Here is a 56,148-nt window from a genome sequence, read left to right as displayed (position 1 = left end):
GCGCATGCTGTAACCGAAGTAGATGAGCAGGCCGAGCGCCATCCAGCCGGCGAAGACGATCCAGGTGGCGCCGTCGAGGCTGAGCATCATGTAGCCGCAGCACGCCACCCCGAGGATCGGCGTGACGGGGGAGAACGGCACCCGGAACGAGCGCGGCGCCTCCGGTTGCCGCCGTCGCAGCAGCAGGACGGCGACGTTCACGAGCCCGAAGGCGAAGAGCGTGCCGATACTGGTGGCGTCGGCCAGCTTCCCGAGCGGGATGAACGCGGCCAGCGCCGCGACGAAACCGGACACCACGAAGGTGTTGATCCGGGGCGTGCCCGTCTTGGGATCCACTTTGGACAGTGAGGCGGGCACCAGGCCGTCGCGGGACATCGAGTACAGGATGCGTGTCTGTCCGTAGAGGACGGTCAGCACGACACTGGAGATCGCCACGATCGCGCCGACGGCGAGCAGCGCCGCCCACAACGGGTTGCCCGCCACGACGCCGAGCACATGCGAGAGCGCGGCTTCCTGGCCGTCGAACTCCTGCCACGGCAGCGCGCCGACCGCGGCCACCGCGACCAGGCAGTACAGCACGGTGACGATGGCGAGCGAGAGCAGGATCGCCCTCGGCAGGTCACGCTGCGGGTTCTTCGCCTCCTCGCCCGCCGTGGACGCCGCGTCGAAACCGATGTAGGAGAAGAACAGTTTCGCGGCGCCGGCGCTCAGCCCGGCCAGGCCGAGCGGCAGGAACGGGGTGAAGTTCGCCGCCCGTACCGCCGAGAACGCGATCGCGCAGAACAGCACCAGCGTGCCGACCTTGATCACGACCATGACCGCGTTGGCCCGCGCGCTCTCCTTCGCGCCGGACAGCAACAGGAACATGGCGAGCAGCACGACGACGATGGCCGGGACGTTGACGATCCCGCCCGAGCCCGGCGGCTGGCTCAGCGCGTCGGGAATGGCGAAACCGAAGGTCAGCCGCAGCAGTTCGTTGAGATACTGCCCCCAGCCGACGGCGACCGACGCCACCGAGACGCCGTACTCGAGCACCAGGCACCAGCCGCAGACCCAGGCGACCAGTTCGCCGAGCGTGGCGTACGCGTAGGAGTAGGACGAGCCGGACACCGGGATCATTCCGGCCAGTTCGGCGTAGGAGAGCGCCGAGAACAGCGCGGTGACGCCGGCGAGCACGAACGACAGCACGACCGCGGGGCCCGCCACGGGGACCGCTTCGCCGAGCACGACGAAGATCCCGCTGCCCAGCGTCGCGCCGATGCTGAGCATGGTCAGCTGCCCGAGGCCGAGGGAACGCTTCAGCGTGCCGTGATCACTGTCGGTGATCAGATCGGCGACCGGTTTACGCCGCACCGCCGCGGCTCGCAAATTCATGACGACGACCGTATCCGCCGCCTCGGGAACCGGCGGGCCCGGCTATCGCCCGGCGAGCTGCCGGTCGTGTATTCGGCGCCAGACCAGCAAAGAAAGCACCGCGCCGCACAGACAGAGGAACATGTCCCACTGGGTGTCCCAGACATCCCCTTGCGTGCCCAGGAAGTCGTCCGCGCCCGAACCGGCGATGAGTGAGCTGGCCCACTCCACGAATTCGAAGCCGGCGGAGATCGACAGGCAGACACAGACGGTCAGGAACGAGACCCAGCCGCCGGTCCGGAGCGGGGTCCGGCGCAGCAGCACTTCGCGTACGGCGACCGCCGGGACGAAACCCTGGACGACGTGGGCGAACCGGTCGTAGTTGTTCCGCTGAGTGCCCAGCCAGTCCTGCACCCATTCCCCGGCCGGGGTCTCCGCGTAGGTGTACTGCCCGCCGTAACACAGCACGAGCGCGTGCAACACGAGCAGCCAGCAGAGCAAGCGGGTCAAGGGGAAACGTTTGCGCAGCACCACCACCAGCGGCAGCCCGATCAGCACCCAGACGACTTCCATCAGCCAGGTACCGGGGGATTTGGCCTGGACTCCGGTCGTCACGAGTGCGGCGACCACCACGCCGGCCAGCAGGGTCCCTTCCGTCCGGCCGACACCGCGCACCATGGGAGGGACCCTACTTCGACGGGCTCCGACTTGCTCAGTTCAGCTTGCGCATGTCGGCGGGCAGGCCGCCGCCGGCGTAGACGTCCTCGGCGAGCTTCGCCAGCGCGGTGAGCGCGACGTTCTGGCTGAACGGCCCGTAGGACACCCGGGAGACGCCGAGCTTCTGCGCGGTGGCCAGCGGGATCGAGCCCGGGACGCCGATCAGGTTCACCTTGCGCTCGCCCAGCGCCTCGACCAGCTTGGCGACCTGGGTCTCGTCGAGCTTGCCGGGCACGAAGACGTTCGACGCGCCCGCGTCCAGGTACGCGCGGCCGCGCGTGATGGCGTCGGCCAGCACCTCTTCGGGGTCACGGTCGCCCGCCCGGAGGAAGGCGTCGGTGCGGGCGTTGAGCACGAAGTCGATACCGGCCGACTGGGCGGCGGCGACCGCGGCCTCGACGGCCTTGACCGACTCGGCCAGCGGTTTCATCTGGTCTTCGAGGTTGCAGCCGACCGCGCCGACCTCGATCGCGCGGGCGACCGTGCCGCCCGGGTCTCCGTAGCCCGCTTCGAGGTCAGCGGTGACCGGAAGATCTCCCGCCGTCCGGACGATCAGGGCGACCTCGGCGATCATTTCGTCGCGCGGGATCACCTCGCCGTCGGGATAGCCGCGGGAGGCGGCGATACCGTGGCTCGGCGTGGCGAGCGCCTGGGTGCCGGGGGTCTCGGCGACGACCTTCGCGGTGATCGCGTCCCAGACGTTGACGACGAGCAGCAGTTCGGGGGCGGCGTGCAATTCCTGCAGCCGTGTGGCCTTCTCGGCGGTGGAAACCATGTCTCCAATCTAGAGGTTTCGCAGGATTCCTGTTACGCGTCGGGCCGAGGTCGCGACTGGTAGTCGTAGCACGTTCGAGGGAGGTCCCGTGGAACTGACGATCAACGCCGCCGGCGACGAACAAGCGCTGACCGAGTTCTACAGCTGGCTCCGCGACGACGTCGACGTGGCGCGGTCCGCGACGATCAACCTCGCGGGGGCGCGGGCCACGGGGGAGATGGGGGTCTTCGAGGTCATCTGCATGTCCATCGGGTCCCTGACCGGCTTGGCGAACTTGGGCATCGCTTGGGGTAACTTTCTTCGCTCCCGCAAGGAAACACCGCCGTTCACCATCACGATCGAAGGAGAGGTGACCGCGGAGCAGCGCGCCATGCTCCGAAACCTGGATCTGCCATTCAGTCGGCCAGGAGATGACGAGTGACGGTGTACCGGCCGCAGCTTCCCGATCCGCGAAAGTCGAGGGCCGTACTGGTCGGTGTCTCGGAGTACACGACACTCGAAGGTCTGCCTGGCGTCGAGAACAACATCGCGACGTTGCACGAGGCGATGACCGACCCGGAATTGTGGGGACTGCCTGCGGAGCATTGTGTCGCCCTGCTCAATCCAGCGTCCCCCGACGAGGTGCTTGATGCCGTCCACCAGGCCGCTTCGGAAGCCACTGACGCGTTGCTGTTCTACTACGCGGGACACGGCTTACTGGACAACAGGTTCGAGTTGTACCTGGCGCTGCCGGGAGCCGACAACGATCGGCTGTACCGGGCGGTGCGTTACGACGACATCCGCCGCGAAGTTGTCGGGACCGCGTTGTCCTGCTACGGCAAAGTCGTGCTGCTCGACTGCTGTTACAGCGGCCGAGCCCTTCAAGGGGGCATGGGCGGTTCGGTAGACGATCTGGCGGATCAGGCGAGGGTGGACGGCACGTACTTGATGACCGCGACGGCCGAAACACGCAAGGCATTGGCACCGCCAGGCGAGCGCTACACCGCGTTCACCGGTGCGCTCGTCGACAAGCTGACTCGCGGACTGCCCGACGGCCCAGCCCTTCTCGACATGGAGACGCTGTTCCATCACATGAAGGCGGATCTGCAAGCCCGGCACTTCCCCGTGCCGCAGCAACGCAGCCGCAACGACGGCAGGGCGATCGCGCTCGTGCGTAATCGGTGGGGCATCGGACAGCGCGCGCCGGTGGAACGGCCGCGGGTCGAGCAGCGGGTGCTTCCGCAGATGCCGAAGGGTTTCGAAGCCTCGTTGAGGCACCGCCCTGTTGACATGTACGCCGTGGTACAGGAATTACGGGCGCGCCGGCAGGATGAACTCGCCCAGCAGATCCTTGCCGCTTGCGCCGCGACGCGGCCGGATCAAGAGGTCGCGGCGATCGTCGGGTTGCTTCGTCGTTCGGGAGCGACCACTGATGTGGTGAACGTGCTCGCGACGGCCGGGCGGCGCGAGCCCGATGACGTTCTGCGGATCGTGAACGCCTTGCACGACACAGATCTACCGAGCGAGGCGAGCCTTCTGATCCGTGCGGCCGGACACGGTGCGGTCGGTGACGCGGCCGCTTTGGCGCATCTGCTGCAGGAACACGGTCGCGGGGGCGACCTCGTGGAGCTGCTTGACGCGGCACTCGACTCCGCACAGGCCTCATCGTCTTTGATCGATCTGGTCAACGCACTTTGGGTCGCCGGACTTCGCGACGAGGTCGACAGCTTGATCGAACGCACCGTGACCAAGCTGCCCGCGTCGGCGGTACTCGCGCTGGCCGACGAGCTGCGGTCCGTGGGCAGAGAAGAGACGGCCTTCGGTTTGTACGCGGCTTCCGCAGACACGGTGGCGTCGCGGCCGCCCGAGGTCGTGGCCCAACTCTGCCACGCGATGATCGAGGCGGGGCGGACGGCTGATGGTGACCGGCTGGCGCAAGCGGTTATCGACAGGACAACTGCGAGCCGGGAGGTTCTCGAGGTCGCACTCGCTTTCTGGAGTGTCGGTCAGGAAGGCCCCGCTGAACGGGTCTTGACTCGAGCGGCTGAAGTCTTGTCGAACGCCGACGTGATCACTCTCGTGGCCGAGTTGAGGGCGCGCGAACTCGACGACGCGGCACACCGATTCTGCTTGCGAGGGATGGTGAGCAGGTCCGCTCGATCCATTCAGGAGATCATCGCGGCGCTTCGTGACGAGGGCTGGCCGGTCCTCGCGAAGGAATTGCTGGAAGGGACGGCGGCTCAGGCGCCGCCGGGAACGGTCGTCGACCTTCTCCGGCTGTGTTCAGTGGGTGACCGGCAGCGAGTCCTGCGTGTGTCGAGCGAACGTGAGCAGCATGATGTGGCTCAGTTGATGAAGATGCTGGCGGCTGCGCATCCGGCCATCGCGCGGGAGTTCGCAGACCGGGTCATGACGAAGTTCACGACGGGGAACGAGATGGTCCCGGTCATCTTCCGAGGTCTTGATGCACAGGCCAAGGAGCAGATGCTTGCGAGTATCGTCGAAACGGGCGACGGCCCGGGACTCGTGACCTTGCTGAACGGGTTGTCCGCGGCGGACGCGAAGCATCTGATGTTCTTGACCGTCCGATCCGGCCCCGTCAAATTCTTGTCAGTCGAGTGCGAAATGGCGGAAAGCCCCTCCAGATCGCGAGAATTGACGCTCCGTCTTCTTTCGGGGCAGCCGGTGACCAGACTGGCGGCACTCATCAAGGGGCTCTTGCCCACCTCTAACGGAAAGTACTATGTCGACGCCCTTCTGACGGAGGTCGCGGAACCTGGTCGTGGATTTCCGGCCATCGCGCAAGAGGTGACCTTCCTCTTCGACGAGGAAGAAGAGATGGTGGGAAGGCTTTTGCTGCACAAGGCATTGGCCGGGCGATCCGCGAACGATCTCGCGAGCTTCGTCCACGCGCTCCGCATCGAGGGGCGTCCCGTGGTGCTTGCGGCTGTAGCGGCATGGGTGAAGGAGACCTACGACAGGGTCGGCGCGACTGATGGCATCCTGCGGCAGATCGGGCTCGCCGAGTATGCCAGCCGTCGTTCCCTCTTCGGAAAACGCGGCAGGGACTGACGGCTTCACGCGCCGCTTCCCAGCCACCGCAACGTTTCCAGCGCCACAGCCACATCCACCGCGTTCTCCGCCAACGGCCGGGGCAGCAGTTCGTCGGCCCGCGCCAGCCGCCGGACGACGGTGTTCCGATGGGTGTAGAGCCGTTCCGCGGTCCGCGTCGTATTGCCGAGCTCGTGTACGTAGGCCCGCACGGTCTCCCGGGTCTCGGCGTCGGCGTGCCGGAGTTCGCCGAGGGTGTCGGCGATGAACTCGCCCGCTTGCGCCGGATCGCCGGTGAGCAGGGCGAGCAGCTGGATGTCCTGGTACCGCGCGATCTGCTGCGGTGAGGTGAGCCGGGCGAGCATCCGCTGGGTGGCGGCGGCGTCCAGATGGCTGCGGCGGAAACCGTCGATCCCGCCGCCGGGCCGCCCCAGCGCGACCCGGACGTCGGGGTGCGGCGCGAGGTCTTCGGCGAGCCGGTCCGTGCGCGGCGGCGTCCGGGCGGGCAGCCAGACCCACAGCGCGGCGGCGCTGGCGACGACCGTCAGCCGGTGTGAAGCGCCGCTGGCCCGCATGAGCGTTTCCGCGGCGGTTTCGAGCTGCTGGGACGACGGCGTCGCCGAGCCGCTCCAGACGATCGCGGCCGTATGCGGGCCGGCGAGCGGGTAGCCGAGCTGGGCTTCGGCGCGCGAGCGGCTGATGGGCGCGCCTTCCAGCAGGAGCGTGACCGTCGCCCGCCGTTCGGCGTGGGCGCCGCGGGTCAGCTCCGTGCGCTCGGCGGCCATCCGTTCCGACACCGCGGCGACGGTGTCCTCGATGAACGTGGTGATCGACAGCGACGAGACGTCGAGCAGTTCGCGGAGCAGGACCGGGTCGGACGTGAGGTCGAAACAGATCTCGATCCACCGCCGCCAGGCCACTCCTTGCGCCCGCCGGTAGGCGTCGAGGCCGCCGGAGTCGAAGCCGCGGCGCACCATGTCGCGGGCGCCGTCGAGCACCTCCTGGTTCAGATTGGCGGCGACCCGTTCACCGGGCCGCTGCACGTTGGCGGCCGCCCAGTGCAGCAGATTCGCCAGGTTCGCGCGTTTGGTGCCTTCGGTGAGCACGGGGTCCTCGGCGACCGCGCGCATGCTGTCCCCGCCGAGCGACGCTTCGTGCAGCTCCTCGATCCATTCGGCGCGAGGATGCAGCACGATCTCCGCCCCTCGCCGGAAGAGGTCACGCGCCTCGGGCGACAGCGTCGGCCACGGCGATGCGGCACTTTGCACCATGAGTGCATCATGATGGTGCAGATAGTGCTAGCGCAACTCCCCGGTGGACCCGCATCGTGGAGGGAACCGAGACGAGGCTGGAGTACCGCATGACGACGAGCACACCCGTCGAGCACCTCGACGTGGTCATCATCGGTGCCGGGATTTCCGGGATCGGGGCCGCGCGCTACCTGAAGACCGAGAACCCGGGCAAGACGTTCGCCATCCTGGAGGCCCGCGGCACGTCCGGCGGCACCTGGGACCTGTTCCGCTACCCGGGCATCCGCTCCGACTCCGACCTCCACACCTTCGGCTACGAGTTCAAGCCGTGGCGGGACAAGCAGTCCATCGCCGACGCGCCCCGGATCCTGTCCTATCTGCGCGAAACGGTCGCCGAGAACGGCCTGGAACCCAGCATCCGCTACCACCACAAGCTGCTCTCGGCCGCCTGGTCGAGTGACGAGGCGCGCTGGCTGCTCGAGATCGAGCGGACCGACACCGGTGAGCGCACCAGCCTCAGCGCGGGCTGGCTGTTCAACGCGGGCGGCTATTACCGCTACGACGAGGGCTTCACGCCGCGCTTCGAGGGCCGGGACCGCTTCGCCGGCACGATCGTGCACCCGCAGCATTGGCCGGAGGACCTCGACTACGCGGGCAAGCGCGTCGTCGTGATCGGCAGCGGGGCCACCGCGGTCACCCTGGTCCCGGCGATGGCGGGGACCGCGGCGCACGTGACGATGCTGCAGCGCACCCCGACCTACGTCATGCCGGTGCCGCGCGAGGACAAGATCGCGAACGGCCTGCGCAAGATCCTCGGCGACGAGCGGGCCTACGCGCTCACCCGCCGCAAGAACATCCGGAAAGGGCTCGCGGTCTGGCAGTTCTGCCAGAAGTTCCCGAAGACCGCCCGCGGGCTCATCCGCTACGTCAACAAGAAGCAGCTTCCCGAGGGCTATCCGGTCGACGAGCATTTCAACCCGCCGTACGACCCGTGGGACCAGCGGCTGTGCGCCGTGCCCGGCGGCGACCTGTTCGCCGCCATCCGGCAGGGGCAGGCCGACGTCGTCACCGACAAGATCGCGACCTTCACCGAGAAGGGGATCCTGCTCGAATCCGGGCGGGAACTGGAAGCGGACATCATCGTCACCGCCACCGGACTGAACCTCCAGGTGTTCGGCGGGGCGGCGTTCACCGTCGACGGCAAACCGGTGATCATGTCCGAAACCGTCGCCTACAAGGGAATGATGCTTTCGGACGTGCCGAACGCCGCGTTCGCGATCGGCTACACGAACTCGTCGTGGACGCTCAAGATCGGCTTGCTGTGCGAGCATTTCTGCCGCCTGCTGACGCATATGGACACCCGCGGCTACGACGTCTGCCGTCCCGTCCTCGCCGATCCGGACATGCCGACGCGGCCGTTCCTGGACTTCGCCGCCGGGTACGTCCAGAGGGCTCTCGACCAGCTCCCGCGTCAGGGTGACCGCATGCCGTGGCTGACGTCGATGAGCTACCACTCGGACATCAAGTTGCTGCGCGCGGACGACATCACCGATCCGGAGCTGCACTTCTCGCGTGCCAAGGTTCGGGAAGCGGTGAGCTCGTGACCGACAATTTCGCCGAACTCCCCGGCGGCCCGCGGCTCTGTTATCGCGAGGACGGCCCGGCCGACGGTGTACCGCTGGTGCTGATCGCCGGCCTCGGCCTGGATCTCACGTCGTGGCCGCGGCCGATGATCGAGGGGTTCACCGGCCGCGGCTTCCGCGTGATCCGGTTCGACAACCGGGACGCGGGCCGTTCGGATCGCATCAAGGCGCCGAATCCGGGCAAGCTTCGGCAACTGCTGGCCAAACCGCTGCCCGGCGCGTACGACCTGGGGGACATGGCGGCGGACACCGTCGGCCTGCTGGATCACCTGGGCGTCCGGAAGACGCATCTGGTCGGCATGTCGATGGGCGGCATGATCGCCCAGACCGTCGCCGCCAGGAACCCCGATCGCGTCCTGTCGCTCACGTCGATCTTCTCCACCACCGGACATCGCCGCGTCGGGCAGCCGGCGAAGTCGACGTTGGTGCGCATGGCGAGGCGGCCCGCCCGGACGGTCGAAGAATCCGTGGCCGGGCACCTGTCGCTGATGGGCCACCTCGGTTCGGCCACGTTCCCGCTGGACAAGGACGTCGAAACGGCCTGGGCCGAAGGCCTGTGGGAACGCGCCGGGGGACGGCGTGCCCGCAGCGGTATCGCCCGCCAGATCGGCGCGATCCAGGCCAGTGGCGACCGCACCGCCGAACTCCGCCGCATCACCTGCCCGACGGTCGTGGTCCACGGCGACACCGACCGCATGGTCCACCACACCGGCGGTCGCGCGACCGCGAAGGCCATCAGCGGCGCCCGCTACGTCGAAATCCCCGGCATGGGGCATCACATCGCCCCGGACCTCGTCGACAGGCTCGTGGAGCTCACCGCCGAAGTGGCCCTCGACCCGGCAGGAGAAACCCGATGAGCAGCGTTCGCGGCAAGGTCGCCGTCGTCACCGGCGCCGGTTCCGGCATCGGCCGTCAGCTGGCCCTCGAACTCGCGCGGCGCGGAGCGCGGGTCGCGGTGTCCGATGTGGACGAAAGCGGGCTGGCCGAGACCGTCGCAGAGGTCAAGGCCCTGGGCGCGGAAGTGCAGGGCGCCGCGCTCGACGTCAGCGACCGGGCGGCCGTCCAGGAGTACGCGGTCACCGTCGCCGGGCAGTTCGGTGTGGTGCACCAGATCTACAACAACGCGGGGATCGCCGGCGGCGGGCAGACCGTGCTCGACGCCGAATGGGAACTGTACGACCGCACGCTCGCGGTCAACCTCTTCGGCGTCATCAACGGCACCAAGGCCTTCCTGCCGCATCTGATCGACTCCGGCGACGGCCAGGTCGTGAACGTCTCCAGCCTCAACGGTTTCCTGGCCCAGCCGACGCTCAGTGCCTACTGCGCCAGCAAGTTCGGCGTCCGCGGGTTCACCGAGGCGCTGCGCACGGAGATGATCGCGGGCGGACATCCGGTGCGGGTCACGGTCGTCCACCCGGGCGGCGTCAAGACCGGCATCGCCTCGGCGGCGTTGAAGGAAGCCGAGGCCCGCGGCATCGAGCCCACCGCCGAACAGCGGGAACGCGTCCGCGTGTACAACGAAAAGCTGCTGAAGATGCCGGCGGATCAGGCCGCGCGCATCATCCTCGACGGGGTCGAGGCCGGGAAACCGCGGGTGCTCGTCGGAAACGACGCGAAACTGGTCGACCGGCTCGTCCGGCTGCTCCCGCGCTGGTACCCGAAGCTGATCGTCGACTTCGAACGGCGGCGTCTCGCTCGCTAGGCATCGACGCTCCGGTGCCCGAACAGGCCGAGCAGCCAGGTGTAGCGGACGGCTTCACGTGCTTGGCCGTAGGCGTCTTCGGTGCCGATCCAGATGGCCTGCGTGATCAGCTCGATGGTGGCGGCGACGACCGTGCGCGCGGTGAACGGCGGCGGTGGCGGCAGCGCGGGATCGGTGGCACGCAGCCATTCCGCCGTCCGATCGAAGACGGCTTCCCCGGCGCGCAAGGTTTTCTCCCGTGCTTCGAGCCCCGCGTCGCCGAGCGCGTAGATCTCCAGCAGCGCGGCGCGGACGGCCGTGGGGCGCCGGTGCACGTAGTCGACGAGGAAATCGCAGCAGACGGCGACGGCGTCCATCGGAGTGGCGGCCTCGGCGCCCGCGGCGACGCCCTGGGTGATGAACTCGGTGGTGATCGCGCGGTAGGCGGCGAGGAACGCGTCCTGTTTGCCGGTGAACTGCTCGTAGAACGAGGTCCGTGACACGCCCGCCGTCGCGGTGATGTGCCCGACGGTGGTGGCGACGTAGCCGCGTTTGCCGGTGTTCTCCAGTACCGCGTCGATCAGCCGGGCCCGCTGGGTTCCGGCGACCTCGTCGCGGCTGAGGTTGTGCGGCCCCTTCGGCAGCTTGCGGTGCTCGGTCACGTGCCGCACCGTACCGGTCTCCGAAATCCGTGAAGGCCTCCTTCCCTACTGTCAGGGTAGGGAAGGAGGCCTTCACGGACCGAGCGGTCAGCTGACCGGCACCTCCGGGGCAAGGGAGTTCCCGGGCGCGATCTTCCCGCAGCTGGATGGCGCGGTCTTGCCCGCGAACCGGTCGTTGAGCCAGCCGATGGCCTGCGGCGCCCAGGCGACGGCCGCCCCGACGTGGCTCAACAGGTCGTACTGGTCGTATTTGATCGACTTGTTGCCGGTGTCGCAGTACTGCCGGGCGAGCGAGCGCACGTCACCGGCGACCATCACGCCGTCACCGGTCCCGATCCCCGGCGGATTGCCGAAAGTACCTTCCAGGGCACCGTTGTTGCCCTGCGCGATGTAGCCGGGCACGGTGGGCGTCGGTGCGGAGCCGAGGTTGATCTTGTTCACGGCCTCGACGTACGGCAGCACCTTGTTCGGGTTGACGTACTCGGGTTTGACGAATTTCTCCCACGTCAGCCCGGGATACCGGCCGAGCGCGTCGACGATCGACGCCTTCTCCATGTCCTTGAGCACCTGGAGTCCGTAAGAATTCGCGTACGGCTTGAGATCGATGCCGAAGGAGCGCGAGACCCCAATGAGCGCCATCGGAATGACACCGGTCCACGCGACACTGCCGTTGACGTATTTGAGATTGTGCGACGGCTTGACGAGCACGCCGCCTTCGGTGAAACCGACGAGATTCTTGTCGACCTCAGGCGCGTAATCCCGCGCGAGCCCGGCCGCCCAGCCCGTCGCGATGGCACCGCCCGAATAGCCGATGAGCCCGAACCGGGTCTTGTCGTTCATTCCCGCCCCCGGCGACCTCGTCGCGGCGCGGATGGAATCCAGGGTGTTCGTCCCGTATTCCGGCCCGGCGGCGAAATTCGCCTGCTGGCCTTCGGTGTCGGGGATGACGACGTTGTAGCCCAGCAACAGCGCGGGCGCGATGAACAGCGATTCCGCGTTGGCGATCAGGCCGCCGAGCGAGACGTCACCGGCGATCGCCCTCGACGGGCCGTGCTCGGGATTGAGCGAATCGTAGAACGATTGGTACGAAACGGCTTTGGTGCTGTCGCCGGTGAGGCTGCGCAGCACCGAAGTGACGTTGGCGGACGGCTTTCCCTGCGCGTCGGTGGTCCGGTAGAGCAGCTGGGTCACCTTGAGCGGCGTGGAAATGCTGATCACGTGGTAATTGAGCGTCCGGGTCTTCAGAACGGTTCCGGGGCTGTATGAAGACAACGGTTCGCTGCCGTCGTAGCTGTAGAACGAGTCGGTCGTAGGGGCGGCGGAGGCGGCGGGCGCGGCGGCGAAACCGACGATGAGGGCGATCGCGACGGCCAGCAGTCGAGCGGGCTTTCGGGTCATGACTCCCCTTTGAATCATGAAGTGGATCACGTTTTGGATGTTCGGAACCTACCAGCCGGTAACCGATGATGTACAGGGTCGTACATCATTTATCGTCGCGCCATCGACCTTTCTTCGGCTCCCGTTTGGACGGAGCACGGCTCGGACAGGGTGCGGGTTGTGATCCAGCACAAAAGCGGCAGTGCGATCAGCGGGATCAAGGCCGTCCGCAGGGAAGTGTGGTCGGCGACCGTTCCGATGACGGGACTCGCGAGACCGCCGATGCTGACCGTCAGGCCGAGAGTGACGCCGCTGGCGGTGCCGACCCGCGTGGGGAGGTAGTCCTGGGAGAGGGTGATCTGCAGTGAGAACGGGATGTACAGGCTCACCGCGGCCAGCAGGACGAACGGGAAGAAGGCCGGGCCCGGCACGAACACGACCCCCGCGACCGCGCCGATGGTGGCCAGGTACGACCAGCGGATCACGGTGACACGGCCCAGGCGTCCGGCCAGCCTGCTTCCCATTAGCGTGCCCACCGCTCCACCGATGACAGCAGCGAGGCGGCGAGCACGATGCCCGACACTGCCGCGTATCCGTAGGCGCGTTCGGCGGCGAAGAACGGAACCAGCGCGGCGACCGAGCCCTGGTACACGTCCACGCAAGCGCGCCCGGCCGACAACCGGCTCTTCAAAGCCGACCTCGGTATGACGTTCCCGCAGTGGCGCATGCCTGCGGTTGGTCGTCCACGAGCGCGTTCATCGATGTCTTCCGCCGCGCCTTCGGGCACACGCCGGGCACGCACTACCGCGACCCGCCACGTTCCGGCGCCCGTGGCCGCATGTAGTACATGAAGGACCCCTTCCTGTATAGGCGTAGGGAAGGGGGCCTTCACGCGCAGCCGCTGTTACTGCTGGTGCGCATGGGGCGTACATGGCGATCATCGAGTCCGTGAAGGCCTCCTTGAGGGACTCTGGGTCCCTCAAGGAGGCCTTCACGGCGCGGCCATTGGCACTAACCCGAATCGCCATTCGCGACCGTGCCACCTGAACGCGAAAGCGGGGCCGGTCCACAATGGACCGGCCCCGCCTCTGCTTCGTTCGCTGCTTACGCCTCGCTACGGCGACGGCGCACGAGCAGCACCATCAGCACACCCGCGCCGAGGAGCGCGCCGCCGATCACCAGCGGCATGGTCGCGGAGGCACCGGTGTTGGCCAGCTCGTTGCCGCCACCCGATTCGGCGCCACCGGGGGTGGTGGGGGCCGGGGTGTCGGTGGCGGGCGCGCCACCCTGCTGCCAGCTCGCGGTCGCGTTCGCGACGACCGAGGTCTTCTCGGACTCCGCCACGATCAGGGACTGCGCGGGCACCTTGGCGTAGTTCTCGCCCACGAACAGGCGGCCGGTGTCGAGGTGACCGCTCACCTTCAGCGAGAACGAGCCGTTGCCGTCCTTGGCGTCCTTGGGAACGTCGACGTAGACCTTGGTGCCGTCCTTGATGGCCGCGGCCTTGATCTCCTTGCCGTCGGCGTCGGTGACCTTGACACCTTCGGGCAGCTTGCTGGTCAGCTCGGTGATGTCACCGTTGGTGGCGACGCTGAACGGACCGATCTTGGTGCCGGTCGCACCAGAGGCCTTGGCCGGGCCGATGTCGAGGGTCGGCTTCGGCTGCGCCCCGATGCCGACGTTCTGCTTGCCGGTGAGGTAGTCGTAGACGGCCAGCACGTCGGCGGACTCTTCGGCGCTCTCGTAGGGCAGCGGTTTCTTGCGGTCGAGGTCCTTGCCGTCACTGAAGTGCCAGACGGCGGCCTGCGTCGCGGTCACGGCCTCCTCGACGGACAGGCCGTCGGTCAGCTTGACGTCCTTGCCGAGGGCGCTCTCGATGCCCTTCACGGCGACCGCCGGGTAGCCGTGGTGCAGGACCCAGTTGATCTTCGAGTTGTTCTTGTTGAACGGCGAAGCGGCGTCCGGGTACTTGTTCCACGGGCGCTCGATCATGTCCTGATCGGTGCGCATGCCGACCTCGACCTGCACGCAGTACATCTTGAGCTTGCTGCCATCGGAAAGCTTCAGCCCGAACAGCTTCGTGACGTAGTGCTGCCCGCCCTCGAAGTTGACGCTGAAACCCTCGGTGCCGGAGCCTTCGACGACCCGGCCCCGCGCCGCGCCGTCGTCGGCGAGGGCGGCCGGAGCGGCCATCGTCAGCGCGACGGCCGCGGTGGCTACCGCGATCCCGCCACGAACCAGAACAGACCTGCCGTGCATGTGTCTCCCATCCGAATACGGACCACGAATGCCAGTGCCGCGTGCGACCACAGGCCCCGACCGCAACGGCTCGCCCGGATGGGGGATGACTAATCCCATCGAGCGAGAGCGGAGCATACAGAAGTCACACATGTGGCTACTCGGGGGTATGGCCCATGTCCGAATTGCCCCGATAGAAGAGTGAACGACGGGAAAACGATCTTGGGCGAGTAGATGACCTCGCTGCCAGGCGGGACCCGGGGCGGTCACGCTCCGTGGGATGGGCCGGCCGCGCGATCGCCCGGCCGGAGAATCGCACCGACACCGAAACCGTCCGGGATGTTCGGGATCGATTCCGGTGGCATTCTTTCTCGCGATTGTTTGCGGCCGTGGAAGTGGTGGAATGGCGGCGGGAGTGTCGGAGATCACTGTATGTGGTGATGTCGTCCATGCCTCCTGTATCCGGCGCCAGGTGGCCGATGCCTTGGTTCTTTCGGGTAGATGTACCGGGCTCGCCGGGAGAGATCCCGCACGGCGAGGTAGACAGGGAGGTTCGGGTATTCGCCGGAGTTCTCGGGTGGGGCGTGCGGGGTGGCACGACGTGAAACCGTGTCCGGGAATTGCGCGGACAAAAGAAAACGGTCGTGCGGGGAGACACGAGCATGCGATCTTTGACGCGTGAGCCACGATTCTGTTCGTCGTGGGATTCTGTTCTCGAACGTGAAGAACCGCGGCCGGATCGCTGCCCGCCGGGGTGTGGTCATGGGAGATGACCTCGGTTCGCGGTCACCCTCCGGCACGCCGATCCCCCGTCAGTTGCCTCCGGTCCCCGCGCATTTCACCAGCCGGACCGTCGAGCTCGAAGCGCTCGACTCGGCCGCCGCTCGCCAGGAGGACGAATCGGCCGATCGGTCGCCGGCGGTGACCGTGGTGGTCGGGCCCGGTGGTGTCGGCAAGACCGCGCTCGCGGTCACCTGGGCGGTCCGGAACGCCGGACGTTTCCCGTCGGGGCAGCTGTACGCGGATTTGCGCGGGTTCTCACCGGAGACGGCCGTGCCGCCCGAGGACGCGCTCGGAGCTTTCTTGCGCGCGCTCGGCGTCCCTCCGGAGCGGGTGCCGGTCGAACTGGCCGAACAGGCGGCGCTGTTCCGGACCACCACCGCGGGGATGCGGCTGCTGCTGGTGGTGGACAACGCGATCTCGGCCGCCCAGGTGCGGCCGTTGATCCCGGCTTCGTCGGGATGTGTCGTGGTGGTCACCAGCAGGCTGCGGCTGGACGGCCTGCATGCGGAGGGCGCGCGGTTCGTCGACATGGCGCCCCTGCCGGAGGAACACGCCGTCGAGCTGCTGACGCGTTCGGTGGGCAGGTCGAGGGTGGCCGGTGAACTCCCGGACGTGACCACACTGGCGGCACTGTGCGGACGGCTGCCGATCGCGCTCCGGGTCGCGGGTGCGAGGTTGGCGTCCCGGCCGAAGTGGCCGGTGGCCAGGATGGTGGCGGAGCTCCGTGACGAACGGGTGCGGCTGACGAAGCTGTCACCGGTGGGTGAGGCGTCGTTGACGGCTACCTTCGACTCGTCTTATTCGGCGTTGTCGCCGCACGCGGCCCGGCTCTACCGGCTGGTCGGCGAGCACCCGGGGCCGACGATCGAAGTGGGGGCGGCGGCCGCCGCGGCGCGGGTTTCCGAACACGAGGCCGCGGACGGGCTCCAAGAGCTGGCGGACGCCAGCCTCCTCGAGGAGATCGCCGAGGGTGGCTACCGGTTCCACGATCTGGTGCGGCTGCACGCACGGGCGCTGCCCGACGACGAACGGCTCGAAGTCGTCGCCCGGATCGCGGACTGGTACCTGCACCGGATGACGCGGGCGAACATGGTGGTGATCCCGATGCGCTGGAGCGTCAGTACCGTGCGCGCCCGGTACGAGGACGCGCCGGCGTTGTTCGCCACGGGTGCCGAAGCCCTGCATTGGCTGGACGAACGGCTGCCCGACATCATCGAGGTGCTCGAAGAGACGTCCGCGCTGCGGCAGGACGAGCTCGCCTGGCAACTGTGCGAAGCCCTCTGGGAACTCTTCCTCTATCGCAAGCACTATCGGCTTTGGATCCGGACGCACGAGGCCGGCATCACCGCGGCACGCCGGTGCGGCCACGCGATCGCCGAAGCCCGGTTGCGGTGCCAGCTGGGCCGCGCCTATCTGGATCTGGGCCGGTTCGAAGCCGCGGAAAGCGAATGCCTCGAGGCGGCGGAGCTGGCGAGGGGAGCCGGGAGCCGCCACAACGAGTCCGTGGCCTTGGACCAGCTGGGCATGGCGGCGCAAGGCCGTGGCGACTTCGAGCGGGCGGTCGGGTTCTTCGGCGAAAGCCTCGTGATCGAGCGGGAACTCGGGATCGACCGCGGCGTCGCTCAACGGCACCGCCGGATCGGCGAGGCGTTGCTGCAGGCGGGCCGGACCGCCGACGCCGCCCGGCACCTGCGCCTCGGGCAAGAGCTGTTCAAGGAGATCGGCGATGTGAAGGGCGAGGCCGAGGTCACCCTGTCGCTGGCGCGGATCGACGCGCGGGCGGGCGAGATCACCGCGGCGAAACGCGAGCTCGAACGCGCCGCCGCGGTGCTCGACGAGTCAGGTTCGGCCGTCTATCAGTCCGATGTGCTGGTGGCGTTCGCCGAGGTCGCTGAGCTCGAGGGCGATCTCGGCGCCGCTCGTGGCCGGCTGACCAAGGCGCTGGACCTGTGCGGTCCGATCGGCGGGCTGCGAGTGGAGCGGGTCCGTGCCCGGCTGGACGCCTTGGACGCACGGCGAGATCAGCCGCAGCAGCCGGAGCCGGCGTCCGGCGAGTGACCACACGTAGGCCCCCGCGCCCGCCAGTTCGGCGGACTCGCACGGGATGGCGACCACGTCTCCCGTGCGGTCGCCGATGAGACAGCGCCCGGGAGAACACGCGACGGCGACGATCGTGAGACCGGGCAGCCGGTCGAAATCGCTCGTGATCACGCCGCGGGCGTCCGCGACCAGGTGGGGTCCTGAGTGGACGAGCACGTCGGCGAGGGAGGCGCGGGTTCCGTCGTTCGCGTCGCACAGGAGGAACGAGCTTCCCCCGGCGTCGACGCGACAGCTCCCGGCAGTGACGCGCAACCGCGCTACAGAGGCAGGCATGGCAGCACCTCCGCCATCGGGACGGGCGACACCGGGACCGCCCTGGCCGGTTCGGGCAGGCCGAGGAGCCGGTACATCTCGGTGCGCAGGATCGCGCCGGCACGACCCGGCCGGGACGAGAGCAACTCGCGGACCTGCCCGGCCACGCCGGTGGACTCCGCCTCGCACAGCAGGGGGAGAAGGGAACTGCCGGGCGTCCAGCGGGGCGCGTGTTCGGCGATGACGGCGCTGGGCGTGCCCGGCAGCAACGGTTCGGTGCCGTCCACGGCCAGGAGCACCGGTTTGCCGATGCCGGCCGCGTAGCCGGTCACGGAGCCGTAGTCGCCGATGACGTGGTCCGCAGCGATCAAGGCGGCCCGCCAGCTGCCTTCGGGCCGCAGAAGCTCGAGCCCGGATCGCAGGCTGTCGGCCAGCCAGGTGCGGATCTGCCAAAGGCTGTGGTGCGACCAGATCTGGGGGTGAAGGACCCCGAGCACCCGGTACTGTTCGGGGGGAAGTTCGCTGAGCACCCGTTCGAACAGGTCGTGGTGCCGTCCGAAGGCCGACCGGTCGGACCAGGTCGAGGTGACGACCACGAGGCGCCGGTCGTCGGTCACGCCGAGACCTCGCCGGTAGTGATCGCGAAAGGGAAGGCTGGCGACGAGCCGATCCAGTGCGATGTCACCCGCGACGACGGCGGCGGGGACCGCGGGAGGGCAGGTCTCGGCGAGGACGTCCCTCTCGCGATCGTGGACGAGCACGATGGAGTCGGCGCGCACCCGTCCTTCCCGCATCAGCTGGCCCGCGTCGAGCCCGACCTGGGGAGTCCAGCCGGGCCCGGCGTCCGGGGGCCGCCACGGCCGGTACTGGCCGAATCCGCCGCCGTGCGGGACCAGCAATACCGGCCCCGCGACTTCGTCGATGCCGCGCTGGCTTGCGGCGAGAACGAGGTCGTATTCACCGCGCTTGGCCTGCGCCCAAGGCAGGACTATTCCGCCTTGGGCCTCCACGAAATCGTGCGTGGCACGCCAGGATTCCCACTCCGGGACGGTGAAGGTCGCCTGGACGCGGTGGTCGGCCTCGAAGAGCGGGAGCAGATCGAGGAGCCGGTTTCCGGCGACGATGTGCGGGATCATCACCAGCACGGATTTGACGCCCTTGCGTGTCGCCCAGTGCTGATCGGAACCAGCCACCGGACTGCGGACCCACGATAACTCGGTCATGAAATTCCCCTCGATCGAACTCCGGTATCCGCAGTCAGCATGGGAGCGATCGTGGAGAAAACGGCTTCGGCCGGTGGTCAGTTCATTGACAGATGATCAACGGTGATCGCCGAAGTTTGACAATTAAGCCGATGACCTGGCCTTATGCGCGGTCTGGTGGAAAAATGATCCGGCGGGACAGGGGTGGCGAACCCGGGTTCGCCATGGGGAAGGGGCGCACTCGTGGAAATCGCTTTCGGAATTCTCGGGCAGACGGCCATGCTAATGCACGGGAATGTGGATGTGAACTGGGCGGGTCCCCGGCCGAGGCAGGTGCTGACCGCGTTGCTGACCGCGCCGAACCGCCGATTGTCACTGGACGTCGTCGTGGACTGGGTGTGGGAAGAGCACGAGAAGGCGCCACAGGACGCGCACTCGACGCTTCACCAGAACGCGACCAAACTGCGCCGGGCGTTCCACGAAAAATCCGTGCCCGCCAACGTGAGTGTGGGCAAAGGGGGTTGCCTGCTGGAGATCGAGCCGGGACTGATCGATCACTTCGGCTTCCAGGCCATGATGGACAAGGCCCGCCGGTTCCGCGAAGCCGGTCAGCACGACCGCGCGCTCGTCGAAGCACTTTCGGCCGTCCGATTGTGCCGGGACGAAGCCTTGGCCGATCTCCGGACCGAGCGTGCCGACGGATGGCGCGCCTCATGGGAACGTAGTGAGTGGATTCCCGCCAACGCGTTCGTCGTGGCTGAGCAATTGGCGACCGGACAAGCCGACGCCGCGGTGCGGAAACTGGCGGAACTCGAACAGGCGCATCCCAGGGAACTGAGCTTCGAGAAATTGCGAATACGGGCGCTGGCCGAAGCCGATCAGCCCGCCGAAGCCGCCGACTTCTTTCGGGCGACGTATGCCCGTTACCGTGAGGCGGGGGAGACAAGGGCGGCGGAAGAACTGCGAGCGGTCAACGACAAGGTGCTGATCCGGCCGGATCGGGTGATTCGACGGCGCGAACCGGCCCCGCTCGATTCCACCGGTCAAAGTGAACACGTGATCCGGCATTTGCCACCGGACGTCGACGACGTCGCGGGAAGAGCCGATCTGATCGCGCTGCTCGACGCCTACACGACCGATTCGGCGGGCGCGCCGAAACGAGCCGCGGTGGTGGTGACCGGAGGACCCGGGGTCGGGAAGACGACCTTGGCGGCCAAATGGGCCCACCGTGCGGAACGACGGTACCGGCACGGCGCGGTCATGCTGGATCTTCGCGGTGACAGCCAGGCCGCGAAGGCCGACGCCAGCGAAATAGTCGACACACTCTTGTCGTTGCTGGATTTTCCGGTCGACCAAGTGGTCAATCCGATCGCCCGCGCCGCGAAACTGTCGGCGCTGCTCGCCCGGCGCTCGATGCTCGTGATCCTCGACAACGTGCGCAGCTCCGATCAGGTCGCGCCGCTGCTCGGTGTCCTGTCACCCTGCACGGTCCTGATCGTTTCGCGGTGGCGCCTGAAATCCTTGTCCGCGAAGCTGACTCCGCCGGTGATCACGGTGTTCCCGCTCGCCGACCGGTATTCCTCCGCCTTGTTGACCCGGCGAATCGGTCACCGCGCGCGAGACGACGCGGAGGGGGTCGAAGAGCTGGTGCGGTTGTGCCGGGGCAACCCGTTGGCGCTGACCCTGGTGGCCGAACGCGCGATCTCCCGGGCGGGTACGCGGATGCGGACCCTGGCGAGCCACTTGCGTGACGCCGACCTGTTGCTGGACCTCGGCGACGAAGGCGACTGGCCGGGGATGAGCCTGAGGTCCGCCTTCGCCCTTTCGTACCACGACCTCGAGCCCGCCGAGCGGCGCGTGTTCGCCCTGATCGGCCTGCATCCGAGCGCCGAGATGACCCCCGCGGTGATCGCCGCCGCGGACGGTCGCCCGGCAGCGGAGGTGCGGCGCTCGCTCGACATACTGGTCGCCGCGCATCTGATCGAACACCCCGCCGACCTCGATCGCTATCGCGTGCACGACCTTCTCCATCTGTACGCCGCGTCCCTGGCCGCGCAGCTGTCCGATGTGGACCTCGCGCGGAGGAAGATGTTCGAGTTCTACCTGCGCGTGGTCATCGACGCGTATCGCTTGCAGTTCCCGCACAAAGAGCTGCTGAACCTGCCTCCGATGGTGCGGGCGGCGCCTGCTCCCGGGTTCCGGAACGTCGCCGAAGCGCGGCAATGGGTGTTGCGGGAACGAAAGTCGATCATGGCCGTCAGTGCGGCGTCGGAAGGTGTCCTCAATGGAATCTCGTACCTCCTGCCCGCGATGGCCTCGGAATTCTTCCTGTTGCAGGGGAGATACCCCGACGCGGTCGAAGGGCTGACCATCGCCGTCCGTGCCGCGACGGCGCAGGGCGACGAGAACTCGCTGGCTTCGTGCCTGAACGATCTCGGGGTCGTGCACATGCTCGCCGGCGCCGACGACGCGGCCGAGCGGTGCCTGTCGCGCGCACTCGAACTGGCCGACGCCCACGGGATCGCGATCGGCGGGGTGACGGTCAGGCTGAACCTGGCCCGAGTGCATTTCCATGCCGGTCGTGCGGCCGAAGCGGTCGAAAGGTACCGGAAGGTCCTTCCGTCCGTCCGTGCGCTGGGCGAGCCGATGTTGTGCGCCAGCGCGGAGCACCGCTTCGCCGATGCGCTGCTCGAGGTGGGTGGTCACGAAGAGGAAGCGCTCGCTCTGTACCGGGAGGCCTTGAAACATCGGCGTGCGGCCGGCGATGCCACCGAACTGATGCGGGCACACGCCGCCCTCGGTGCGCTGCTGGTCCGGCTCGGCAGGCTCGCCGAAGCGTCGGTCGAGTGCGCCGCCGGGCAAGCGTTGATCGAGGCGAGTCAAGACCTTCCGACCGTCATGAAGCTCAACACGGTGCTCGCTCAGCTTCGGCACGCGGAAGGCGACGCCCGGGCGGCGCTGCGGCACGCGCATCTGGCGGTCGCCCTGGCGAATAGGACCCAGCACGCGACGGGGCGGGCCCGGGCCCTGGCCGCCCTTGCGGCTGTCATCTGGGAGCACGGTGATCCCGACGACGCGCGGGAGCTGTGGCGGGAAGCCGCGGAGCTCTACCGCGGGCGGGCTCGGCTGGCGAAGGCGGACGCGATCGAGGCGTTGCTGGCCGAACTGGACGCGCAGGGACCGCTTGTCCCGTCGGCCCGCAAAGGTGAGGGAGACACCGTGGCGATGCCCCCGCCGCATCTGCGGATCGCCCGAGGCCACCGTTCCTGAGACCCACGTCGTACCGGTGAGTAGTCACCGTAAAGAGTGATGTGCCCTTCATTGCGCCACTTAGAGTTGATTGAGGGTGCTTTGCGCAGCTCTTTCGAGCTGAAGAATTTTCGCGAATTCCCGGCCGGGCTTGCGGCTACTCTGGAGTAGTTTCGAGTGGCGGACATCGTGGGGCGGGATGCCGCTCGCTCGCGGATCGCTTCGGCGGCATTCGGTGCTTGCCGACTTGCGTCGTCGCAGAGAGAAGTCGCAGTTCAGGCGTTCGTGTGACGTGTCGCTACCGTCAACTGCGTGGAAGTGTGATGGGGCGCTTTCATGCCCATTCTCGGCATGAGTACTCTCTCCTCCAGTCGTCCTGTGGAGACGTCGGCCGGAACCCGCTCGGAATGTGAAAGAGCGCCTTGTGAAGTTAAAGACGTGACCTCATCCGGCTCACCCTATACCCGTTTTTCAGATGAGAGGAACCGTGCGACGGTGATCGAGCGTTACATTTGGATCGTGTACTTTGCGTGACGGTCAACGTCATGCGCTGTAAGTAGGGCCCTGGTTCTCCGGGCATGGCGAGGTCCGCCCGGAGAACCAGGCTCCGGCAGGCGTTCGGCACCTGTGGCTACTGCCGCCCCCGCGGGCGAAGGACGACACCTTCCGCGAGGAGGATCCGGCGGGTCTGGTCGTAGCTCATACCGTGGATGGCCGCCAGCTGTCGGATGCTCCGCCCCGCCAGGTACGCGTTGACGAGCCCTGGCGGCGTGGGTGGGAGCGGGATTTTCGGCGGCCGGAGCGTGACGCCGGCGGCCAGCAGGATGGTTCGTACTTTGCGGTAGCTCAGCGAGTGGCGTTCCGCCAGGTTTTCGATCGTCGCACCGTCGTTGTAGAGACGGACGAGTTCGGCATGCAGCGAATCGGCGTCGGTATGTTCCCCGGCGCTGTCGTCTTCCCCGGTCATCAGATCATCGCCGCCCGCACAGCTCGATCATTCCGACCCTCCAGTCAAGGGCGCGAGCGCCTGATCCCACACCGCTGACCGAGTGTTTCCCCGCGGAGGTGGTGTGTCGCCTCGGCGTGTCGCCGACAACTCGCGGGCACATGGTGTCCATTCCGGGCTTGCTTCGGGAAAATTCGAGCGCTTCGGCGTCGTCACTTCGGGGGAAGTCCGGCGCCGGAAAGAAACCGACGAAAAGCTCGCGTATGGAGGTACCGCCACTCCGCCGGTCGCTGTTGAATTGGACCAGACCATTCACTGGCGATTGGAGTCTCACATGACGCGACGGCACCTCCGCCGGGGGTTGTCCCTGGTGGCCGGGCTCGCCTTGGCCGGAGCGCTGCTCCCGGCCGCGAGCAGCGCGGAAACCCGAGTTCCGCTCGGTGAGCTGACCGCCATGGCGACCAAGGTCGCGTCCGGGCTGGTGAACCCGACCGCGATCACGGCGCTCAACGACGGAAGCGGCCGGATCCTCATCGTCGAGAAACGCGGTGTCGTCCGGGCTTTCCACCCCAGGACCGGGCTCGCCGCCAAACCGGTGCTGGACATCAGCGACAAGGTGAACGGCGCGGACGTCGAACGCGGGCTGCTCGGGCTCGCGATCGCCAAGGACAGGCGCGCTTACGTCGCCTACACCCGCAAGTCCGACAGCGCGGTGACGCTGTCCCGGGTGCGGTTCGACACCGGTGAGCTCACCGAGCTGATCACCCAGCCGCACGCCGAGTTCCCCAACCACAACGGCGGCCAGCTGGCGTTCGGCCTGGACGGGTATCTGTACTGGGGGATCGGCGACGGCGGTGGAGGCGGTGATCCGCTGGCCAGCGGGCAGCGGCTGGACACGCTGCTGGGCAAGATCCTGCGCGTCGACGTCAGCCGCGCGTGCCGTCCGTTGAAGTACTGCGTCCCGCCGGGCAACCCGTTCGTCGGCGTCGCGGGCGCGCGGCCGGAGATCTGGTCGTACGGGCTTCGCAATCCCTGGCGGTTCTCCTTCGACCCGGCCGATGGTTCACTGTGGATCGGCGACGTCGGCCAGGGCCGCTTCGAGGAGGTCGACCACCTCGCCAAGGGCAAGGGCGGCGCGAACTTCGGCTGGTCCTGCAAGGAGGGGCCGGTCGTATTCGACGAGACGCGGTGCAAGGACGGCGTGACCTACACCGAACCGGTCTTCCACTACATCTCCGGTGCGGAGGGCTGCGCGGTCATCGGCGGGCACGTCTACCGCGGCAGGAAGTACGCCTCGCTGGCGGGTGGGACCTACCTCGCCACCGACTTCTGCCAGGGAACGGCCTGGGCCGTCCGCAAGAAGACCGACGGTACCTACGAAAGCGCCCGGATCGGCCAGTTCCCGCTCGACGCCACCACGTTCGGCACCGATCAGAACGGCGAGCTGTACCTTGCCGACGAGCAGCCCGGTGGACTGCACCGGATCTCGTTCGCGCGCAAGGGCTGAACCGGTTGCCCTGCCGCGTCCGCCCGGCGCGGCAGGGCACCGGATCGCGTTTCATCAAGTTTTCATCATCGCTCCATAGCGTGAGTTCGGTCGATGAATTCAGTGATGGAGGGCGACGTGGAGCAAGCATTCCCGGCCGGAGGCGCGCAGTGGCCGCCGCCGCAGGGCTGGGTCCCGCAACCGGTACCGGCGCCGCCCGTCCGGAAAACCCGGTGGCCGCTGTTCGCCGGGATCGCCGGGCTGGTGGTGGTGCTCCTCGCGGGTCTGACGACCTGGTTGCTGTGGCCATCGAAGGCGGGCCGCGAACCCTTCGAACAGGCCCTGGCCGGGCTTTCCTCGGCGCCCGCAGTCCGGAACAGCACCTCCGCGGTCGGCGGGATGATCGAGACGGACGTCAAGACCACGGCGTACGGCGAGACGTCCGGCACGATGTCCTTCCAGGGCAAGAAGATCGAGATCCTGGTCGTCGGCGGCAAGGTCTTCTTCAAGGCGCCCGACGGCATGTTGCCCGGGGCGGCCGCGGATTCGGCCGAGGAGCTCAAGGACCGCTGGATCACCGGCGAGGACGAGCTGTTCGGCCCGGTCCTGCAGCAGTTCGAGTCCCCGGAGAAACTCGCCGCCCGGTTGCGCGAGGCGCTGGAGCGGGCGGACGAGATCACCGAGGGGCAGAGCGTCCGGGACGTCCCGGCGCTCAAGGCGAGCACGCCCGCCGGTGACCTGTACGTGTCGAGGGAAGCGCCGCACCGGCTTCTCCGCTACTCCGTGAAGATGCCCGCCGGCATGCCTTCCCTGCCCGGCGCGGGTTCGCGGCCGCAGCCGCCGTCGGGTGCCGGTCTCGGTGACTCCGATGTGGACGCCTTGTCACCGCAGGAGACCGAAGCCGTCTACGACGAATTGACGTCGAACACCAAGAAGCTGACCGGCGCCGTCAATACCGGCGTGCGGTTCGACATGGACGGCGCGGCCACGGTCGCGTGCGGTGCCTCGGGCTGCACGGTGACCGCGAACGTCTCCAGTTCCGCCTCGGCGAGTGGCGGGAAGGTCACCGGCCAGGTCAACGCCACGATGACCGCGAACGTGACCATCGGCGGCCGCTCGGCGGGCAGTTGCCGGAACACGGCCACGCTGCCGCTGAACGGCTCCGGCTCGATCAGCTGTGTCAACGGTGAGGCCGGCGGCGTCTTCTCGGCCGTCGAAGCGGAGAAGAAGGCGGACGCGGAAGCTCGATCGCGAGCGTCGGGCGGCGTGCCGGTGCAGTACCAGATCGAGAGCCTCGCGTCGGTTTCCGTGTTGGCCGAAGCGATCGGGCAGGTCGAGATCACCCGGCTGATAGACGAACTGGGGCAACGGCGGTCCCAGCTCGGCGGCAAGTAAGAGAACAGCGCCGGGCGAACGGCTTCGATGCCGCGCGCCCGGCGCTTTCGCGTCCCGTTGTTTCGGGTCAGTCAGTGCCGGATTCGATCGCGGCGTGGTCGAGCAGTTCGTCCTCGCCCGAGGCCTTGCCGCGGGAGGCGATCGCCTGCGCGCCACCGGCGTCCATCGCCCCGATGAGGCCGGTCGACGCGGCCTGCGCGGCGCCGATCAGCGTCGGGTGCCCGCCGCCGACCATGCCGAGCCCGGCGTACTGCTCGAGCTTGGCGCGCGAGTCGGCGATGTCGAGGTTCCGCATGGTGAGCTGGCCGATCCGGTCCACCGGACCGAACGCCGAGTCTTCGGTGCGCTCCATCGACAGCTTGTCCGGGTGGTAGCTGAAGAACGGGCCCGTGGTGTCGAGGATCGAGTAGTCCTCGCCGCGCCGCAGCCGCAGGGTGACCTCGCCGGTGACGGCCGCGCCGACCCACCGCTGCAGCGACTCGCGCAGCATCATCGCCTGCGGGTCCAGCCAGCGGCCTTCGTACATCAGCCTGCCGAGGCGGCGGCCCTCGTTGTGGTAGCTGGCGAGGGTGTCCTCGTTGTGGATCGCGTTGACGAGCCGCTCGTACGCCGCGTGCAGCAGCGCCATGCCCGGCGCCTCGTAGATCCCGCGGCTCTTGGCCTCGATGATCCGGTTCTCGATCTGGTCGGACATGCCGAGCCCGTGCCGTCCGCCGATGGCGTTGGCCTCCAGGACCAGGTCGACCGCGGTGGCGAACTCCTTGCCGTTGATCGTCACCGGGCGGCCCTGCTCGAAGCCGATCGTGACGTCCTCGGGCGCGATCTCGACCTCGGGGTCCCAGAACCGGACGCCCATGATCGGGTTCACGATCTCGATGCCGGTGTCGAGGTGCTCCAGCGACTTGGCCTCGTGCGTCGCGCCCCAGATGTTCGCGTCGGTGGAGTAGGCCTTCTCGGTGCTGTCCCGGTACGGCAGGCCGTGCGCCTGCAGCCACTCGGACATCTCCTTGCGGCCGCCGAGCTCGCTGACGAACGCGGCGTCGAGCCACGGCTTGTAGATCCGCAGGGACGGGTTCGCGAGCAGGCCGTAGCGGTAGAACCGCTCGATGTCGTTGCCCTTGAAGGTCGAGCCGTCGCCCCAGATCTGGACGTCGTCCTCGAGCATCGCGCGCACCAGCAGCGTGCCGGTGACCGCGCGGCCGAGCGGGGTCGTGTTGAAGTAGGTGCGGCCGCCGTTGCGGATGTGGAAGGCGCCGCAGGCCAGCGCCGCGAGCCCTTCCTCGACCAGCGCGGCCTTGCAGTCGACGGCGCGCGCGATCTCGGCGCCGTAGGCCTTCGCCCGGCCCGGGACCGACGCGATGTCGGGTTCGTCGTACTGGCCGATGTCAGCGGTGTAGGTGCACGGCACTGCACCCTTCTCGCGCATCCACGCGACCGCTACCGAGGTGTCGAGGCCGCCGGAGAAGGCGATCCCGACGCGTTCGCCGACAGGCAGAGAGGTGAGTACCTTGGACATGATGGAAGTATATGCATAGGTGTGTATGACCATGCAAGCCGGGGTGAGCGGCGCAACTCGGGTGGGTGGACGACCTGTCCGCGCGTCCGGCCGTGCCGAATACCTGACATGAAGACTTCGCGGGCCGCTCGGGAACCACGCCTCCCCTTCTTCGGGGCGGCGCTGATCGGCGTCGTGGCCCTCGCCGCGGCGCTGGCGGCAGGCCATCTGGTGGCCGGGTTCATCAGCGCCAACGCCTCGCCGTACCTCGCCGTCGGCAACGGGGCGATCGATCTGACACCGGTGGAGCTGAAGGATTTCGCGGTTCGCACGTTCGGCGTCTACGACAAGCTCGTCCTGCTCGGCGGGATGGCCGTGGTGATGGTGCTCGCCGCCGCCGTCGCCGGGATCGCCTCGCGGCGGTCACCCGTTCCGGGCATCGTGCTGATCGCCGCCTTCGGCCTGCTGGGCGGATTCGCCGTGTCGCAGCGCCCCGACCTCTCGCCGGTCGCGCTGCTCGCGCCGCTGGCCAGTTTGATCGCCGGGGTCGGCGTCTTCTTCTGGTTGCACCGCGTGGCCTCGGCCGCTCCCCGGGCCGAAGTCGCGGGAGCCACGCCGTCACGCAGGTCGGTGCTGCTGGCCGGGGCCGGTGCGGTCGTGGCCGCCGGTGCTGCCGGGGCCGGAGGGCAGTTGCTCGCCGGCACGCGAGACGCGGAATCGTCCCGGACGGCGGTCGGGCGGCTCGTGCCCGCCGAGCCGGCGCCGCCGATCCCGGCCGACGCGGATTTCGCCAAACTGGGCACGCCGACGTTCCTCACCTCGAACCGCGACTTCTACCGCGTCGACACCGCCCTGTCGGTGCCGCAGGTCCGGGCCGAGGACTGGAGTCTCCGGCTGCACGGCATGGTGCGCGACGAAAAGCGGTACAGCTACGAAGACATCCGCAACCGCCCGCTGATCGAGCGCACGATCACCATGACCTGTGTGTCCAACGAGGTCGGCGGCACCTACGTGTCCACGGCGAACTTCATCGGCGTGGACCTCGGAGAGCTGTTGCGGGAGGCCGACGTCCTTCCCGGTGCGGAGCAGGTCTTCTCCACCAGCGTCGACGGCTGGACCGCCGGCAGCCCGGTCGTCGCCGCGCTCGACCCGGAGCGGGGCGCGATGCTGGCGATCGGGATGAACGGAGAACCGTTGCCGGTCGAACACGGTTTTCCCGCGCGAATGGTCATCCCCGGTCTCTATGGCTATGTTTCGGCGACGAAATGGGTCGAAGACCTGGAGATCACCACTTGGAAAGCGCGCCGCGCGTACTGGCTCGATCGCGGCTGGGGCGAACAAGCCCCGATCAAAACGCAGTCCAGGATCGACAGTCCGAAAGGATTCGAAACGGTATCCGCCGGCAAGGTCCGGGTCTCGGGTGTCGCGTGGGCGCAGCACACCGGCGTCGAGCGGGTCGAAGTCCGGCTCGGGGCGAACGGAAGCTGGCAGCCCGCAACACTTTCCCGTGAGGTGGGCCTCAACACCTGGCGCATGTGGTGGACCGAATTCGGCGTTCCGGCCGGCAGTCACCAGGTCACCGTCCGGGCCGTCGACAAATCCGGCTACACCCAGACCGACGCTCGCGCCGGAACCGTTCCCGATGGAGCGACCGGCTGGCACGTCATCAGTTTCACCGCACGGTGATCGGCGTCACCCGGAAGGGTGGCAATCCGATTCCGCGATGGTTCCGAATACCCGGTAAGAGTCCGAAAAACAAATGGAGTGATTTTCCGTGAGCAAGCTTCGCGTCGCAGGAATCGGTTTCACCGCGGTCACCGCGCTGGCCCTGGCCGCCTGCAGCAGCAACGACAGCGCTTCGTCCGGCAGCTCCAGCAGTGCCCCCGCGCCCGCCTCGTCCTCGTCGATGTCGGCCCCGATGTCCAGCGCCGCTTCCGGCGACGGGGTCACGACCAACGCCGACGTGTTCGGCCCGGCCTGTTCGAAGCTCCCGCAGGGCAGCGCGCCCGGTTCGCTGGACTCGATGGGCCCGCAGCCGGTCGCCAGCGCCGCCTCGACCAACCCGCTGCTGACCAAGCTGGTCGCCGCGGTGAAGGCCACCAACCTGGTGGACACGCTCAACAGCCAGCAGGCCATCACCGTGTTCGCCCCGGCGGACCCGGCTTTCCAGGCACTGGGCGACGCCAAGTTCGCCGAATTGGCCGGCAAGCCCGACCAGCTGGCCCCGATCCTGCAGTACCACGTCGTCGGCAAGCGTTACGACGCCAAGGGCCTGGAGTCCGCCAAGTCCGTGGAGAGCCTGAACACCGCGGGCGGCCCGGTCAAGATCGAGGGCACCGGCGAGAACATGACCGTCAACGGCGCCAAGGTCCTGTGCGGCAACATCCCCACCAAGAACGCCACCGTCTTCGTCATCGACAAGGTGCTGACCCCGGGCACCAACAAGAACTAGGTCCCCACCCCACGATCGCGGTGGCCACGCCTTCGGGCGCGGCCACCGCGATCTTCGTGGTCAGGGAACGAGCGCGGCGGCGTCCACATCGGTCACCACGAGCCGCAGAGTCGCGTTCTCCCAAGGGGTTCCGATCAGGATGGGGCGCAAGGCGGCCCCGGCGGCCTCGGTGAGCGGCGGGATCGGCACCTCCAGCGCGACCACGCGGAGCTCGACTACGTCCTCGGAGATGTCGACGGCCATCACGTCGAGATCCCACGGCACCGCCGACGCGGCGGCCGTGGTGGACGGTGTCGCCGCGCGCAGCCCCGGCACCTCGCGAAGGGTGCTGAGCAGCGAAGCGGTCAGTTCGGAACGTGCGGTCACAACAGTCCTCCACGGATTTCGATGTCCAAAATGGACACCGAGACGGCCGACGGGATGAGCCCGGTCGCCTCGGTGACCGCTTTGCCCACGGCCCGCTGCACCGCCTGCGCGGTCGCGGCGGCCTGGTCCAGGCCGGAGAGCGAAAGGTCGATCTCCACTCGCACGTCCGGCGGATCGTGCTCGACGAACGCGCGGACCCCTTCGGTCGGCGCGGGTTCGAGGCCCTTGATCCGCTGCCGCGCGATCCGGGTCAGTGAGCCCGCCAGCCCGCGCAGCCCGGGTTCCAGGCGTACCACGCCGGGGACCTTGGCCGCGGCGTGCGCGGCGACCGCCGCGATCACCGGCGGGGAGATCACCGTCTCGACCAGTTGCCGGGCCGGAGCCTGCTCACGCGTCATAGAGATCCTCCACCACCAGATCGAGCCGGGCCAGCCGGACACCGACCCTGGCGCCCGCCGCCGCGGTGACCCGCTCGCGGACAAGGTCCAGCGAGTCGCCGTCGAAGTCATGCGCGATCGCCAGGCTCAGCTCCACGTTCACGGCCAGCGGGTCGGTGATGTCCGGCGCGGGCAGGACCCGGCAGCGCCGCGCGCGGACGCCGTCGACGGAGTCCGCGGCGAACCGCAGCACGGCCGCGACCGCCTGATCGCTCACCTGGACCTCGCCCGGTTCCGGGCTCGCCAGCGGCACCAGATCGCGGCGCCGCACCTCGGCGCGGATCGCGGACATGATGCGGCTGGTGAGATCCGGCGACGGCTCGGCGTCGTCTTCGGCCAGCTCCTTGGTCAGTCCGCGCAGCACCAGGAGGCTTTCGCGGGTCGCCCGGCAGTGCGGGCAGCCGAGTTCGTGCGCGTCCGCCCGGCCGGCGTCGACCTCGTCGAGCCGTTCCCAGACCTGTTCCACATCACGGCCGCACGGCAGCAGGTAGTCGCGGGTCGCGTGGTTCATCGCCATGGCGCCATCACCTCCGCCAACTGTGCTCGTGCTCGCGCGATGCGTCCGCGCACCGCGGTGGTGGTCGCCCCGATCGCCTTCGCGATCTCCTCGTAGGAGCGACCGTGGACCTCGCGCAACAGCCAGCAGGCCCGTTGCTCGGCGGTCAGCTGCTCCAGCGCGCCGGTCAGCGCCGTCATCTGCGCGCTCGTCTCGGCCGCGCGATCCGGCCGCCCCGCCGAACCGGCGGACTCCTGCTGGTCCAGCTCGACGTCGGCCACCGGCTTCCTGGCGCGGATCACGTTCAGGCACCGGTTGGTCGTCATCCGGTAGAGCCAGCCGACGAACGCCGCGTCCTCCTGCAGCTGGTCGAGCCGCCGCCAGGCGACGAGGAACACCTCCTGGACGACGTCCTCGGCGTCGCCTTTGTTCCCCAGCATTCGCACCGCCAGGCGGTACATCGGCCCCTGGAACCGCAGGACGAGCTGCTCGTACGCGCGGATTTCGCCGTCGCGGGCACGCGCGACCAGCGTCGCGTCGTCCAGCACCGTTTCGCCGGCCGCCGGTGCGTCTTCTCTCGCCGAAGCCGTCATCGAGCGCACCTGTGCAGCGCCGTCATGCGAAGCTCCTTTCTGGTCGCACCCCTTAAGACACGGCTTCCCCGGAAACGTCACGCGGGAACTTGGACCAGCCGACCACGGCCCGGTGGATCGCGCACGCCGAAGTCAGGCGGTCAGCCTTGCCGGACGAGCGCGGGGTACTCCTCCAGAGTGATGTCGGTGGCGAACTTGTCGGTCACCCACAGCATCCCGCGCAGCAGGGACCGTCGCTTGAACATCTGGTCGCGCAGTTTGATCCGCAGCTTCGTCGGCGGCGCGAGGAACGGGCCCGCGTTGGCGGTGCGGGCGATCTTTGCGTAGCCCGAGAACTTCTCGTCGTACCGCCGGAAGGCGAGTTCGTGGTCGCCGTTCGCCGCGGCGAGTTCGCCCGCGATGACATAGGCGGCCACGACGGCGAGCCCGGTGCCGAAGCCGCCCAGCGTGTTGCCGTACGCGGCATCGCCGAGGAGCGCGACGCGTCCGGTGGAGTAGCCGTCCATCTTGACCCGGGCGATCGAGTCCAGATAGACGTCGTCCGAGCGGTTCACCGCCGCCATCAGTTCGGGCAGCCGCCAGCCGCCGCCTGCGAAGGCGGTGGTCAGGATCTCCTTCTGCTGCCCGGTGTCGTACCGGTCGTAGCTGATCTCGGGGGAGGCGAACACGAAGAACGCGGTCGCCTTCGGGCCGCCGGTGGCGGCCATCCGGCCGGGCTCGTTGTACATCACGGCCGGGCCGCCATCGGTCTCGTCGGTCTCGACCAGGGCGTAGTAGTGGCCGAGGTGTTCCACGTAGTCGGCTTCCGGGCCGAACGCCAGCCGTCGCACGGCGGAGTGGATGCCGTCCGCGCCGAAGACGAGGTCGAACCGCCTCGGGGCCTCGCGCTCGAAGGTGACGTCGACGCCGTCGGGGGTCTCGGTCAGCGAGGTGATCGAGTCGCCGAAGACGTACTCGCAGTCGGACGAGGTCCGGTCGTAGAGGATCCGGGCCAGGTCGCCGCGCCGGATCTCGACGTCGCCGCCGGTGAACTCGCCGGGCATCACGGCGAGCGGGCGTCCCTCGGCGTCGATGATGGTCTGGTCGAGCCCACCGGTCTGGTTCCGGTGGATCTCGTCGAGGATGCCCATCCGTTCGAGCACGGCGCGGTGGGTGGCGCCCTTGAAGTCGACCGCCTGGCCGCCGGCGCGGAGTTCCGGCGACCGTTCGACGACGGTGACCGTGTAGCCCTGGCGGGAGAGCCAGAAGGCGAGGGCGGGGCCGGCGATACTGGCGCCGGAGATGAGGACTGTCCTGTTCGTCATGGCAGGAGCTTCGCGGCCGGTGTTGACGAAGCGCTGACAGTCCGCTGACCGTGCCCCGTCAGCTCCAGCCGGGCAGGGGAAGGGTGAGTTGTCCAGGCGCGTCCGGCGGCGCGGTCTCGTAGCGCGGGGGCGTCGCCGACAGGCCGATCGGGTTGCGGGTGAGCCGCACGGAGGTGCCGTCGGGCCTCGGGAGATCGACGGTCGGGCTCAGGCCGAGCCGTTCGGCCAGCGCGAACGCGCCCGCGACGTCGTTGACCTCCCCGGCGGGCACGCCCGCCGCGCTCAACTCCGCCGCCCAGTCCGCCGCCGGACGCCTGCCGAAGTGGTCTTCGAGCAGTGCGCGGAGTTCGGTTCGGTGCGCGACCCGCGCCGGATTGGTCGCGAACCGGCCGTCCTCCGCGAGCTCCGGCACGCCGATGACCTCGCACAGCGCCGCGAACTGCCGGTCGTTGCCGACGGCGAGCGCGAGTTCGTGATCGGCGCAGGGCACGAGTTCGTAAGGGGCGATGCTGGGATGCCGGTTGCCCATCCGCGCCGGGACCGTCCCGCCGGAGGTGTAGGCGCTGCCCTGGTTGACCAGGGCGGCGAGCAGGCTGGACAGCAGATCGATCTCGACCCGCTGTCCCTGCCCGGTCCGGTCGCGGTGGCGCAGGGCGGCGAGGATGCCGACGCTCGCGAACAGCCCGGCCAGGACGTCGACGAGCGCGACACCGACCTTCTGCGGCTCGCCCGCCGGGTCGCCGGTGATGCTCATCAGCCCGCCGACGGCCTGGATGAGCAGGTCGTAGCCGGGCAGCGCGGAGCCGCCGCCGGTACCGAAACCCGTGACGGAACAAAGGACGAGGCCGGGATTCGCCGCCAGCAGCACCTCCGGGCCGAGCCCGAGACGCTCCATCACGCCGGGCCGGAAGTTCTCGACCACGACGTCGGCCTCCAGCGCGAGCGCGCGGGCCTGGGCGAGGTCGTCCGGATCGCCGAGGTCCAGCGCCACGCTCGTCTTGTTCCGGTTCACCGACTGGAAGTACGTCGCCTGACCGGCCGCGTCGTAGGGCGGGCCCCAGCTGCGGGTGTCGTCGCCGGTGCCCGGCCGCTCGACCTTGATCACCGTCGCGCCGAGGTCGGCCAGCAGCATGGTGGCGAAGGGGCCGGCGAGCACCCGCGAGAAGTCGAGGACGCGAAGCGGGCCTAGTGCGGTGTCGGACATGGACCCGACCCTAAGCGGCCGCTCGCCGCTTCGAAGTTGTGATCGCGCTCACGAACCCAATACTCTCCTCTAGGTACCTACTATCCCCAGGAAGGTAGCTTCGGTCGCGTCAACTTAAAGCGAATCGAGGAGTGACCATGATCGTGGTGACCGGAGCGACCGGGAACGTGGGACGGCTGCTGGTGGAAACCCTTGCCACCGCGGGAGAAGAAGTGACGGCGGTGTCACGCCGGATCTCGGCGGCGGACGTGCCGGAAGGCGTGCGCGCCGTGCAGGCCGACCTCACCCGTACTGAAGGATTGAAGGAGGTTTTCGCCGGAGCGGACCGGATTTTCCTTTTGACGTCCGGAGAATTCATGGCGGCGGGCGGCGATGTCGCGGGCGTCGTCGCGGCGGCCGGGGAAGCCGGGATCGTGCTGCTGTCCTCCCAGGGCGTCGGATCCGGGCGGCACGCGCCCACGTTCGAAGAGGCGGTCAAGGCATCGAGTCCTGAGTGGACAGTGCTTCGGCCGGGCGGTTTCGCGTCGAACGCCTTCCAGTGGGCACCGGCGATCCGCGCCGATCGGGCCGTCGCCGCGCCGTTCGGTGACGTCGCCTTGCCCGTCATCGACCCGGCGGACATCGCCGACGTCGCGGCGGCCGTGCTGCGGGGATCCGGCCACCACGGCCGGACCTACGTGCTCACCGGACCCGAGCCGATCTCGCCGCGGCGGCAGGCGGCGGACCTCGGCGAGGCGCTGGGCGAGCCGCTGCGCTTCACCGAACTGAGCGAAGAGGAGGCCCGTGCCGCGATGTCGGAGTTCATGCCGCCGGTGGTCGTGGAGGCCACGCTCTCGATCCTCGGCAGGCCCACGGAGGACGAACTGCGGGTCAGCCCCGACGTCGAGAAGGTGCTCGGACGGCCAGGGCGCACCTTCGCCGACTGGGCGGCGCGGAACGCGGCGGCGTTCAAATGACGCTCGCCGTCATTCGCCGGTGAGCAGCGTCTCGATGTCGTCGACGCTGTCCCGGTGCGCCGCGGTCATCAGCAGGCGGTGCGCGAGGTCCGGTTCGGTCTCCGGCGGAACGACCAGCAGGGTCAGCCGCCGCCTGCCCGCGGTGCCGATCACCGTCAGGGTGTCGGTGTGCTGCGAGCGGAACCCTTCGAGCCGGACGTTCCCGCTCTCGACGACGAGCCGCCGGGGAGCGGGCGGCCAGGCCGTGAGGTTGTAGGTCACCCGCTCTATGCGCTCCAGCTGGACGGCCAGCACCACCAGCAGGAACGGCAGTTCGGTGGCGAGGTCACGGGAGGCCGGCCACCACGCGCCGTCGACGTATCCGGTCGCGGGTGCCTTGGGCTTGAGGCGCAGGCGGGCGACGTGTTTCGGATGGTCGAGGGTGTTCGTGTGCGGGACCGTCGTCATGGCGGTGCTCCGTCCCGGGCCGAGCGGCCGGATGGGCCCGAGGACGACGCGAGCTCGAACGCCTGCGCACGAAATGCTCCCGGACACCACCGAGCCTACGCCGCCGCGGTCCCCTGTGCTTAGACTGAGGTCTAATTAAGGGGCCCCACGTGGACCAGCTCACTCTCGGCGTCTTTTCCCGCTCGCGCAAAGAAAACGAGCGGCGGCTCCCGATCCATCCACGCCACCTCGAGCGGATCGACCCCGATCTCCGGCGGAACATCTACCTCGAACACGGCTACGGCGAACGTTTCGGCATCCCGGACGAGGAACTCGCGCTCCTGGTCGGGGGTCTGTGTTCCCGTGAACGACTGATCGCCGACTGCGACGTCATCCTCCTGGCCAAACCACTCGCCGGCGATCTGGCCGAACTCCGGCCGGGACAGATTTTGTGGGGCTGGCCGCACTGCGTCCAGGACGACAAGCTCACCCAGCTGGCCATCGACCGGAAGCTGACGCTCATCGCCTTCGAAGCGATGAACCACTGGCGCCGTGACGGTTCCTTCAATCTGCACGTCTTCCACAAGAACAACGAGCTGGCAGGCTATTGCTCGGTACTGCACGCGCTTCAGCTGATCGGCTCGACGGGTGACTACGGCCGGCGGCTCCGCGCCGTCGTGATCGGTTTCGGCGCGACGGCGCGGGGTTCGGTGACGGCGTTGAACGCGCACGGGATCCACGACGTGCACGTCCTCACCCATCGCGGCGTCACCGCGGTCGGGTCGCCGATCCACTCGGCGAACATCGTGCATCTCGACCACGATCTGAAGGGCCCGGCGGACCTCCGCCGCAGTCACGCGATCACCGAGGAAGGCCGGGTACCGCTGGCGGATTTCCTCGCCGGGCACGACATTGTCGTCAACTGCGTACTGCAGGACCCGAAGGCGCCCTTGACCTTCCTCGACGAGGAAGACCTCGCCGCGTTCCGGCAAGGGAGTCTCGTCGTCGACGTCTCCTGCGACGAGGCCATGGGGTTCAGCTGGGCCAAGCCGACGACGTTCACGGAGCCGACCTTCCAGGTCGGCGGCCTCACCTACTACGCCGTCGACCACAGCCCGTCCTACCTCTGGGACTCGGCGACCTGGGAGATCAGCGGTGCCCTCCTGCCGCATCTGAAGCACGTGCTGGCCGGGCGAGCCGCGTGGGCCGCGGACCCGACGATCGACCGGGCGATCGAGATCAGCGAGGGCACGATCCGGAATCCGGACATCCTGGCCTTCCAGAATCGGTCGCCGGAGTATCCGCACGCGCACCAGTGAGCGCGGCTCGATGAGAAAGTTCTCATCGAGCCCTCATCGGCGGCTCACCCGCTCCGGGCAGCCTGAGTGGTATGCGAGTCCGAATCATCGTCCTGGCCGGGGTCGCCGCCGCCGTGGTGGCGGCCACCGGCACGTTCGCCGTCATCGCGGCCACCGCGGCCTCGCCGCCTGATCTCGGCCCGGCGGTGGTAGCGCCTGCTGGACGGGCCGTCACCGGACCGGGGGAATCGGGCGCCCCGCCCGCCGTCGTCCCGCCCCGGCTGGCCGGGCACGACGACGACGTCGATGATGACCATGACGATGACCGCGACGGTGACGACCCTTTCGACTTCGACCTCGACGACTGAGCGGGGCCGATGAGCGCCCGCGCCCGCATCCTCGCGTGGGTCCTGCTGGTCGTGCTGCTCGCGCTAGCCGGATCGCTGCTGGCGACCCGAACCGTTCTGCACAACCAGCTGGACCAGCGTCTCGACAACGAGATCGCGCACGAGACCGGCAAACTCCGTGCCTTCCTGGCGTCGCCGGACGCCCGTCCCGCCGGGCGGCCCGCCACCGTCGAGGCGGTCCTCGGCCGTCACCTGGAACGGAATCTGCCCGAGAAGTACGAGACGTTCTTCTCGATCAGCGACGGCGCCGCGTCGAGGCGGAGCGCGATCGAGCCGCCGGTCCGGCTCGACACCGACCCGAAATTCGTCGCCGAACTGGCCCGGGCCACGAGCCCGGCGTACGGCACGGTCACCACCGCGGTCGGGTCCGCGCGCTACGGCGTCGTCCCGGTGACCATCGAGGGCTCACCAGGGCGCGGCGCGCTCGTGATCGTCGAGTTCGTCGACCACGCCGCGGGCGAGATCAACGACGTCGTCGGCGTGATGGCCGCGATGTCGGGGGCCGCGCTCGTGCTGGCCGGGCTGATCGGCTGGCTGGTCGCCGGCCGCATCCTCGCGCCCGTGCGGGAGGTCCGCCTGGCCGCCGAGCAGATCGGCGAGACCGACCTTTCACGCCGGATCGAGGTCCGCGGCTCGGACGACGTCGCCGCGCTCGGACGCACCTTCAACACGATGCTGGACCGGCTCGAAAGCGCCTTCGCCGGGCAACGCGACTTCATCGACGACGCCGGCCACGAACTGCGCACACCGATCACGATCGTCCGCGGCCACATCGAGCTGATGGGGAGGACCCCGAGGAGAACGCGGCCACGCGGCGTCTCGTCCTCGACGAACTCGGGCGGATGCAACGGATCGTGGACGATCTCCTGGTACTCGCGAAGTCCGGCAACCCCGATTTCCTCGCGCCCGGCGATACCGACCTCGCCGATCTCACCGTCGAGACCCTGGCCAAATCCCGTCCGCTGGCCGACCGTGTCTGGCGGCTCGACGCGGTCGCCGAAGTGAAGGTGCACGCGGACGGTCAGCGGCTCGCGCAGGCCTTGCTGCAGTTGGTGTCCAACGCCGTCCGGCACACGTCGCCCGGCCAGGAGATCGCCCTCGGCTCCGAGGTCACGGCGACGACGGCGCGGCTCTGGGTCCGTGACACCGGGGAGGGTGTCCCGCCGGATTCGCGGAGCCGGATCTTCGAACGGTTCAAGCGCGGCAGCAACTCCAGCGGCGACGACGGAGCAGGCCTCGGCCTGGCGATCGTCGCCGCGATCGCCGAAGCGCACGGCGGCCGTGTGCTGCTCGACACCGTGCCCGGCGAAGGCGCACGGTTCACCATGGAGATCCCTGTCGCGGAAGGTGCGGACCGGTGACCAGTGTGCTCGTGGTGGAGGACTCCGCCAGGATCGGTGCCTTCGTCGAGAAAGGGCTGCGGGCGCAGGGTTTCGCGACCCGCTGGGTCAAGACCGGCTCCGAAGGCCTGACCGAGGCGCTGACCGGCGCGCACGATCTGGTCGTCCTCGACCTCGGGCTTCCGGACCTCGACGGCGCGGATCTGCTCCGGGCCCTGCGCGCGGCGGGCCGGACGGTGCCGGTGATCATCCTGACCGCGCGGGACAGCGTCGTCGACCGGGTCGCCGGGTTGTCCGGCGGCGCCGACGACTATCTGGCGAAACCCTTCGCGTTCGAGGAGTTGCTGGCCCGGATCCGGTTGCGGCTACGGGGGAATCCCGAAGCCGAGCCGGCCGTGCTGCGCGCCGGGGACCTCTCGCTCGATCTGCGCACGCGGAGGGTTTCGGTGGCGGGGGAGGAGAAGGACCTCACCGCCCGCGAGTTCGCGCTGCTGGAGACGTTGCTGCGCAACCGCGGCCAGGTGCTGTCCCGCGAGCAATTGCTGGGCGGGGTCTGGGGTTTCGATTTCGATCCCGGGTCGAACGTGGTGGACGTCTACATTCGTTACCTGCGCGGGAAGATCGGCGCCGAGCGGATCGAAACCGTGCGGGGAATGGGTTATCGGCTCAGTGAGTCCTGATGAGACGGTTCTCATCCGGATCTAACGACGGTCTTTTCCGCGGGCCGCACAGTGGTTTCCATGACCACGACACTGCTTCATCTCACCGTCGACCTCGTCGCCGCCGTGATCCTCGCCTACGGCATCTATGCCCGGCGCCACCACCGCGGTGACCTCGCCTGCGCCTATCTCGCGCTGAACGTCGGCGTCTGCGTTTCGGTCGCCGTACTGCTTTCCGTGTCGACCGCGAGTGCCCTCGGGCTCGGGCTGTTCGGCGTGCTGTCGATCATCCGGCTGCGGTCCGATTCGATCAGCCAGCAGGAGGTCGCCTACTACTTCGTCGCGCTGGTGCTCGGCCTGGTCAACGGGCTGCCGTCAGCGGACTGGCGGATCGTCGCCGTCTTCAACGTCCTGCTGCTGGCCGTCATGTACGTCGCCGACCACCCGTCGCGTACGCGCGGCCCGCAGCGGCGGACCGTCGTGCTCGACACCGTGTACCCCGACGAACAGACGATGCTGATGGAACTGAGGGCCCGGCTCGGCGGAACGGTCGTACGGCACAGTGTGTCCGAAGTGGACTATGTCCGCGAGGTCACCGTCGTCGACGTCCGGTTCCGCCCGGATGCCGCCGCCGTCGTCCACGGCGCTCCGGCGGGGCGCCGATGAGCGGGCGCGGAACGGCCACCGTCGCGGCGGTGGCGAAAAGGCTTCCTTCGCTGTCGCTGGCCGAAGTCGTCGCCACGAGCGGGCTGATGAGCCGGACGGACCGCAAGTACGTCCTGCCGCTCAACGACTTCCTGGCCGTCACCGACGCGCTGTCGCTTCGCTGCCTGGAAATCGGCGGGCAGCGGGTGTTCGGCTACTCGTCGACCTATTTCGACACACCGGACCAGGCGATCTTCCGGGCGCACCGGCAGGACCGCCGTCGCCGGTTCAAGATCCGCACGCGGACCTACACCGATTCGGCCGACACCTACTGCGAACTCAAGGTCAGCGGACGGCGCGACGTAACGGTCAAGGTCCGCCGTCCGCATCCGGCCGAAGCGGCGCACGGCCTGACCGCGCCCGCGCTGACGTTCCTCGACGACGCCCTCACCGCCGCCTACGGCCGTCCCGCGCCCCGGCCGCTGATTCCCGCGCTGGTCACCGACTACCGGCGGACGACCCTGGTCACCGCCGACACGCGGATCACCTGCGACACAGCGCTGGTGTGGCGGTCACGGTCGCGGAGCCTGGCCGCCGGGGACGATCTGGTGCTGCTGGAGGTGAAGTCGGCTTCCGAGCGCAACAGCGTCACCGAGGCGCTGGCGAAACTGCGGATCCGGGAGCAGTCGGTGAGCAAGTACTGCGCGGGCCTGGTGGCGCTGGGGCTGGCGACCGGCGGGAACCGGTGGCGACCGGCGCTGAGGCGGCTCGGGGTGGCGTAACAATCGCGGCACTGGCGTCGACCCTTGCTTTCGGGTTCCGAGTGAGGGAGGACGAACATGAGGACCAGGGAAAAGGCCGCGCTCGCCGTGGCGGGGCTGGCCGTCGCCGCGGCCGGGGGCACGGTGTTCGCCGGGACGTCCGGCGCCGTCGGGCCGTCGCCGGCGCCGAGCGTGCAGGCCGCGGAGACGTCGTGCGTGACCGACAGCGCCGGGATGTGCACCGTGCAGCACGCGCTGGGCGCGGTCCCGGCGGTGGTGGTCGTCTCGGCGAACACGCCGGGACAGTTCAACGCGTACATGCTGAACACGGTGCAGGGTTCGTACACGGCGACCACGTTCCAGGTGCGGGCGATGTTCAATCAGACCACGCCGAAGGCGGGCGGGGCGATCTGGTTCAGCTATGCGGCCTATGGCGCACCGATCGTTCAGCCGACCACGTCGAGGTTGTTCCCGCCGCCGGGCAGCTGACCGTCCAAAGAGGACCGGTAATCGACTACCGGGATCGCGGCGGCCGGTCGTCCAGCTCGTCGGACAGGATCGCGTCGATCCGGAGACCGGCTCGCCGCAGTATCCGGATGCTCGCCCTCAGTGACAGCACGATGCCGATGACGGCCACGACTCCGAGCCCGATGGCGACCGGATTCGCCACGAGCGCCTCCCTGCCCGATGGGCCCGGGCGGCGTGCCGCCCGGCGCTGGTCCCTGCAACCTAGACGAGTCGCCTTTGCCCGGCGCCGGAAACCAGCTGATCGGCCTAGGCGATCGTGGCAGGTGAGCGCTGTGATAGCTTGGAGCGAACTGGGACTTCTGTGCGTTCGCAAACCCGCTGTTCGGGCTGGGGCGGCTCCCGCGGAGGTGTCAGGGCACCGTTGGGGCCGGTAGCTCAGTTGGTTAGAGCAGGGGACTCATAATCCCTTGGCCGTCGGTTCGAGCCCGACCCGGCCCACCACGTCAGAATCGTTGCCCACCTGCTGGGATGTTGGTCCTTCGGCGGCAATTTCGCCTCGGCGTTAAACGCGATTGGGCTCCGTTTGCTCCGGTGTGCCGATAGGTGGAGAAGTGTGCTTGGCGAGTTCGCTCTGTTTGGGGGCGTCGGGGGTACTCGTGGTCCGCTTTGACTTCGAGGGATTTGTCGACGCGGGAGGCCTGCGAGACGCGGTCGTCGGTCGGTAGGCTCCCCGTCTGTCGCGGTGAGTCGGGACGAGGGCTTCGCAGACGTATTGGCCGGCAGGTCATATCTGGTAGGGATAGATTTTGACCTTCTCAGGTCTCAGGTTGATCTCGACCCATGCGCCGGCCGTCCCTTGAGGCAGGCCCTCGATGTGGCCCAGGTCGATCACCGCGCCCACCAACTCCAGGTGCGGGAACGGTTGCGCCGCTTCAATCCCGGTGACGCCGAGCCGTCCTCGGCAGAAGACTCCGCGTTCGTCCTGGTAAAGGCACTCTTCCTCAACTGCGGCCGGCGAACAGTTGAACCCCCACCGGAACTCTTCGTCCAATTCCCACTCGATGTGGTGCGCGCCCGCTGCCGCCTCCAGGTTTCCGCCCCAAAACGCCTGCACGGTCCCGACCGAGGTCCTCACGGTGACCAGCGTGGCATCTCCGGGATTCCGGGAGAACAGCTCCACCTGAACCAGCACTGCATCATCGTTCCGTATGACACGCGCCCTGCCAAGTGCGCTCTCATGTCGATGAGCGGATGTTCGGCGCCACCGACTGCGGTTCCGTAACGACTGCATGGTGGCCAGATCCCGCAGTGACAGGATGCCCTGCCGCCTCTATGTGCGGTTCGCCTGGTCTATCGCATCAGCAGCACGCGCCGAGCGCGTCGGGCCAGGGACAGGTACCCGGGCCGGTGGCCCGAGAACCACGCGGAGTTCCCGGGCCACTGTGAGTGTGGTTCTACTTGATCGCGACGTAGAAGCGGTCGTTCTCGGGTTCGGCGTACTGGGCGTCGTAGCGCAGCATCCGGTCGTCGACGTAGTAGTTCTTCAGGGCGGTGCCGGCGGAGCGGTTCTCTCCGAGAGGCACGGCTCTCACGGAGAAGTCCCAACGGTGAGTGCCCTGGGTCCAGTAGTTGTCGGCGGCACCTTCCCTGGTGCTGGCGAAGGGGTACTCGTCGCAGTCCTGCACGGTTGTGTCCGGCCGCCCGGGCCCGCCCGGCGAGGGAAGGCCGGTGAGCGCGAACACCTCTTTATAAGGGCCGTCGAGATAACAGGCGCCGTCCTTGACCTTGCCGTTCTCCTTGTAATTCGGATCCGAGTCGTCGCCCTCGACACGGTGCAACCCCGCGGCCCGCCAGTCACCGGAGATGTACTTGCCGGGGATACGCTTGTCCCGAGGTTCCGGCTGCCCGGCCGGGGCGAGCTTGGGCCACACGGCGTTCGGGGTGTCCTGCGCGGTCTTGATGTGCGCGGCGACACTGGCGTGCGGGCCCACCTGCTGATAGGTCAGGTGCGGGATGACTTCGTTGAAGATACAGGCCTTCGGGTAGCGTGCCGTGCCCTTGCCGAAGTAGTCCGCCGAGTCGCAGCGGACCATCCTCGCGTCGCTGGTGTAGGTCTTCGTCGGGACAAAACCCTCGCCCGAGACCAGCGCGGACAGTGCGAAGCGGCCGTAGGAGACCTTGTCTCGGCTCGGCGCGCTGCCCTCGTTGTTGTAGAGGTCCCAGTAGTACCAGCGGGTCGAGTGATCCCACGCGGTGAACGACATCGTGACCGGCCCCGGGGTGGAGTTACAGCCGGTGTCGACGCAGTTGAGGTCGATGGTGAGGTTGATGTTCGGTGCGACGAGCACCAGATCGAGCAGTGACCAGTTCCGGTATTTCACCGAATCCGGAATGACGTGCGCGAAGGTCCGGGCCCGGCGTTGCAGGTTGTCACCCTGACCGTAGATTTCGTAGGTAAAATAGTTGCTGCCCACATAGGTGCGCCCCAGAACGGGAAGCCGGCGAAAGAATCGCATCTCGACCTCTGCGCGCTGGCAATAGTTGAACCGGTCATGAATTCTGCCGAAACCGGATTCCGCGCCATCCCCAGCAAGGCAATCCTTCGACACCGGGTGCGGCTCGTCCCCGATCGGCACCGGCCCATACGTGGTCGGGACCCCGGCAGGGGCCCCACCGCCCTGCGCGGGCAGCATGCTGCGCTGATCATGACTCGCGGCGTTCCGGCGGGCGGTGTCCTCCGCTTCCGCCCTGCCAAACTGCGGAAGAACGCCTGGACGTGCGTGTTCCCTATTCGGTGGCACCTGCGGCAACGGCGGGACAGGAGCCGGCACGCGACGCTGGGGGTCATGAAGTTTCGCCCAGGTGGGTTCGTCGATGACGACGTCGATCGTGGCATGATCACGGGAGTCCGCCGGCGTGGCGGGCCGGTCCGCGGCGGCGGCGAGTGAACTGGCCAGCCCCAGCGTGACGACCAGCGCACCGGTCACGGTTACGCGTTTCAGCACAATGATTTTCCCCTCTGATTTCTCCCCCGCGCACCCGCGCAGGGTGGCGATCACCACCGTGCCGAAGAAATTTGTGACGATCAACCGCGTCGAGGGATAAAGAGAGAAAGTTCGGCTGAATGCCGGGCGGACACCACACCTAAATGGCGGCCGTTTCACCATTATTCGAAACGAGTGACCGTTCCTGATTCGTCGAAGCGCACCATGCCACCCAGCCACGGGCCCGCGAAGTGGGACAGGTCCAGCCGGACGCCGGTCATGACCTCCATCAGCAGCATGCACAACGGCCCCGCCGGCAGGCCTTTCGCGACACCGATGAACTCGTCGTAGTCGCCGAGCGGAAACCCCAGATCGCGCATCTGACCAGTGAACCGGTCCGGGTCACTGCCCCAGCGGCGATAGCTGCTCAGCGGGTAGGTCACGGCGACCAGGTCCCCGTCCTCCGCGTAGCGCACCTCCTGCACATTCGGCAGATAGGTCGCCACACACGCGGCCCCGCCCCCCGACGACAACACGGCCAGCGTCTCCGGCTGCCAGCCGAGGAAACCGGTCGGACCGTCGAACTCCACCACGAGCGTCCACCCCAACCCCGGCAGAGCACGCGCGAGGACCATCTCCCGGTCCATCACCCCGAACGGCACCTCCCCCGGATCAGCGGCACCGACACTCCCCGGAGCGGCACCCATCACCGTCAGCACGGCGTCCGGCGCGCGGCCCCGCACCACGGTCACGCACCATCCCTCACCGAACTCAGCGACCAGATTCACCGGCTCAGCCATCACGCCCTCCATCTCCACGTTCAGCAGGCTCTGCACCTGCACCCGATCGTGGCACCGGCACACCCTGGCAGGTCAACCATCACGCCAGACCGGTGCAGCGCCGGACAGATCGGCGCGAGGCATGCAGCGGGGGAGTGGTCGCCCTGTACCTCACCGCTGGTCCGGCCTGATCCTGGGCGCCGCCGCCTGCGACATCCGCACCGACCGCATCCTCGGCGAGATCCGCGCCACCTGCGTCGCCTCTGCGTTCTGTTCGGCATGTCGGTCAAGGCAACTGCTCGCTACGCCGCCATCCTCGACCTGATCAACACTGTGTCGGGCTGAGTCACTCTCACTAAATCCGGTCGCGGGACCAGCGCCTCGTCGGGCACCCTGTTCCGCGTGCCTCCAGCGTTTGTCTCCGGCGTGGAACTGTCGGGCCGCCTCTATGACGAGGCGGTGCGTCCCCTGCTGTCCCAACACTTTCCTGGCCTGACCCACACCGCGGCCTTGATCGGTCCCGGCTCCGAGGTGCTCGGGTTCGACACCGCCCGCTCCACCGACCATGACTGGGGACCGCGCCTGCAACTGTTCCTGCGCCCCGACGATCTCGCTGAATACGGCGCCAGGATTTCCGACATACTCGCCGAACGGCTGCCCGCCAGCATCGCCGGCTACTCGACCAACCTGGTCCCGATCGGAGACCATGGCACCCGCCACATGCGGCCAGCGCGCGGACGCATCCAGCATGGCGTCGTGGTCACCGACCTGGGTGCCTGGCTGACTGGCCACCTCGGCTTCGATCCCCAGAACGAGATCACCACGCTCGACTGGTTGGCCACCTCGGCCCAGGCGCTGGCCGAACTCACAGCCGGTAAGGTTTTTCACGATGGTCTGGCCCAACTGCATCCGGTCCGACGAGAGCTGGCCTGGTACCCCGACGACGTGTGGCGCTACATGCTGGCCTGCCAATGGCAACGCATCAGCCAAGAAGAACCCTTCGTCGGACGCTGCGGTGACGTCGGCGACGAACTCGGGTCGGCGATCATCACCGCACGCTTGGCACGCGACCTGATCCGCCTGTGCCTGCTCCTGAACCGGGTCTACCCGCCCTACGGCAAATGGCTCGGCCGCGCCTTCGACCGCTTGCCGTGCGCCCAACGGGTGGCGCCGCTTCTCGCCGCCGCCGTGGCGGCGACCGACTGGCACGAGCGTGAGTATCACTTGGCCACCGCCTACGAGACCGTCGCCGTCCTGCACAACGAGACCGGGCTCACCGAACCGGTCGACACCCGCACGCGCTCGTTCCACAACCGGCCCTACGAAGTACTGCACGCCGAGCGCTTCACCGCAGCCCTGATCACGACCATCCACGACCCCGCGCTGCGCGACCTGCCATTGACCGGTGCCATCGACCAATTCGTCGACAGCACCGACGCCCTCGGACCCCGTGCCCTCACTCGACGCCTTGCCCAAGCGCTCGTTCCCAACCGAACAGAAGCGCCCTGATACCGGCATCGAGCACCTCAAGCACTTGAGTTCCTGCCGACGATCGCTTCCGAGTTCGTGAACCTGTAAAGGTTCGGCAGGAATCGTTCAACCTGTTCGGTCAGGCTGGCGTTCAGCGGACGGAAAGGCCCAGTCCGACGTGCTGCTGCAAGGACTCCGCCAATCCGGCGAGCACCTTCGAAAATTACGCGCAAGAGTTGTCGGACAGAGCGTTCCTCTCGTCGTAAGGCAGGCGCTCCTGCATCGCCATTGCGGCATCCTCTTCCGCGTAGAGCAGTGCGCCTCCAGTCCGGGCCAGGCCGCCAACTCCTAACGCCGTTGCGACGTCGAGGGCGTTGAACAATTCGTCCGGATTTTGCAACGGTGCCGATGCGGTGCAGGTATGGACGTCGGCCAGCTTCCCCATCCCTGACGAGCTCAGGTCGTTCGGCACGATGTCACCGAGCACGTCCTCGGCCACGATCAAGCCCACCGGATCGCATGTCCTTGCCCGACGCCGTGAGCGCGCCCAGAGTGACTTGCCGATAGTCATTTCCGGCTCGGCGTCCACTCCGATCACCGTCCGGCCGAGGCGGGCAGGCTGCAGTTGCAGATGTAGAGGTGTTTGAGCCGCGTACGTGCGGCGTTGTTCGGCTCGGAGCGCGGGAACGGCCAGTCCTCAAGAGATGTTTTCGGCAGGGCGCAAAGGTGTGGCCGAGTCCGGTTGGTCGCTCCATCCTTTGATGCCTGTCGCGTCCATCGGAGGCATCAAGCTACTGATCGGCACTGCGTCGGAAGAATTTCTCTGGATGACACGGGAGTGCACTATGAAGAACCGAACGCGTTTGAGTCTGGCTGCCGTGGCTTTCGCCGCCGCTGCCTTGTATGCTCCGGCCTCGGCCAACGCGGCTACCGCAACAGCACAGGCCGCAGACGCCCAGTCGGCGACGTGTTTGTGGCCGACCAAGAGCTGGTCGATTCCTGACGGCGGCGGTGACACCGCGGGCAGGGTCGAGTGGCATGACTACGACGGAAGTACGGACAAGGACAACTTCTTCCTTCAAGACAAGCCCGGCGACGGACAATCCGTCTCCTTGCGGGTGAAGAATCACGCCACCGGGAAGGAGTACTACAAGCACGTCTACAGCGGCAACGCCTATTGCATGGGTGTGGGAAACATTCCTAACGGCGATTACGTTTACTGGTCTGCGTGCAGCTGGGACGACGGCGTGATCACCGAGTGCCGAAGCGGCACGATCACCGAGTAGTGCACTCGCGCATCGGGCCAGCGGGCGTCATATCAGGTTCTACCGCCGCTTCAATGCGTCGGAGGCCTCTGTCCGCGGGGTTGCGGCGAAGAAAGCAAATGCCGACCTGGTTCCCGACTGCCTGGACTGGCTTGCACCGGCGGACGGGGTTTACGTCCAGGTCAGCGCTCCGTCGTCGCGAATGACCGGGTCACCTGGATTGGGCGGGTCTTGCGCCGCGGTGGGGTAGTTGTCGAGGCGTTCGGCGGTGTCGGTGAGCAGGGCGTTGATGTTGGCCCAGGTGGTGCGGTGGGCGCCTGATTGTGCCATCCAGTCCATCACACAGCCGTGGTCGGTGCCGGGGCGCAGGTCGAGGGCGAGTACGGCGCCATCGAGGGCTCGGCAGACGGGCAGTAGAGCGGTGCAGAATCCGAGGGTGGCGTCGCCGGCGGCGCGCTGGTGTTGCCCGTCGGCCTGGCAGCAGTCCTGGTCGGGGTAGGCGCTGAGGCTGGCCCATTCGTCCCGTGCGCGCGTTACTGGAAGGGGCATGTACACCCCGGGGAGGGTGAAGGCGTTGCGGTAGTCGGTGTCGTCGTCGACGCCGTCCATCAGTCGCCACCACGCCAACAGGTCGTCCGGGAAAGGCCGCCCCACCGCGTCCTGCACCGCGCGGATGTCGTCGGCGGGTGCTGGAGACCGGAGTGTGGCCGCGGTGATCGGGGTGTGGCTGTGCAGCCAGGCTGTGATTCGCGCCCAGGCCGTGTCGACGCCGTCGTTCATCGTCACGGGCTCCTCCCGGTCATTCATGCCGGCGGTGGATCCGCCGGAGACGTCTGTCCCCGGCGGATCCACGCTATCGTTCACCGGTTCTCGTCAGGGGTTGATCTGGATGGAGAACCGTTCCCGATCGTTCGGGTCAAGTTCCGGGTCTTTGCCCAGATCCAGGATGCGGTCGTTCTCGTACCAGCCGAACAGCCGTCGGCCTGCCTGCTGGTTATGGGTCCGGAGCGCCGCACCGAGGGGCGATCCGCTAGTGTCCTCAAAGGACGGTCAGTCGATCGGGATGCTGGTGCAGGTCGCCTTGCCCTGTTCCTGGAACACCGGCGGCCTGCCAGGCTTGATGAGCTCGAAATAGCGCAGGCAGATCAGGCCGGACCTGAAGGTCTTGTTGATATAGAACAGATGATTGCGCTCGCGGTTGGTCGGACCGGTGAGCTTGGAACCATCGGGCAGGAACACCTCGAAGAACCCGGTCGTGTTCAAGATCAGGTCCCCGCGCAACGCGTCCACTCGCTCGATAGTGCCGTTCTTGCCCTTCGTCGAGTTGCAATAGTAGGCGTTGCACACAGTCTCGACATCAGCCGCCGCCGTACCCACCACGATCCCGGTCGAGGCGCACACGGTGGCCGCCAGGACGGTCACAGCCCTTTTCACGTTCAGTCCTATCGACACGACATTTCCCTTCCTCTGATAGAAAACCAGACGCCTGACAGGGGACGGAACGCGCGGCGAAACCACTGCTCCCAGCGGGCCAGGCCATGACGGTGGACGACGCGGCGCCCGAGTTTTGCCGTGATCAGTCATCACCCGAAGGCCCCGGGTGGTTCGAAGCCCCGTGCCTGTTCCCCTCACCACCCCGGATCTCCTTGTGAGCCTCCGGTTCCCCTTCTGTGACGAGTTCCCACGCCGGGCCCGCGACCCCGGTGTGTGACAGTGTGTTCAAGAATGTCACATCAGAGTGGCAGGGGACGTCCGTCGCGTCAAGACGCGATCTGTGGCCGCGCTCAAACCGGCTTCCGGATCGTGGAAGCGCTTGCGATGACTAGATCAGTCCGGAAGCCTGAAGGGCCGTCCGTGCAGGCGCTCCTTCACACGAACCTGAAGGCGCTGATGTCCGTGGCGTGCTGCGTGCCTAGAGTCGGTGTCATGGGGGACACCATCGACGGCGTGGACTGGTCGCGGCTCGAGCACAACTATGGCAGTGCGTCTGATGTTCCGGGCTTGCTCCGCGACTGCGCGAGCTCGGATGCCGACATTGTCTCGGAGGCGCTTTCCGATCTGTCGAACAAGCTTTTCCATCAGGGCGGCTGGCTGTGCTCGGCGGCACCGGCCGCGCTCCCCAGACTGGCCGATCTCGCTGCCGATCCGGTCGTGCACCACCGGCACGAGGTGGTCGAGCTGATCGGTCTGCTGGCGAGAGAGGCGGTCACGATTTCCGAGCGATTCGCCGACTCTGGCTGGTGGCCCGCGCTGGACAGTGTGAGACCGCGGCTGCTGGACCTGCTTGGTGACCCGGACCCGGCTGTGCGACGGGCGGCGCTGCTGCTCGCCGCGGAGGGCATCCGCCATCCTGAGTCAGTCGCGATGCTGCACCGCCGATGGACGATGGAGACCGACCCGGCGATCCGGATCGATGTCGTGCTCGCGATGGGCGCCGTCCTCACCTGGTCGCAGGACGAGGTGCTGCGCGAGAGGCTGAAGGCGTTGCTGACTGACGACGATCCGCAGATGGGGCTGGCCGCTGTGCACGCTCTGGCCGCGTCCGATCCGGCCGTCGCGGTGGGCAACGTCGACCGGCTGGTGTCGACGGTGTTGCGCGTCGACACCGTGGTGTGGCGGGATTCCGAGTGGATCGGCCACACGCCGGAGTCCCTCGTCCACGCGACCGGGGATCTGCTGCTCGGCGATCCGGTCGCGGCCACCGCGTTCGCCCGCGGCGTCGCCCGCGCCGAGGACACGGCCAAGCGGGTCGCCGCGCTCGGACACGCCCAGCAAGTGCTTTCGCAGTGGCGCACCGCCGCCGAAGACCTCTTGCCGTTGCTGGCATCGAATCTCGACGACGGGTCGCCCGAGGCGCGTTACCGGGCGGCGGCCCTCCTGGCTTGTCTCGGCGACCAGGGTGCGTCGTATGCCGAGCAGTTGGCTGCCCGTACCACCGATCATGCGGTGCGAGACACCCGGACTGTGACGACCGTGGGTGACGCCGCGGTGTGGGCCTTGGCCCGTCAGCGGCATCCAGCCTGTGTGCCGGGCTTGGTGAAGCGCCTGTCCGGCAGCCGCCTCGGGTTCGGCTTCGCGGGAGCATATTTCGGTTCGGACTTGCCGATACTGGAGCAGCCGTCGATCAGCGAGGTACTGATCCCGTTGCGGGGACACGCCGATGCTCTTCTCGACGCGGTCATCACCCGGCTGGTCAAAGCCCGACGCGACGGTGTGCTCGCGTCGAACCTGTGCCAGGTGATCGCCGAGTGGGGGCCGATCTCGGTGGCCGCACTTCCTGTCGTGATCCGGTTCCTCGATGACGAGAAGGTTCTGCCCGCGGCGGCGAAAGCGATCGGCGCCATGGGACCCGCCGCGATCGGCGCGGCGGACGCGTTGCGGCGCCACGTGGATGAACCGGCCGCGGCGTGGGCATTGTGGCGCACCGGTGCTGATCCCGGACGGGCCGTCACCGCGCTGGCAGAGCACGTTGCCCGGCCGAACGTCCGGCACACGACGATCGCGCTGCTCGCCGATCTCGGTCCGTCGGCAGCGTCCTCTGTTGACGATCTCCGTACCCTGACCGGTACCAGCGATGACTGGACTCGTGCCGAAGCCGCCCATGCCTTGGCTCGTATCACCGGCGACCCGATCGAGCCTGTGGCCATCCTGACGGATCTGGCCGAACCGCTCGCCCGTGGCGAATGCCGGCCAGTCCGAATCGCAGCCCTCCGTCACCTCGCCGCGCTCGATACGGTCGGCGACCGAGTATGGGAACTGGCACAAGCCATCACTGACAGCCCGCGGCGGATCGCCTGCTTCGGCGGATGGCGCACGTTCACCGAAGACGAGCAAGTCCGCACCGCCGCGTCAGCGCTACTGGCCGATCGCTGAGGGCCGGTCTGCCGTAAATCGGAGTCTCGTACGCACGGGAGCCGAGTCTTCGCTGCCCTCCTGAGGACTATTTGTCAAAGGAGATGTGCGGCCTACGAGTGTCGCAGTGGCGGTGCGGTTACCGAGGGCTTCGGGTACGCGGAAAGTTGGGCGGCGCACGCATGCCGGACCTCTGCTCTGAGTTTGGGGATGGTCCGGCCCCAGCCTGCTCCCCATTCGTCGAAAAGGTAGTAGAGCTGGCCGAGCGGAAGACTGATAACACTGCTGCGGTACCCGGTCTGCGCGAGGATGTGATCGACTTTGTTGACGATCCATTCCTCGCTGGCGGTGCCGTCGATGTGCAGTTGGGCTAGTTGGGTGAAGGCGGTCTGCGCCGCGGCTGTGTCTGAGTCCGGGATCGAGGTGTGGCAGTCGGCGAGTGCGTCGCGCAGGATGTCGTGCACTTCGCCGGAATCAGTGCCGCTCAACCCGGCCAAGGTCCGCAGGGCTCGTCCGTCGTGGCCGTGCACGAGCCAGTGTGCCGCCCAGAGGGGAATGCGTTCGGTGGGCGCCATGCACAGCGCTTTCCAGGCGGCGACCAGATCTGGAGTGGGGATCTCGCCGGGTTTGAGCGCGGGCCAGTCGTGCATGAGTCAATCGTGTCCTAAGCTCGCCGACCTGGCACCTGCATTTCCGTTGGTTCCGCAGCGGCCAACTCTGGGGCGGCGTCGACGGGTGGAATGGTGCTTGCCTCGGCCGCTGTTCCCGAGGCCGGGGCAGCCGGTGCGCGGCTGGATCACCATCGACCCGCTCGCCGGGCCCATCCGGCACCCCACAGCCCAAACCGCTCCCGCGCGCCGCGGCTCCTTGATGGTCTCGATGTTGCGCGCCGAGACCGCCACCATCAGCACTATCTTTGCGGCAAGGCCTAAGGTTCCCCCCGTTTCACCGGCATGCCCGCACGGTGGTCGCTGTCGCAGGGATGATCATCGAGACAACTGCCAGCACCGCGTCGCAGTCGTCGCGAACCTCCTCCACCTTCCGACGCCACCGTGCCTGGCTGCTTGGTGCCGACGGGTCTTCGTAGTCAAGATCGTGCACGATTGCGTTTCGTGCCTTGAAGAACTTGTCGAGCGTTTCGATCTGAGCGATGGGGAGCTGTGCAAGCCGGCCTCGGTGCGGACGTCAATGTAGACCTTGATCATCTGTTGCCGGAGTGGATGACGCGGCAATTGCTTCGACCCGGCCCACCATGACCGTCCGATGAGGACAGACGCGCCCGGCTGGCGCAGGTCAGAACGGCCAGCCCACGCTCCGGCTCGCTTCGAGGAGCGGAATCATCCGGAAGGCCTGGTCGGTCAGGCCGCCGAAAGTGTGCCGGTTACCGCGGCCTGACGTCGAGTGGCCGTGCTGGTAGCCCGCGAGGTTCCACGTGTACAGCGCCGTATCCTTCGGCACGGCCTGGTCGACGTTGCCGGACGAGTGCTGTTCGTCGGTCAGGATCACGACCCTGTCGTGCCCCGGACGCAGGTGACGCCGGATCGCGCCGACGGTGTCCGTGCCGCCGCCGATGAAGTAGCCGCCGTTCTTCCACCGGTCGAGCGCGCGCAGCAGCGACTCGTCTCGGGGCAGGTCGAACGCCTTCGAACCGGTGCCGCCGTAGTAGCCGTTCGAGAACGACACGACATCCGCCGTCTCGCAGCGGGCGCCGAGGGCGATCCCGAAGACCGCGGCCGCGTCCCAGCGCATCAGCGTGCCGTCCTTGCTGAAACCGGCGTTCATCGACCCCGAGGTGTCGACGAGGATCAGTGTCCTCCCGGTGAGTCGCGGCACGTTCGACAGCGACTTGGCGATCGCCTTTTCCAGGGCGTACGACCAGCGAAGCGACGGCGCCGCCCGATACGCGGAAAGGAACCTCATCGGGAACTGCCGTGACTTCGCGACCTGCTCCGGATCCGCCAACCGTGCCGCGACGCCTTCGGCCACCTCGTCGGACACGCCTGCCTCGTCGAAGTTCCGGAGGTTCCGGATAAGAGCCATGTAGCCCATGGAAGGGATCACGGCTTCCCAAGCGCGCGCGTCCATGGGGCCCTGGAGCCAACCCGCCAGGGACTCCCACGTCATACCCGCCTGCCGGAGAACGGACCGCGCGATGTCGAGTTCGGGGCGGCTGAAGAGATCGCGTCGCTTCTCCTTGTCCCACGCCATCAGCTCCGCGCGGGCGCCGAGGACTTCCAGTTCGGCGGGGATCTCGCGGCCGGGGTTGAACCGGACGTCGACGATGTGCTCGAACAGGGCGTCCTGCACCGGGTTCTTCGGATCCGGATGGGCCAGGCCGAGGACGTCGGCGAACCGGAAGGCACGCGCGTCGGAATCCCACTTGAGGAACGACTTTTCGTGGAAGAGCCGGACAGCCGCGTCGGCGACGCCACGCTTGACCGGCTTCGGGATCTTCTTGCCGTACAGGGAAGTCCAGTACGCCAGCAGTTCGCCGGGCTCGTCGGCGCGCTGGAGCACGGAGTCGACGACGGCGCGGTTCGCGATGGTGGCGACGTACGACTGGTCGTCCGTCACGGCGGCGAGCCGGGCGCGGACGTATTCGGCGGCGCCGACGATCGCGGCGGTACGCATGTTCGCTTCGGTGCGGAGCCAGCGCAGGAACCGCGCTGTCCATTCCGGGTCGGCGAGCGCGGCCTTCCGGACGAGGGCGGCGTAACGCGTGTCGCGCTCGTCGTCCGTCTCGTAGAAGGTGTTCTCACCGACCATGTTGGTGACGGCGAGCAGGAACAGCTCGGACTTGGTGTCCCGCGCGTAGCCGTCTCCACCTTCGTGGGTGACGCCGCCGGGGCTCCGCTCACCGGCGATCGGTGACGTGGTCGCCGGGCGTGTGCCGGCGATGTTGAACTTCGACACCTCGACCCCTCGTCTCGTTCGAGGGAAGCCACGGCTCCGGATGAGGCCCGAGAAAAAATCGGTGACGGTGCTTGTCCACTGCTCTACCGACTGAGCTACCGGCAGCATGGCTGCCGAGCGGGGCTCGAACCCGCGACCCGTGGAATACGATGAAGTAGCCGTTACCTGCGCACCGGGCACATCTGAAGTCGTGGCTCCCCAGGAGTGCTCGCCCAAGCTAACAGAGCGCTCGTCGCCACGTCTCCGGAATTACCGGGTCTCAGAAGCGAGGGAGCTCCAGCAGGTTGTTCTTCCAGATCCCGTCCGCGCGCGTGCGGAGGAACTTCGGGCCGAAGGTCGGCTTGATGATCTCCACGGCCACCCGGTGGATTCCCTCGTCCACATAGGCCTTCCCGTCGTCGTCCTCGAGCCAGGCCACGATCGCCGAAACGAAACTCTCGCCGGTCTCGCCGCTGCCGGGGTTGACCCAGCGCAGCTTCGTGATGCTTTCGTGGAACTTCCCACCTTCAAGCCGGGTTGCGATGATCTTGATGGCCATGGTGCTACCTCTTCGGCTGGATACCCTCGAAGCGAACAGGGGTAATGCGGTACTCGCCACCCGCCCGCACCTCGTTACGCCGTCCGGTCGCCGTGCCTCGAACGTTACGAGTTCGAGCGCGGGGCGTCGTTCTGAGTCAGATGACGCAGACCGCGCGCGTTCCGTCATGTCAAAGTCCTCGCGCCGGCGGGAACACCGGCCGGTGGAGAGGGGAAACGGACATGTGCGCTGCCCACAAGAGAACGGCCGTGGCGGGAATCGTCCTGGCCGCGACGGTAGTGGCCGGCTGCGCGCCGGACCCGGCGCCGGCGGCCCAGCAGGCGGCGCCTTCGCCGTCCGTGGCCGATTCGGCCGCGGCGGTCGCCTGGATGAACGGATTCTGCGGCGCGGTCAAGGATTTCATCGAAGGCAACAACAAGATGCCGTCGGCGAGTGGTGAGACCGTGGAGGCCATCAAGAAGAGTACGAGCGAACAGCTCGGGCATTACGCGGCGATCCTGACCAAGACGGTCGACGGCCTCGGCGCGCTGCCCGCCGCCCCGGTTCCGGCCGGAGACGCGGCGAAGCGGGAGTTCCTCGCGAAATACACCTCGGCGCGCGACAAGACCGTGAAAGCGAAGACGGATCTGGACGCGGCGGGGAAGAACGACACCGCCGCGCAAGGCCGTGCGGTCGAAGGACTCATCGCCGCTCAGAAGGACACTCACGGCGCGCTCGACCCGGTCGCGGCCGTCTTGGGTGCTCCGGAGCTGAAAACGGCGGCGGCGACCGCGGAACGCTGTCGTCCTTGAGGCGTGGGGTGGGGGGGCGGGGGGGGGCCCCCCCCCAACAAGAGATTAACCGCCGGCCGCAATTAAAGGTTGCGGGCGGGGCGCCCGGCGACAAGGCGCGGGGGTGAGTA

53 protein-coding genes and 1 tRNA gene (1 of these 54 only partly in view) are annotated in these 56,148 nt (G+C 68.0%); 25 read left to right on the top strand and 29 right to left on the bottom strand.

All coding sequences use genetic code 11. From position 1 onward, the window contains the following. The 3 genes in view from ACIRGA_RS15215 to ACIRGA_RS15205 are tightly spaced (at most 42 nt apart) and all read right to left on the bottom strand, a layout consistent with a single transcriptional unit that may run on beyond the window. Positions 1-1,374 carry the 5' portion of an amino acid permease gene (locus ACIRGA_RS15215; protein WP_400941234.1) on the bottom strand. The gene continues 24 nt to the left of window position 1, outside the view, so 1,374 of the gene's 1,398 nt are visible here — the first part of the coding sequence; its start codon is at positions 1,372-1,374; its stop codon lies beyond the left edge, outside the window. Positions 1,375-1,416: 42 nt separating this feature from the next. Beyond that, positions 1,417-2,031: a DUF2238 domain-containing protein gene (locus ACIRGA_RS15210; RefSeq protein WP_400941231.1), complete on the bottom strand. Its 615-nt coding sequence runs from the start codon at positions 2,029-2,031 to the stop codon at positions 1,417-1,419. Positions 2,032-2,065: 34 nt separating this feature from the next. Further along, positions 2,066-2,845 carry an isocitrate lyase/phosphoenolpyruvate mutase family protein gene (locus ACIRGA_RS15205; RefSeq protein ID WP_400941228.1) on the bottom strand — a complete coding sequence of 260 codons (780 nt, stop codon included), beginning with the start codon at positions 2,843-2,845 and terminating at the stop codon, positions 2,066-2,068. Positions 2,846-2,933: 88 nt separating this feature from the next. Here ACIRGA_RS15205 and ACIRGA_RS15200 point away from each other — a divergent pair, with 88 nt between their 5' ends. Continuing rightward, positions 2,934-3,266 (top strand): hypothetical protein, encoded by a 333-nt coding sequence (locus ACIRGA_RS15200; RefSeq protein ID WP_400941224.1) that lies wholly within the window; start codon positions 2,934-2,936, stop codon positions 3,264-3,266. Beyond that, positions 3,263-5,896, top strand: a complete 2,634-nt coding sequence (locus ACIRGA_RS15195) for a caspase family protein (RefSeq protein WP_400941221.1) — start codon at positions 3,263-3,265, stop codon at positions 5,894-5,896. The genes ACIRGA_RS15200 and ACIRGA_RS15195 overlap by 4 nt, the downstream gene beginning before the upstream one ends. A gap of 5 nt (positions 5,897-5,901) precedes the next feature. On the opposite strand, the gene ACIRGA_RS15190 is transcribed toward ACIRGA_RS15195, so the two are convergent. Continuing rightward, on the bottom strand, positions 5,902-7,146 hold the full coding sequence (locus ACIRGA_RS15190; RefSeq protein ID WP_400941218.1) for a PucR family transcriptional regulator: 1,245 nt from the start codon (positions 7,144-7,146) through the stop codon (positions 5,902-5,904). 89 nt (positions 7,147-7,235) lie between these two features. Between ACIRGA_RS15190 and ACIRGA_RS15185 the strand changes: the two genes are divergently transcribed. From ACIRGA_RS15185 to ACIRGA_RS15175, 3 genes are read left to right on the top strand one after another with little or no spacing between them, the layout of a single operon-like run. Beyond that, positions 7,236-8,729 carry a flavin-containing monooxygenase gene (locus tag ACIRGA_RS15185; protein ID WP_400941216.1) on the top strand — a complete coding sequence of 498 codons (1,494 nt, stop codon included), beginning with the start codon at positions 7,236-7,238 and terminating at the stop codon, positions 8,727-8,729. Continuing rightward, positions 8,726-9,625 (top strand): alpha/beta fold hydrolase, encoded by a 900-nt coding sequence (locus ACIRGA_RS15180; protein WP_400941213.1) that lies wholly within the window; start codon positions 8,726-8,728, stop codon positions 9,623-9,625. The genes ACIRGA_RS15185 and ACIRGA_RS15180 overlap by 4 nt, the downstream gene beginning before the upstream one ends. Beyond that, on the top strand, positions 9,622-10,470 hold the full coding sequence (locus tag ACIRGA_RS15175; protein ID WP_400941211.1) for an SDR family NAD(P)-dependent oxidoreductase: 849 nt from the start codon (positions 9,622-9,624) through the stop codon (positions 10,468-10,470). Before ACIRGA_RS15180 ends, ACIRGA_RS15175 begins: the two co-directional genes overlap by 4 nt. On the opposite strand, the gene ACIRGA_RS15170 is transcribed toward ACIRGA_RS15175, so the two are convergent. The 5 genes from ACIRGA_RS15170 to ACIRGA_RS15150 all read right to left on the bottom strand — a co-directional run bounded on the left by ACIRGA_RS15170 (position 10,467) and on the right by ACIRGA_RS15150 (position 14,747). Continuing rightward, positions 10,467-11,111, bottom strand: a complete 645-nt coding sequence (locus ACIRGA_RS15170) for a TetR/AcrR family transcriptional regulator (RefSeq protein ID WP_400941209.1) — start codon at positions 11,109-11,111, stop codon at positions 10,467-10,469. The two genes, ACIRGA_RS15175 and ACIRGA_RS15170, sit on opposite strands and share 4 nt — an antisense overlap. An 87-nt stretch (positions 11,112-11,198) precedes the next feature. Beyond that, positions 11,199-12,509, bottom strand: a complete 1,311-nt coding sequence (locus ACIRGA_RS15165) for a lipase family protein (RefSeq protein WP_400941207.1) — start codon at positions 12,507-12,509, stop codon at positions 11,199-11,201. 89 nt (positions 12,510-12,598) lie between these two features. Next, on the bottom strand, positions 12,599-13,024 hold the full coding sequence (locus ACIRGA_RS15160; protein ID WP_400941204.1) for a hypothetical protein: 426 nt from the start codon (positions 13,022-13,024) through the stop codon (positions 12,599-12,601). Beyond that, complete coding sequence (locus tag ACIRGA_RS15155; protein ID WP_400941202.1) at positions 13,012-13,146, bottom strand: hypothetical protein; 135 nt, start codon at positions 13,144-13,146, stop codon at positions 13,012-13,014. Before ACIRGA_RS15155 ends, ACIRGA_RS15160 begins: the two co-directional genes overlap by 13 nt. Before the next feature lie 446 nt (positions 13,147-13,592). Next, the gene (locus ACIRGA_RS15150; RefSeq protein ID WP_400941200.1) at positions 13,593-14,747 is read right to left on the bottom strand and encodes a Cys-Gln thioester bond-forming surface protein; all 1,155 of its coding nucleotides are present in this window, start codon (positions 14,745-14,747) and stop codon (positions 13,593-13,595) included. A gap of 741 nt (positions 14,748-15,488) precedes the next feature. Here ACIRGA_RS15150 and ACIRGA_RS15145 point away from each other — a divergent pair. Beyond that, positions 15,489-17,567: a tetratricopeptide repeat protein gene (locus ACIRGA_RS15145; RefSeq protein WP_400941197.1), complete on the top strand. Its 2,079-nt coding sequence runs from the start codon at positions 15,489-15,491 to the stop codon at positions 17,565-17,567. A 299-nt stretch (positions 17,568-17,866) separates the two neighbouring features. Here the strand turns inward: ACIRGA_RS15145 and ACIRGA_RS15140 are convergent, their stop codons facing one another. Beyond that, positions 17,867-19,084, bottom strand: a complete 1,218-nt coding sequence (locus ACIRGA_RS15140; protein ID WP_400941195.1) for a hypothetical protein — start codon at positions 19,082-19,084, stop codon at positions 17,867-17,869. Positions 19,085-19,306: 222 nt separating this feature from the next. On the opposite strand from ACIRGA_RS15140, the gene ACIRGA_RS15135 reads away from it, so the two are divergent. Beyond that, positions 19,307-22,333 (top strand): BTAD domain-containing putative transcriptional regulator, encoded by a 3,027-nt coding sequence (locus ACIRGA_RS15135; protein ID WP_400941192.1) that lies wholly within the window; start codon positions 19,307-19,309, stop codon positions 22,331-22,333. A gap of 610 nt (positions 22,334-22,943) precedes the next feature. On the opposite strand, the gene ACIRGA_RS15130 is transcribed toward ACIRGA_RS15135, so the two are convergent. Then, positions 22,944-23,279, bottom strand: coding sequence for a helix-turn-helix domain-containing protein (locus ACIRGA_RS15130; protein ID WP_400941190.1), 336 nt, complete (start codon positions 23,277-23,279; stop codon positions 22,944-22,946). Between the two features lie 313 nt (positions 23,280-23,592). Here ACIRGA_RS15130 and ACIRGA_RS15125 point away from each other — a divergent pair, with 313 nt between their 5' ends. After that, positions 23,593-24,765 (top strand): PQQ-dependent sugar dehydrogenase, encoded by a 1,173-nt coding sequence (locus ACIRGA_RS15125; RefSeq protein ID WP_400941188.1) that lies wholly within the window; start codon positions 23,593-23,595, stop codon positions 24,763-24,765. A 117-nt stretch (positions 24,766-24,882) separates the two neighbouring features. After that, complete coding sequence (locus tag ACIRGA_RS15120) at positions 24,883-26,139, top strand: SON protein (RefSeq protein ID WP_400941186.1); 1,257 nt, start codon at positions 24,883-24,885, stop codon at positions 26,137-26,139. Positions 26,140-26,206: 67 nt separating this feature from the next. Here ACIRGA_RS15120 and argG read toward each other — a convergent pair whose 3' ends face one another. Next, positions 26,207-27,655 (bottom strand): argininosuccinate synthase, encoded by a 1,449-nt coding sequence (gene argG, locus ACIRGA_RS15115; protein WP_034321733.1) that lies wholly within the window; start codon positions 27,653-27,655, stop codon positions 26,207-26,209. Between the two features lie 108 nt (positions 27,656-27,763). Here argG and ACIRGA_RS15110 point away from each other — a divergent pair, with 108 nt between their 5' ends. Both ACIRGA_RS15110 and ACIRGA_RS15105 read left to right on the top strand, forming a co-directional pair. Then, positions 27,764-29,320: a molybdopterin-dependent oxidoreductase gene (locus ACIRGA_RS15110; RefSeq protein WP_400941183.1), complete on the top strand. Its 1,557-nt coding sequence runs from the start codon at positions 27,764-27,766 to the stop codon at positions 29,318-29,320. A gap of 88 nt (positions 29,321-29,408) precedes the next feature. Then, positions 29,409-30,086, top strand: a complete 678-nt coding sequence (locus tag ACIRGA_RS15105) for a fasciclin domain-containing protein (RefSeq protein ID WP_400941180.1) — start codon at positions 29,409-29,411, stop codon at positions 30,084-30,086. Between the two features lie 60 nt (positions 30,087-30,146). Here ACIRGA_RS15105 and ACIRGA_RS15100 read toward each other — a convergent pair whose 3' ends face one another. The 6 genes from ACIRGA_RS15100 to ACIRGA_RS15075 all read right to left on the bottom strand — a co-directional run bounded on the left by ACIRGA_RS15100 (position 30,147) and on the right by ACIRGA_RS15075 (position 34,486). Further along, a complete protein-coding gene (locus ACIRGA_RS15100; protein ID WP_400941177.1) occupies positions 30,147-30,452 on the bottom strand; it encodes a hypothetical protein in 306 nt (101 codons plus the stop codon). After that, entirely contained in the window at positions 30,449-30,850 is a 402-nt protein-coding gene (locus tag ACIRGA_RS15095; RefSeq protein WP_400941175.1) for an Asp23/Gls24 family envelope stress response protein, read from the bottom strand. The genes ACIRGA_RS15100 and ACIRGA_RS15095 overlap by 4 nt, the downstream gene beginning before the upstream one ends. Next, complete coding sequence (locus ACIRGA_RS15090) at positions 30,840-31,406, bottom strand: Asp23/Gls24 family envelope stress response protein (RefSeq protein ID WP_400941172.1); 567 nt, start codon at positions 31,404-31,406, stop codon at positions 30,840-30,842. Before ACIRGA_RS15090 ends, ACIRGA_RS15095 begins: the two co-directional genes overlap by 11 nt. Continuing rightward, positions 31,397-31,978: an RNA polymerase sigma factor gene (locus tag ACIRGA_RS15085; protein WP_400941170.1), complete on the bottom strand. Its 582-nt coding sequence runs from the start codon at positions 31,976-31,978 to the stop codon at positions 31,397-31,399. The genes ACIRGA_RS15090 and ACIRGA_RS15085 overlap by 10 nt, the downstream gene beginning before the upstream one ends. A gap of 140 nt (positions 31,979-32,118) precedes the next feature. After that, positions 32,119-33,282 carry an FAD-dependent monooxygenase gene (locus tag ACIRGA_RS15080; protein WP_400941167.1) on the bottom strand — a complete coding sequence of 388 codons (1,164 nt, stop codon included), beginning with the start codon at positions 33,280-33,282 and terminating at the stop codon, positions 32,119-32,121. A gap of 58 nt (positions 33,283-33,340) precedes the next feature. Next, entirely contained in the window at positions 33,341-34,486 is a 1,146-nt protein-coding gene (locus ACIRGA_RS15075) for a CaiB/BaiF CoA transferase family protein (RefSeq protein WP_400941165.1), read from the bottom strand. 137 nt (positions 34,487-34,623) lie between these two features. Here ACIRGA_RS15075 and ACIRGA_RS15070 point away from each other — a divergent pair, with 137 nt between their 5' ends. Next, positions 34,624-35,442, top strand: a complete 819-nt coding sequence (locus ACIRGA_RS15070) for an NAD(P)H-binding protein (RefSeq protein ID WP_400941163.1) — start codon at positions 34,624-34,626, stop codon at positions 35,440-35,442. A gap of 9 nt (positions 35,443-35,451) precedes the next feature. Here the strand turns inward: ACIRGA_RS15070 and ACIRGA_RS15065 are convergent, their stop codons facing one another. Then, positions 35,452-35,889 (bottom strand): DUF5994 family protein, encoded by a 438-nt coding sequence (locus tag ACIRGA_RS15065; RefSeq protein WP_400941161.1) that lies wholly within the window; start codon positions 35,887-35,889, stop codon positions 35,452-35,454. A gap of 149 nt (positions 35,890-36,038) precedes the next feature. Here ACIRGA_RS15065 and ACIRGA_RS15060 point away from each other — a divergent pair, with 149 nt between their 5' ends. The 8 genes from ACIRGA_RS15060 to ACIRGA_RS15025 all read left to right on the top strand — a co-directional run bounded on the left by ACIRGA_RS15060 (position 36,039) and on the right by ACIRGA_RS15025 (position 41,467). Then, a complete protein-coding gene (locus ACIRGA_RS15060; protein ID WP_400941158.1) occupies positions 36,039-37,187 on the top strand; it encodes a N(5)-(carboxyethyl)ornithine synthase in 1,149 nt (382 codons plus the stop codon). Positions 37,188-37,258: 71 nt separating this feature from the next. After that, positions 37,259-37,534 carry a hypothetical protein gene (locus tag ACIRGA_RS15055; RefSeq protein ID WP_400941156.1) on the top strand — a complete coding sequence of 92 codons (276 nt, stop codon included), beginning with the start codon at positions 37,259-37,261 and terminating at the stop codon, positions 37,532-37,534. A gap of 9 nt (positions 37,535-37,543) precedes the next feature. Beyond that, complete coding sequence (locus tag ACIRGA_RS15050; RefSeq protein WP_400941153.1) at positions 37,544-38,578, top strand: HAMP domain-containing protein; 1,035 nt, start codon at positions 37,544-37,546, stop codon at positions 38,576-38,578. Beyond that, on the top strand, positions 38,575-38,934 hold the full coding sequence (locus tag ACIRGA_RS15045; RefSeq protein ID WP_400941151.1) for a sensor histidine kinase: 360 nt from the start codon (positions 38,575-38,577) through the stop codon (positions 38,932-38,934). Before ACIRGA_RS15050 ends, ACIRGA_RS15045 begins: the two co-directional genes overlap by 4 nt. Further along, positions 38,931-39,593 (top strand): response regulator transcription factor, encoded by a 663-nt coding sequence (locus ACIRGA_RS15040; RefSeq protein WP_400941148.1) that lies wholly within the window; start codon positions 38,931-38,933, stop codon positions 39,591-39,593. Before ACIRGA_RS15045 ends, ACIRGA_RS15040 begins: the two co-directional genes overlap by 4 nt. A 60-nt stretch (positions 39,594-39,653) precedes the next feature. Beyond that, positions 39,654-40,238 carry a DUF4956 domain-containing protein gene (locus ACIRGA_RS15035; RefSeq protein ID WP_400941146.1) on the top strand — a complete coding sequence of 195 codons (585 nt, stop codon included), beginning with the start codon at positions 39,654-39,656 and terminating at the stop codon, positions 40,236-40,238. Continuing rightward, on the top strand, positions 40,235-40,999 hold the full coding sequence (locus ACIRGA_RS15030; protein WP_400941144.1) for a polyphosphate polymerase domain-containing protein: 765 nt from the start codon (positions 40,235-40,237) through the stop codon (positions 40,997-40,999). The genes ACIRGA_RS15035 and ACIRGA_RS15030 overlap by 4 nt, the downstream gene beginning before the upstream one ends. 57 nt (positions 41,000-41,056) lie before the next feature. Further along, positions 41,057-41,467, top strand: coding sequence for a hypothetical protein (locus ACIRGA_RS15025; protein WP_400941141.1), 411 nt, complete (start codon positions 41,057-41,059; stop codon positions 41,465-41,467). A gap of 25 nt (positions 41,468-41,492) precedes the next feature. Here ACIRGA_RS15025 and ACIRGA_RS15020 read toward each other — a convergent pair whose 3' ends face one another. After that, on the bottom strand, positions 41,493-41,648 hold the full coding sequence (locus ACIRGA_RS15020) for a hypothetical protein (RefSeq protein WP_400941138.1): 156 nt from the start codon (positions 41,646-41,648) through the stop codon (positions 41,493-41,495). 222 nt (positions 41,649-41,870) lie between these two features. Here ACIRGA_RS15020 and ACIRGA_RS15015 point away from each other — a divergent pair. Then, positions 41,871-41,947: transfer RNA gene (locus tag ACIRGA_RS15015), tRNA-Ile, on the top strand. Between the two features lie 283 nt (positions 41,948-42,230). Here the strand turns inward: ACIRGA_RS15015 and ACIRGA_RS15010 are convergent. The 3 genes from ACIRGA_RS15010 to ACIRGA_RS15000 form a co-directional block, all read right to left on the bottom strand. Further along, entirely contained in the window at positions 42,231-42,638 is a 408-nt protein-coding gene (locus ACIRGA_RS15010) for a hypothetical protein (RefSeq protein WP_400941137.1), read from the bottom strand. A gap of 262 nt (positions 42,639-42,900) precedes the next feature. Continuing rightward, the gene (locus ACIRGA_RS15005) at positions 42,901-44,508 is read right to left on the bottom strand and encodes a hypothetical protein (RefSeq protein WP_400941135.1); all 1,608 of its coding nucleotides are present in this window, start codon (positions 44,506-44,508) and stop codon (positions 42,901-42,903) included. Positions 44,509-44,612: 104 nt separating this feature from the next. Continuing rightward, a complete protein-coding gene (locus ACIRGA_RS15000) occupies positions 44,613-45,230 on the bottom strand; it encodes a DUF6461 domain-containing protein (RefSeq protein ID WP_400941132.1) in 618 nt (205 codons plus the stop codon). Between the two features lie 381 nt (positions 45,231-45,611). Here ACIRGA_RS15000 and ACIRGA_RS14995 point away from each other — a divergent pair, with 381 nt between their 5' ends. Then, complete coding sequence (locus ACIRGA_RS14995) at positions 45,612-46,718, top strand: DUF4037 domain-containing protein (protein WP_400941129.1); 1,107 nt, start codon at positions 45,612-45,614, stop codon at positions 46,716-46,718. Between the two features lie 184 nt (positions 46,719-46,902). Here ACIRGA_RS14995 and ACIRGA_RS14990 read toward each other — a convergent pair whose 3' ends face one another. Beyond that, positions 46,903-47,268: a hypothetical protein gene (locus tag ACIRGA_RS14990; protein WP_400941127.1), complete on the bottom strand. Its 366-nt coding sequence runs from the start codon at positions 47,266-47,268 to the stop codon at positions 46,903-46,905. A 139-nt stretch (positions 47,269-47,407) separates the two neighbouring features. Between ACIRGA_RS14990 and ACIRGA_RS14985 the strand changes: the two genes are divergently transcribed. Then, positions 47,408-47,965 carry a hypothetical protein gene (locus ACIRGA_RS14985; protein WP_400941126.1) on the top strand — a complete coding sequence of 186 codons (558 nt, stop codon included), beginning with the start codon at positions 47,408-47,410 and terminating at the stop codon, positions 47,963-47,965. A 150-nt stretch (positions 47,966-48,115) separates the two neighbouring features. On the opposite strand, the gene ACIRGA_RS14980 is transcribed toward ACIRGA_RS14985, so the two are convergent. Next, positions 48,116-48,724 carry an SMI1/KNR4 family protein gene (locus ACIRGA_RS14980; RefSeq protein ID WP_400941430.1) on the bottom strand — a complete coding sequence of 203 codons (609 nt, stop codon included), beginning with the start codon at positions 48,722-48,724 and terminating at the stop codon, positions 48,116-48,118. Positions 48,725-48,994: 270 nt separating this feature from the next. Next, entirely contained in the window at positions 48,995-49,378 is a 384-nt protein-coding gene (locus ACIRGA_RS14975; protein ID WP_400941124.1) for a hypothetical protein, read from the bottom strand. Positions 49,379-49,870: 492 nt separating this feature from the next. Here ACIRGA_RS14975 and ACIRGA_RS14970 point away from each other — a divergent pair, with 492 nt between their 5' ends. Continuing rightward, positions 49,871-51,817, top strand: a complete 1,947-nt coding sequence (locus ACIRGA_RS14970; RefSeq protein ID WP_400941121.1) for a HEAT repeat domain-containing protein — start codon at positions 49,871-49,873, stop codon at positions 51,815-51,817. Between the two features lie 92 nt (positions 51,818-51,909). Here ACIRGA_RS14970 and ACIRGA_RS14965 read toward each other — a convergent pair whose 3' ends face one another. The 3 genes from ACIRGA_RS14965 to ACIRGA_RS14955 all read right to left on the bottom strand — a co-directional run bounded on the left by ACIRGA_RS14965 (position 51,910) and on the right by ACIRGA_RS14955 (position 55,247). Next, entirely contained in the window at positions 51,910-52,446 is a 537-nt protein-coding gene (locus ACIRGA_RS14965; protein WP_400941119.1) for a hypothetical protein, read from the bottom strand. Between the two features lie 643 nt (positions 52,447-53,089). Next, the gene (locus ACIRGA_RS14960; protein WP_400941116.1) at positions 53,090-54,709 is read right to left on the bottom strand and encodes a TROVE domain-containing protein; all 1,620 of its coding nucleotides are present in this window, start codon (positions 54,707-54,709) and stop codon (positions 53,090-53,092) included. A 259-nt stretch (positions 54,710-54,968) separates the two neighbouring features. After that, on the bottom strand, positions 54,969-55,247 hold the full coding sequence (locus ACIRGA_RS14955) for a DUF3892 domain-containing protein (RefSeq protein ID WP_400941113.1): 279 nt from the start codon (positions 55,245-55,247) through the stop codon (positions 54,969-54,971). 248 nt (positions 55,248-55,495) lie between these two features. Between ACIRGA_RS14955 and ACIRGA_RS14950 the strand changes: the two genes are divergently transcribed. After that, a complete protein-coding gene (locus ACIRGA_RS14950) occupies positions 55,496-56,038 on the top strand; it encodes a hypothetical protein (RefSeq protein WP_400941111.1) in 543 nt (180 codons plus the stop codon). Positions 56,039-56,148 lie beyond the last annotated feature (110 nt).

It is taken from the genome of Amycolatopsis sp. NPDC102389 (assembly GCF_044765885.1).
GTDB lineage: Bacteria > Actinomycetota > Actinomycetes > Mycobacteriales > Pseudonocardiaceae > Amycolatopsis.
Note: the sequence above shows the minus strand (reverse complement) of the source record. Positions and strands in the feature narration are given on the sequence as shown.

Excerpts from the sequence above, each read along its gene's own strand:
- ACIRGA_RS15050 (WP_400941153.1), top strand. The coding sequence starts at position 37,544 with ATGAGCGCCCGCGCCCGCATCCTCGCGTGGGTCCTGCTGGTCGTGCTG.
- ACIRGA_RS15035 (WP_400941146.1), top strand. The coding sequence starts at position 39,654 with ATGACCACGACACTGCTTCATCTCACCGTCGACCTCGTCGCCGCCGTG.
- ACIRGA_RS15075 (WP_400941165.1), bottom strand. The coding sequence starts at position 34,486 with ATGTCCGACACCGCACTAGGCCCGCTTCGCGTCCTCGACTTCTCGCGG.
- ACIRGA_RS15150 (WP_400941200.1), bottom strand. The coding sequence starts at position 14,747 with ATGCACGGCAGGTCTGTTCTGGTTCGTGGCGGGATCGCGGTAGCCACC.
- ACIRGA_RS14965 (WP_400941119.1), bottom strand. The coding sequence starts at position 52,446 with ATGCACGACTGGCCCGCGCTCAAACCCGGCGAGATCCCCACTCCAGAT.
- ACIRGA_RS15085 (WP_400941170.1), bottom strand. The coding sequence starts at position 31,978 with ATGACGGCTTCGGCGAGAGAAGACGCACCGGCGGCCGGCGAAACGGTG.
- ACIRGA_RS15090 (WP_400941172.1), bottom strand. The coding sequence starts at position 31,406 with ATGGCGATGAACCACGCGACCCGCGACTACCTGCTGCCGTGCGGCCGT.
- ACIRGA_RS15165 (WP_400941207.1), bottom strand. The coding sequence starts at position 12,509 with ATGACCCGAAAGCCCGCTCGACTGCTGGCCGTCGCGATCGCCCTCATC.
- ACIRGA_RS15190 (WP_400941218.1), bottom strand. The coding sequence starts at position 7,146 with ATGGTGCAAAGTGCCGCATCGCCGTGGCCGACGCTGTCGCCCGAGGCG.
- ACIRGA_RS15175 (WP_400941211.1), top strand. The coding sequence starts at position 9,622 with ATGAGCAGCGTTCGCGGCAAGGTCGCCGTCGTCACCGGCGCCGGTTCC.
- ACIRGA_RS15080 (WP_400941167.1), bottom strand. The coding sequence starts at position 33,282 with ATGACGAACAGGACAGTCCTCATCTCCGGCGCCAGTATCGCCGGCCCC.
- ACIRGA_RS15055 (WP_400941156.1), top strand. The coding sequence starts at position 37,259 with ATGCGAGTCCGAATCATCGTCCTGGCCGGGGTCGCCGCCGCCGTGGTG.
- ACIRGA_RS14970 (WP_400941121.1), top strand. The coding sequence starts at position 49,871 with ATGGGGGACACCATCGACGGCGTGGACTGGTCGCGGCTCGAGCACAAC.
- ACIRGA_RS15000 (WP_400941132.1), bottom strand. The coding sequence starts at position 45,230 with ATGGCTGAGCCGGTGAATCTGGTCGCTGAGTTCGGTGAGGGATGGTGC.
- ACIRGA_RS15145 (WP_400941197.1), top strand. The coding sequence starts at position 15,489 with ATGGGAGATGACCTCGGTTCGCGGTCACCCTCCGGCACGCCGATCCCC.
- ACIRGA_RS15140 (WP_400941195.1), bottom strand. The coding sequence starts at position 19,084 with ATGACCGAGTTATCGTGGGTCCGCAGTCCGGTGGCTGGTTCCGATCAG.
- ACIRGA_RS14980 (WP_400941430.1), bottom strand. The coding sequence starts at position 48,724 with ATGAACGACGGCGTCGACACGGCCTGGGCGCGAATCACAGCCTGGCTG.
- ACIRGA_RS15065 (WP_400941161.1), bottom strand. The coding sequence starts at position 35,889 with ATGACGACGGTCCCGCACACGAACACCCTCGACCATCCGAAACACGTC.
- ACIRGA_RS15025 (WP_400941141.1), top strand. The coding sequence starts at position 41,057 with ATGAGGACCAGGGAAAAGGCCGCGCTCGCCGTGGCGGGGCTGGCCGTC.
- ACIRGA_RS15030 (WP_400941144.1), top strand. The coding sequence starts at position 40,235 with ATGAGCGGGCGCGGAACGGCCACCGTCGCGGCGGTGGCGAAAAGGCTT.
- ACIRGA_RS14955 (WP_400941113.1), bottom strand. The coding sequence starts at position 55,247 with ATGGCCATCAAGATCATCGCAACCCGGCTTGAAGGTGGGAAGTTCCAC.
- ACIRGA_RS15070 (WP_400941163.1), top strand. The coding sequence starts at position 34,624 with ATGATCGTGGTGACCGGAGCGACCGGGAACGTGGGACGGCTGCTGGTG.
- ACIRGA_RS15205 (WP_400941228.1), bottom strand. The coding sequence starts at position 2,845 with ATGGTTTCCACCGCCGAGAAGGCCACACGGCTGCAGGAATTGCACGCC.
- argG (WP_034321733.1), bottom strand. The coding sequence starts at position 27,655 with ATGTCCAAGGTACTCACCTCTCTGCCTGTCGGCGAACGCGTCGGGATC.
- ACIRGA_RS15210 (WP_400941231.1), bottom strand. The coding sequence starts at position 2,031 with ATGGTGCGCGGTGTCGGCCGGACGGAAGGGACCCTGCTGGCCGGCGTG.
- ACIRGA_RS15125 (WP_400941188.1), top strand. The coding sequence starts at position 23,593 with ATGACGCGACGGCACCTCCGCCGGGGGTTGTCCCTGGTGGCCGGGCTC.
- ACIRGA_RS15110 (WP_400941183.1), top strand. The coding sequence starts at position 27,764 with ATGAAGACTTCGCGGGCCGCTCGGGAACCACGCCTCCCCTTCTTCGGG.
- ACIRGA_RS15095 (WP_400941175.1), bottom strand. The coding sequence starts at position 30,850 with ATGACGCGTGAGCAGGCTCCGGCCCGGCAACTGGTCGAGACGGTGATC.
- ACIRGA_RS15130 (WP_400941190.1), bottom strand. The coding sequence starts at position 23,279 with ATGACCGGGGAAGACGACAGCGCCGGGGAACATACCGACGCCGATTCG.
- ACIRGA_RS15185 (WP_400941216.1), top strand. The coding sequence starts at position 7,236 with ATGACGACGAGCACACCCGTCGAGCACCTCGACGTGGTCATCATCGGT.